Genomic DNA, 55,018 nt, shown 5'->3' on the forward strand with positions numbered 1-55,018 from the left:
GATTCTCACCAGGTTGGCCTGATGAACCGATCTCCATACAGAATCGCAAATTGATTCATCGCGCTTTTCCAGTCATGGGCCGGTTTTCCCCAATTGGCTGTGATGTTGCGCAATCCCAGCCAAATCAGTTTGGTCGCTGCATCATCATTCGGGAAATGTCCGCGAGTCTTGATGACCTTGCGTAGCTGGGCATTGATGCTCTCGATGGCGTTGGTGGTATAGATCACCTTTCGGATGGCGGGCGGGAAAACAAAGAATGGAATCACGCGATCCCAAGCCCGTCGCCAAGCAGCCACCACCGTCGGATATTTCTCGCCCCACGGCCCGTTCTCAAACTCATCGAGTGCTTGCTCAGCCGCTTCGGCATTGATGGCTTGGTAAATCGGCTTCAGCTCCTTGGCCAGAGCCCGCCGCTTGTCCCAGGCCGCGTAGTCGAGGCTGTTGCGGATCAGGTGCACGATGCACGTCTGCAGCGTCGTTTCTGGAAACACTGCGCTGAGGGCCTCTGGCATGCCTTTGAGGCCATCGGTCACGGCAATCAGCACATCTTCGACGCCACGCTTCTTGAGGTCGTTAAAGACCTTCATCCAGAACTTCGCACCCTCGGTGTTCTCGATCCAGATGCCCAGGATATCGCGCGTCCCGTCGGGGAGAACGCCCAGGGCCAAGTAAATGGCCTTGTTGCGAACCAGACCTTCTTCGCGGATCTTCACCCGCAGCGCATCGAAGAAAATGACCGGGTACATCGGCTCCAGTGGCCGCTGTTGCCACGCGCCAATCTCTTCCATGACCTCGTCTGTCACAGAGCTGATGAAATCGGGTGAAACGTCGGTTCCATACTGCTCGGACAGGAAGGCCCGGATCTCTCTGACCGTCATTCCACGGGCGTACATGGCGATGATTTTGTCATCGAATCCGGTGTAACGGCGCTCATGCTTGGGGATCAGAATGGGCGAGAAGCTGCCGTCACGGTCCCGAGGGATATCCAGCCGTAGCGGGCCATCGCCTGTCAGCACTGTCTTGCCACTCGTGCCATTGCGCTGGTTGGTCTCATCCTCTGGGCGCTGCGCGCCCGGAGGATAGCCCAGGTGATGGCCAAGTTCGGCGTTCAGGGCCCGCTCGATCAACGCTTTCTTGAAGGCGGCAGAAGCCTCTTCGATAGCCTCTGCGGTCATCAGTGGGGTTGCGGAAAACTGTTCAAGCAGCTCTTTCGGGACCTTCGGTAACTCTCGAAGCGGTTTCTTTTTGGTTGGCATGCATGCACCTCTTACTCATGGTATGCCCGAACACAAAATTTCTGACACCCTCGTCGCCAGGCACCTGGTGGCCCACACTCGATCCCCGGACGGACGCCAGATCGCTAAGAGGCAGACAACTGCAAAGCGCCCCCGCTACCTTGCCCGCCTCACCAAAGCAGCCCCCGCACAAGCCACCGCAATCGCCAAAATCCCCACACACTGCAGCAAGCTCAACGTCTCTCCCAGCACCAGCCAGCCGGCAATCGCCCCGGCGGCCGGCGAGGCGCTGAGCAGTACGCCGAACACGCTCGGCGGCAGGTGGCGCATGGCGAACATGTCCAGCAGGAAGGGTAGCGTGCTGGACAGCAATGCCACTGCCAGCCCCACGGCCAGCACCGTGGGTTGCAGCAGCTGGCTACCGGCCTGCAACGCGCCCAGCGGTACGCCGAGCATCGCCGCCACCAGCATGCCGCTGGCCACCGCCTGGCGGCCATGCACTGCCACTCGCGTGCCCAAGGTCACGTACAGCCCCCAGGCCAGCGCGGCGGCCAGGGCAAAGGCCACGCCGCGCAGGTCCAGCCCGTCTGCACCGGCCCCCCAGGGCAACAGCACCAGGCCGAACGCCGACAAGGTGATCCACAACAGGTCGATGCGCCGCCGCGAGCTCAACAATGCAACGCCCAGTGGGCCGATCACTTCGATCGAAACCGCGATACCCACCGGGATGTACAGGAACGCCCGGTAGATCAGCAGGTTCATCAAGCCCATCATCAGCCCGTAGCCGACCAGGTCGCGCAGGTTGGCCTGGCGCCAGATACGCCACGGGCGCAGCACTACCAGTAGAATCAGCGCCGAGAGGCCCAGGCGCAGCGCAGCCACGCCTTCCGGCCCCACCAGTGGGAAGATGGCCTTGCCGACGGCGGCGCCCGATTGCACTGACACCAGCCCCAGCAGGGCGGCAAGGATGGGGGTGAATGCCCCCGGGTTGGCTTGGCGCACAACGACCTCCACGCAGATTCGTGGCAGGATTCTACTGCGCCGGCCCCGAAGCGTTGGCTGTATAACGCGCCGCAGGATGAGTGAATTGCTTTTTTCGGACCCTGAACATGAATGATTTGCCCAAGCGCCCGCTCGACAGCTTTGACCAGGCGATCCTGCGCATGCTGCAACAGGACAACAAGACCTCGCAGCGGGTGATCGCCGAGGCCATCGGCTTGTCGACCCCCGCCGTGCAACGGCGCATCACCCAGCTCGAAGCCAGTGGGGTGATTCTTGCCAATACCGCCGTCATCGCCCCGGAAGCACTGGGCCAGGAGCTTACCGCCATCGTCGAGTCGCGCCTGTGCGACGACCGCTCGCTGGTGATGGATCGTGCCAAGCGCTACTTCGCTGGAGTACCGGAGGTACAGCAGTGCTACTTCGTCAGTGGCGGGGTGTCGTTCATCATCGTCATGCTGGCGCGCAACGTCGCGCATTTCGAAAAGCTGGTCAGGCAACACTTTGCCGACAACGACGATATCCAGACCTACCGCACGCTGATCGTGCTGGACAAGGTCAAGGTGGGGTTGGGGGTGGCGTTCCAGGCTGATGCCGGGTAGCAGGAATATATGTGACGCATCGAGTCACACATGATACTTTGCTGCCTGTGACTCATGGGGTCACACTCGCGCCTCTCGCACTGAATGGATACGGCGCGCCCCATGATCATCAGCTTTCGCCACAAAGGACTGCGGCTTTTCCACGAAACGGGCAACACCCGCGGCATCCAGGCTGCCCACGCCCAGCGCTTGAAGCGCCAACTGCAGTTTCTCGACAGCGCTCTCGTCGCCGACGACATGAGTGTGCCGGGCTGGCAGTTGCACCCACTCAAGGGTGAGTTGGCCGGCTTCTGGTCAGTCAGCGTGTCAGGCAACTGGCGGGTGGTGTTTCGTTTTGCGGGTTTTGATGTCGAATTGGTCGATTACCTCGACTATCACTGATCAGGAGGCTTTCCATGGCTATGTTCAACCCGCCTCACCCCGGTGAAACCCTGCGCGAGGACGTGTTACCCGCGCTGGGCCTGACGGTGAAGGCCTTCGCTGCGCACCTGGGCTTCTCCCGCGAAGCGCTGTCCCGTGTACTGCATGGCCGGGCGGCCGTCTCTCCTGACCTTGCCGTGCGCCTGGAGATGGCCGGCATCAGCACCGCGCGGCTGTGGCTGACCATCCAGGTCGACTACGACATCTGGCAGGCGCGGCAGCGCCAGCAACCAGTGATCACGCGGCTGCACCAGGCTGCCTGAAGCGCCGCGATCAGAAGATATCCGAACGGGTGGCAAGGTGATCAAAACGGCCTATCCTGCCTACTGATCCCGAGGCCAGGGAAAAGGGCCGTGCAGGCCCTTTTGCCTTTTTGATGACAGAAGGAGCCTGCCATGCCCCGCCACGCCGCCAATCCCCAATCCCATGACGCCGGTCTGCTGCGCTGGATCGGCGAAGCATTCACTGCCACCGAGCGCCAACACATCCTGGTTGAGGCCCTGGCTACCCGTAACAACAGGCTGGTGGCCCCCTACAGCAGCGATGATTATCGGGTGACGTTCGAAGACGAGCAGGTGCTGATCGAGCGCCATGACGAAAAGGACCGGCCTGCTGTGCGTGTACCGCTGGACGTATTCATCGCGGCACTGCGGGCAGGGCAGCAGCCCGACGCCTGACCGGGCAGCCCTCTTTACACATCGCTGTCACTGACCACGCAGTGCGCGACGCCTTTGACACCACTGGCGTGGGCGCTCACATGGCGCACCTTGAACCCAGGGCTCTGCACCGTGGCCTTGGGCGTCCAGCCATCGCCGTTGTCGACCTGGTAGCTGATCGAGCCGTCGGCATGCCAGGCCAGGCGCAGGCCGTACTGGTCGTTGCGATTGGGCGCGTTGAGGAAGTGATCGCTGATGACGGCAGTGGCGTTGACGAAGGTGCGCAGGTGGAACGTGCGCTGATCGCTGCCGTTGCTCTGCGGTGAACTGGACAGGAACAGGGTGTAGTCCTCGCGCTCGTCCTGGGCGGCGGCGAGGATCACCGAGGGCACCCATTTGTCGCCGGTGTGGTTTTCCTCGATGCTCACCTGGCAGGTCAGTTGACCGCGGTCGCCCACGTATTCACGCAGAAAGTTCTCGTAGTGACCGTATGGCACATCGAACGGCAAGCGTTGGCCCGGCGTGCAGCTAAGCAACAGCCCAAGGCCAGCCATACCCAGTGTTCTTGCGAGATTCTTCACGTTGCGTTCCTTGCTTTGGAAAGGGTATTTGCCAAGGCTCAGCCGTGCACGGGCCGCAGGAAGCTGCGTTCGTAGCTGAGGATGAAGCGCTGCTCGGTGGCCAGGGCAAAGGCGGCGATGCACTCGGGGTCGGTTTCCGACGCCGTGCGGTACTGCTCGTAGGCGGCCAGGCTGGGGAAGCTGAACAGGGCGTAGGCGACGTTGTTGGCGCCTTCGCTGGGCAGGAAGTAGCCGTGGTGAGTGCCGCCCATGCGGTTGACCAGGCCAATCCACAGCTTGCCGTAAGCCTCGAAAGCAGGGATCTGATACGGGTCGATGATGTACTTGAGGTGGCAGGTGATCATTGCACGCAATCCTTTGGGTGAGCCGGGGAGGCTCACCTTACAGGGGGCGGCGGCGGGCGTCGATGGGTGTTACGGCGTGTCCGCCTGGCGCCAGATCAGCTTCTCGGTGGGATAGCCCTGCTCGCGTACCCGTTGCAGCAACTGCTCGCGGGTCTGGCTGCTGACCGTCGGGCTGCGCGACAGCAGCCACAGGTACTCGCGGTTGGGGTGGCCGACCAACGCCACGCGGTAGTCCGGGTCGTGGTACAGCACCCAGTACTCGCCCTTGGTCAGGTCGGGCGCAAGGCGGCTGAACCAGTTGTCGAAGCGCACCCACAGCTTGTCGGTGCGCCCGGGCACTTGCGCCTGGGCGATGCCGTGGGCGGTGTTCCACTGGCCGTCCTGTTCCTTGCAGCGATTGTCGACGTCGATTCTGCCATCCGCGCGCACCCTATAGCGCGCTTCGGACTGCACGCAATTGCGCTGGAAGAACATCGGCAGCCGTGCCAGCTCGTACCAGGTGCCCTGGTAGCGTTGCAGGTCGACTTGCTGGGTGGTGGGGGGCGGCAGCTGCTGCGCTGAGCTGGAGCAACCGGCCACTGCGAGGGTCAGGCAGGACAGCAGCAAAGCCGTGCGCATCGTCATGGGTACCTCCTGGCAAAGTGAAGGGTCACCTGATGTTCGATGCGCAGGCCGGGCAAAAGGTTTTACCGGATCAACGCGAAGTTTCTATGCGCAGCACTTCGGTGTAGATGGCGTCCACGGTCTGGTCGACCTTGAGGTTCTTCATGCGCTTTTGCAGCTCGGGGTCTTCGACCTTGACCACCTGCAGCTTGCCTTCCGGCGGCAGCAGGCTGACTTCGTGGGTCTTGAGGTCGATCTTCTTGATCTGCGAGGTGACCTTCACCTGACGGAAGGCTTCGCCACCGGGGTTGGAGTTGTCCTTGGTGGCACGGATGGTGCCGGCCTCTTCCGAGGCTTTAGGTGCGCCGCCGACGTTGGTGTTCAGCACGTAGGCGACGGCACGGGTCACGTAGATGTCGACATTGTCGCCAACCTTGAGGTTGGGCAGGGCCTTGGCTTGTTCCGTGAGCTGGAAGGTCACGTCCTTGTCATGGGGGCCCTTGACGGTGACCTGGCGGTTGGCCTGGTCGATGGCGGTAACTTGCGTGCTGACATGGCTTTCCAGTGCTTCGCTGGCGATCGGCAGTTGGGCGGCGTGGGCGGTGAAGCTGGCGGCGGACACTAACGAGGCGAGCGCAATGGCGCGGGCGAGGGAACGGGTTGGATTCATTGGCCTGTCTTCCTTGTGATCGATACCGGTGAGTGGCATGCGAGGTTCAAGCATAGTCACAGGTTGGCCAGTGTGTGAGCGACCTGGTGTCGCTGTGGTCTCAGGCCAGCGTGTGAGCGGCGGTTCGCTGCTGCGACTTGCCCTGGGATACCGTGGGGACCGGCACCGCATTCTTCGCCGCCAGCACCTCGGCCATCACGCTGACCGCGATCTCCGCCGGGGTCTTGCTGCCGATATGGACGCCGATCGGCCCGTGCAGGCGCTCAAGCGATTGCTCGGTCTCGCCAAAATGCTCGATCAGCCGTTCGCGTCGCAGCTGGCTGTTGCGCCGCGAACCGATGGCGCCGACGTAGAACGCCGGGCTGTGCAGGGCTTCGAGCAGGGCCAGGTCGTCGAGCCTGGGGTCGTGGCTGACGGCGATGACGCAGCTGCGCAGGTCGGCCCGGAAGGCGCGCACCACGTCGTCCGGCATGCCCGCGAGGTGCTCGACGCCGGCCAGTGCCCAGCTGGCCAGGTACTCCGGGCGCGGGTCGCACACCGCCACGCGAAAGCCGTTGAACAGGGCCATGGTCGCCAGGTATTCGGCCAGCGCGCCGGCGCCGATCAACAGCATGCGGTAGCCGGGGCCGAGGGTGTTGCGCATGTGCTGGCCGTCGAAGCTGAACTGTGCCGGGGTGGCGCTGGCCTGGAGGGTGACGCTGCCGTCTTGCAGGGCAAGGTCGCGGCATACCAGCTGGCCGCTGTCGAGCTGCTCGAGCAAGCGCTGCAACAGCTGGGGCTCGGGGTTGAACTCGAGGATCAGTTCCAGCGTGCCGCCGCACGGCAGGCCGAAGCGGTGCGCCTCGTCGGCGCTGATGCCATAGCGGACCACCTCGGGGGCGCCGACAGGCAGCCCGGGGCCACCGTGGGCGCTGGTGTAGCGCTGGATCAGGTCGTCTTCGATGCAGCCGCCGGAGACGCTGCCAACCACCCGGCCATCATCGCGCAAGGCCATCATCGAGCCCACCGGGCGCGGCGACGAGCCCCAGGTACGGGCCACAGTGGCGAGCAGCACGCGGTGATTGGCCTTGAGCCAGTCGTGGGCGGTGCGCAGGACCAGCAGATCGATGCTTTCCATGGTGTCCTCTGAATCGTGCTGACGTGTTGCAGGGCTATCTGTAGGAGCGGCCTTGTGTCGCGAAAGGGCTGCGAAGCAGCCCCCGGCAATCTTCATCTCGGCGCAGAAATCTGGGGCCGCTTCGCGCCCCTTTCGCGACACAAGGCCGCTCCTACAGGACAGCGTTGGCTTAACGCATATGCAAAATGATCGGGCTGCTGCTGGCCGGGTCGGTATGTTCACGCAGCTTGCCGACCGCCTTGGCGTCCACGGCGCCGCCCTGGTTGCCCCAGGTCGCGCGGGCAAAACTCAGCACCTCGGCAATCTCCCGGTCATTGAGCTGCTCACGAAACGCCGGCATGCGGTAGGCATCCGGCACCCCGGCGGCGACGATGCGCTGCGAGCCGTTGAGGGTGATGTTGATCGCCGAGGCGTTTTCGCTGGCCAGCATCGAGGTGGCGCCCGCCAGCGGCGGCATCCACTCGGCCTGGCCCTGGCCATCCAGGCCATGGCAGCTGGCGCAGCGGGTCACGTAGGTGTGCGCGCCGGGCGCCTCCAGGCGGCTGGCGGCGGACACGGCCTGGTACTGCCAGGGCGCGCCGTCGCGCTGCGGGTCGCCCGGCAACGATTTCAGGTAGCGGGCGATGGCGGCCAGGTCATCGTCGGCCATGAACTGCGTGGAGTTGTTGAATGCCTCGGTCATCGAGCCGTACACCACGGCGTGCTGGTTGCGCCCGGTCTTGAGGAACTGCACGATCTGCGCCTCGCTCCAGCGGCCCAGCCCGGTGTTGGGGTCCTGGCGCAGGCTCGGCGCGTACCAGCCGTCGAGCAGGGCGCCGGCGAGGAAGGGCACACCGGCCTCGTCCAGCGCCTTCTCGTTGAACGCCAGGCCGCGCGGGGTGTGGCAACTGCCGCAGTGGCCGGGGCCCTGGACGATATAGGCGCCACGGTTCCACAGCGCATCCTGCCCGGGTTTCTGTGCATAGGGCGTGTTCGGCGCGAACAGGCCGTTCCACAGGGCGATCGGCCAACGCAGGTTGAGCGGCCAGGGGATGCTGCTGGGGATGTTGGCCTGGTTGGCCGGCTGCACGCCCTGCATGAAGAAGGCATACAGCGCGCGTACGTCGTCGTCACTGAGTTTGGCGTAGGACGGGTAGGGCATGGCCGGGTACAGCCGGCGCCCGCCCGGTGCGACGCCGTGGCGCACGGCGCGGTCGAAGTCGGCCAGGCTGTAGCCGCCGATGCCGTGCTGGCGATCGGGGGTGATGTTGGTGGCATGGATCGCCCCCAAGGGCGTTGCCATCTCCAGCCCGCCGGCGAACGGCGCCTGGCCGGGCAGGCTGTGGCAGGCCACGCAATCGCTGAGCCGGGCGACGTACTCGCCACGGCTGACCAGCGCCGCGTCCACTGGCGTATCGGTTGTGAAGGGCGAGGCAGGCTCGCGGGTGACGTACCAGGCCAGCAGGCCTGCCGCGACCAGGCACGGCAGGGCCAGCCAGCCCGCAGTTGTTGCGAAGCGACGGTTGTTCATGGGCGTTCCTGTCGGGTCAGCTGAAGCTGTAGCGGCTAAGGGGCAGGCTGCGGATGCGCTGGCCAGTCAACCGCGCCACCGCGTTGGCCACCGCAGGCGCTACCGCCGGCAGTGGCGGTTCGCCTATGCCGCCCATCTTCGCGCCGCTCTCGACGATGCGCACATGCACCCGGGCCATGCGCGAAGGCGGCAGGATCGGGTACAGGTCGTAGTTGCGCGCCCTCGGCATGCCGTCGAGCCACACCGCTTCCTCCACCAGCGCCTGCGACAGCCCCAGGGCTACCGCGCCATTGACCTGGGCCTCGATGATCGCCGGGTTGACGATGCTGCCCGGGTCGATGGCCTGCCAGATGTCATGCACCTTCACCTGGCCGCCGTCGATCGACACCTCGGCGATCACCGCTGCCTCCGAGCCGAACGGCGAGGCCATGGCCACGCCCCGGGCGCGCTTGGTGCCGTCTTCGGCGGTGAACGGCCCGCGCTTCCAACCGCCGGACAGTTCGCCCACCGCTTGCAGCAGATGGGTCAGGCGCGGGTTGTCGCGCAGCAGGTGCAGGCGCAGTTCGAACGGGTCGTGGCCGCCCTTGTCGGCCAGTTCGTCGAGGAAGGCTTCATAGAAGAAGTCGTTCAACGAATTGCCCACCGAGCGCCAGTAACCGAGCATGGCCGGGCCTTTCACATACACCTGCGCAATGCGCTTGTTGGCGATGGCGTAGGCCTTGCCCGACAACCCTTCGAGGGCGGTGGGGTCGAGTTTTTCGCCCTGCTGGCCGGCCAGGGCTTCGGTGGGGCCTTCGGTGGCGCTGACGGCCTCGATGGCTACCGGCAAGCCTTCGGCGTCCAGCCCGGCGCGGAACTTGACCGCAGCCACCGGGCGCAGCACGTCGCGCAGGAATTCTTCCTCACGGGTCCAGATCAGCTTCACCGGGCGCCCGACCGCCTTGGCCAGGGCAATGGCCTGGGGGTAGGGGTTGGCCGAGTCGTAGAGGAAGTGCCGGCCGAAGAAACCGCCCAGCAACGGCGAGTGCAGGGTGATCTGCGCAGCGTCGAGGCCGGTACGTTTGGCGATATCGTCGCGGAACATGTCCGGCGCCTGGTTGGGCAGCCACACCTCCAGGGTGCCGTCGGGGTTGAACCGCGCGGTGGCGGACGGTGGCTCGAGCTGGGCGTGGTTGAGGTACTGGTTGTGGTAACTGGCCTCGACCGTGGTCTTGGCGCTGGCCAGGGCGGCGGCCACATCGCCTTCGTTTTCGTCGTCGCGGGGCGTGCCGGGCTGGCTGGCCAGGTGTTCAAGCCAGGCGGCGCTGGAAAAGTCCGCCGGCATCGGCCGCACCTTGCTGTCGGCGCCAGGCGTCTGCCAGTCCACCTGCAAGGCTTCGACCGCCCGTTTGGCATGCCACCAGCGTTCGGCGACCACCGCCACCGCACCGGGCAACTGATGCACCGAGTGCACGCCCTTCATGGCCTTGACCTGGTCTTCGTTGCGCAGGCTGGCCACCGTCATGCCCAGGCGCGGCGCATGTTGCACGGCGGCGTGGAGCATGCCATCGAGCTTGACGTCGATGCTGTAGACGGCCTTGCCGGTGGACTTGTCGTAGGCATCCAGGCGCCGCACCGGCTTGCCGATCCAGCGGAACTGGCTGGGGTCGCGCAGGGTGATGCTGGCCGGGTCCGGCACCGGCAGGTCCATGGCGCGGCTGGCCAGTTCGCCGTAGCCCAGCGACCGGCCCGAGGCGGCATGGATCACCTTGCCCGGCTCGGTGCCGAGTTCGCTCACCGGCACACCCCACTGCTCGGCGGCGGCTTGCAGCAGCATGGCCCGGGCCAGCGCCCCGAGGCGGCGCATGGTCGGGTAGCTCATGCGCACCGACATGCTGCCGCCGGTAATGCGCATGCCGTTTTCCATCACCACATAGGCCTCGCCGGGCGGGGCGCTGTCGACCACGAAGCTGGCGGGGTCGGCGTCCAGTTCTTCGCCGACGATCTGCGCCATGGCGGTGAAGGTGCCCTGGCCGCCTTCCATGAACGGGCTGAGCAGGCGAATGCTGCCGTCCGGGCGGATTTCCAGGAACGCCGGCACCTGGGTGCCGCGCTCGGTAGTTGCCGCCGCAGCCTGTACCCGTGGCGCGCCCAGTGGCAGGCCGAAGCCGAGCACCAGGGCACCCACGGCTGTGCCGGCGAGGAAGCGGCGGCGCGACAGATTGACGGTTTCGCCCACGGGCAGCTTGAGCAAGTCTTCGGGGGTGTCGATGCGCATGCTCATCAGGCGTTCTCCCCTTGGGCCAGCGCATGCACGGCAGCATGGATGGCGTTGTAGGTGCCGCAGCGGCACAGGTTGACCATCGCCGCGTCGATTTGCGCATCGCTGGGTTTGGCGGTGTGCTTGAGCAGCGCGGTGGCCGCCATCACCTGGCCGGACTGGCAATAACCGCACTGCGCCACCTGGTGCTCGACCCAGGCCGCGACCACCCGCTTGCCGATGGCGTCGGCCTCGATCGCCTCGATGGTGGTCACCTCGCGGCCCACCACCCCGGCCACCGGCGTCACGCAGGCGCGCACCACATTGCCGTCCACCAGCACCGAACAGGCGCCGCACTGGGCCAGGCCGCAGCCGTACTTAGTGCCGGTCAGGCCGAGATCGTCACGGATCACCCACAGCAGCGGGGTGTCGGCTTCGGCGTCAACCTGGTAGGTCTTCTGGTTGATTCGTAGTTCCATGATGGTGGGCTCCATGGCTCATCGTGCTGATCATCGGTTGATGTCGGATCGTTATGGGCAGGGTGGCGCAGCGAGGCGCCGCCTCTGGTGGCAACAGTTGTCGAACCTGAGCGAACTTTAGTCCTGGGGCGCCGGGTTTCCCATCCATGGGCCTGCAGGTTCAGAGGATCAGGCAAGCATTCCAGCGGATTGCGCTAGTGCGCCAGGGCAATGGCGCGTGGCGGGCCTCATCGCCGGCAAGCCGGCTCCCACAGAGACTGGCGTGAACCCTGTGGGAGCCGGCTTGCCGGCGATGAGGCCGGTGCAGGCAGCCCCCGTTCAGGACCGCTTGGTCGCAGCCTCGAACGCACGCAACAACTGCTCGGCCGAGTACGGCTTGTTCAACAGCTCCACGCCAGGCTGCGCATCGTCGGCCAGCACCTGGCTGTAGCCGCTGGTCAGCACCAGCGCGATGTCGGGCCAGCGGCGCTTGATGGTGCGGGCCAGTTCCATGCCGCTGACCCCGGGCATGACCACATCCGACAGCACCAGGTCGATGCGCGGCTGGCCGGCTTCCAGCAGCGCCAGGGCGCTGATGCTGTCGTGGGCCAGGCTGGTGGCATAACCCATGTCGGCCAGCAGGTTGGCGGTGAATTCACGTACCTGCAGGTTGTCCTCGACCACCAGGATGCGGCCCTTGGGCTTGGCCAGGGTGGCCTCGGGCGTCGCTGCCAGGTCGGGGGCGGGGGCGGCCACCGCGGGCAACGACACGGTGAAGGTGGTGCCCTGGCCGGGAGTGCTCTGCACGCTGATCGCACCACCGGATTGATGGACGAACCCGTACACCTGGGACAGCCCCAGCCCGGTGCCCTTGCCGACTTCCTTGGTGGTGTAGAACGGGTCGAAGATCCGCTCCAGATCGGCGGCGGCGATGCCATGGCCGTCGTCGGTCACGGCGATGGTGACCTGGTCATCGGTGGCTTCGAGGGTGAGGGTGATGGTGCCTTGCCCCTGCATGGCATCGCGGGCATTGACCACCAGGTTGACCAGGGCGGTTTCGAATTGGTTCAGGTCCGCCTCGATGTAGCAGGGCTGCGCGGGGCCCTGCACCAGCACCTGCATGTGCGCGCCGACGATGCTGCGCAGCATTTCGGCGATCTGTTCGACCTGATGCAGCACCGCGAACACTTCCGGGCGCAGTGCCTGGCGGCGGGCGAAGGCCAGCAGTTGGCTGGTGAGCTTGGCGGCACGGTCGGTGGTGTCGAGGATGGCGTCCAGGTAACGCTGCTGGCGCTCTGCGGGCAGCGGCTTGCGGCGCATCAGCTCTGCGGCGTTGCGGATCACCGTCAGCAGGTTGTTGAAGTCGTGGGCCACCCCGCCGGTGAGCAGGCCGATGGCTTCGAGCTTCTGCATCTGGCGCATCTGCGCTTCGGCCGCCTGCAGGTCGCGAGAGCCGGTTTGCACCTGGACTTCCAGTGCTTGGTTGAAGGTGCGCAGTTGCTGCTCGGCGTCATGGCGGTCGTGCACGTCCACCGCGGTGCCGTACCAGCGCAGCAGGGCGCCGCTCTCAGGGTCGCGGTAGGGCTGGGCGCGCACCATGAACCAGCGGTAGCTGCCATCGTGGTGGCGCAGGCGGTGTTCGCTCTCGAACACCTGGCCGCTGGCGCGGGCCTGGGCAAAACCTTGCTCGGCGGCGGCGATGTCGTCGGGGTGCACGCAGGTTTCGGCATACCAGTGGAAAGCCTCTTGCTGGCCGGTTTCGCCGAAATAGTCGTGCCAGCGCTGGTTGAAGAATTCGAAGCGCCCGTTCTGGTCGGCCACCCAGACCAACTGCGGCACGGTGTCGGCGATGGTCTTGAATGCCGATTCGCTCTCGCGCAGGCGGGCCATCATTTCGTGCTGCTGGGTCACGTCCACCGCAGCGCCGAACCATTCGCTGATCTCGCCGTGGTCGTCGAAGATCGGCACGGCCCGCGACAAGGTCCAGCCGAAGCGGCCGTCTGGCAGCCATACGCGGTGTTCCAGTTCGAAGATGGCCCGCTCGGCTATCGCCTTGGCGATGGCGGCGAGCACTTTGGGCCGGTCTTGCGCAGGTATGTAGGTTTCGATCCACTGCGGGTCGGGTTGTGTGGCGTCTTGCAGAAACCCCTCGCCGCTGAGTTGATGCATGGCCTGCCAGTCAGGGCTCATGCGATAGATCGCGGTGCTGCTCGCGGTCGCCAGCAAGCGCAAGCGCAGCTCGCTGTCCAGCAGCGCGCGGCCCAATGTGGGGACTGCCGGGGGTTCTGGTCGGCTGTTGGGCATGTGTAATGGTCCTGAAGTCTCGTGCGCCTGGCGGGCTCCTCAGGTGCGCGCGCCTGATGATCGAATGTTCAGATTAGCCGCTGCGCCCCGACCTTGCGGGGATCAGCGCAACACCTGCACCTGCAAAAAAGTGTCTGCGACATCCGATCCCCTGATGTGGCAAAAAATTCCCTGTGGGATCACGCGGGCCAGCGCCTTGGCGTTTCAGCCAAGCTCGCGTGACATCAACCAATGTTCCTCGCCCCAGGCCTCGAAGCGCTCCAGCAGGCGCCAACCGCGCTTTTGGTAATACGCCTGCTGATCGTGGGTATGCAGGTAAAGGGTCGTGATGCCAGTTGTGCGCGCCTGTTCGCAGATGCCGTCGATCAGTTGCTCGGCCAGGCCCTGGCCACGCGCCTGCGGGGTGACGAACACGCAGGCCAGCCAAGGGCCGAGGTCGGGGCGCTCGGGCAGGTCGTCAGTGGCCAGCGCGGCGCTGCCCAGCAGCTGGTCGCCGTCGAGGGCGATCAGGCAGCGCCACTGGCCATTGTATTGGCCATCGGAGAATGCCTTTTGCCAGTCGGGCAGGGGCAGGTCGGCGAATTCGTAGTGGAACTGCTGGTGCAGCCATAGCGCCAGGGTGTCGCTGTGCTGCATGTGGTTTTCGAGCCAATCCAGGCGGAGCATGGGCATTCCTTTCAAGTGAGGCCTTGTTGCAGGCCAGGGGTACCGGCGCTGGGGCGCTCGCGTATGATGGCGCACTTTTTGGCCCGGGCGCCATTGCCAGGCCTGTTAACCCACGCGAGTAAGGACACGTAAATGCGCGAGCGCAAATCGGCACGACTGCTGGTCATCAACCCGCAGCGACGGGTGCTGTTGTTCAGGTTCGTGCACACGCAAGGTGCGTTGGCCGGTGACGATTACTGGGCTACGCCGGGCGGCGGGCTGGAGGCGGGCGAGAGCTTCGAGGCCGCGGCCATTCGCGAGTTGCGTGAAGAGACCGGCATCGTCATCGATGCGGTGGCTGAGTCCATCGCCGAGCGCCGCTTCCCGCTGGTGCTGCCCAGCGGCGAAGAGGTGCTGTCGGTGGAGCGCTATTTCATCGTGCAGGTGGTGCAACGCGCGCTGTCCAACGCCGAGTGGACTGCAAACGAATGCGCGGTGATTGCCGACCATCGCTGGTGGTCGGCCGAGGAGCTGCGGGCGACCACCGACACCGTATGGCCGCAATGGTTGGTTGGCAAACTGGAGGAAGAGGGCGTGTTTGCTTCGGCGCCGGATCTTACGACAGCGCCGCAAATACCGACCCGGTAATCCGCTCGCTCAACAGCTCCAGTGCCCGCAGCCCCGCCAGCGAATTGCCCGCGGCATTGAGCGCCGGTGACCACACGCAGATGCTGTAGCGCCCCGGCACCACCGCGACGATGCCGCCGCCCACGCCGCTCTTGCCGGGCAAACCCACCCGGTAGGCAAAATTGCCGGCCTCGTCATACAGCCCGCTGGTGGCCATGATCGCGTTCACCTGCTGCGCCTGGCGCGCGCTCAGCACCTGCTCGCCGCTGTTGGGGCAATAGCCGTTGTTGGCCAGGAAGGCGAACCCACGCGCCACGTCGACGCAGCTCATCGACAGCGCGCAGTGGTGGAAGTAACTGCGCAGCACCGCGTCGACATCGTTGTGGAAGTTGCCGAAGGCCTGCATCAGGTAGGCCATGGCCGCGTTGCGCGCGCGGTGCTGGTATTCCGACTCGGCCACCACGCTGTCGCTGACGATCTTCGGGTTGGCCGCCAGGCGGCGGACGAAGTCGCGCATCGACAGGGTCGGGGTGGCGTAGCGTGACTGGTTGATGTCGCAGATCACCAGGGCGCCGGCGTTGATGAACGGGTTGCGCGGGCGGCCTTTTTCCACCTCCAGCTGCACCAGCGAGTTGAACGCCTGCCCCGACGGCTCGTAGCCCAGCCGCGACCAGATGCCTTCGCCGCTGTGGTTGATCGCCTGGACCAGGCTGAACACCTTGGAGATGCTCTGGATCGAGAACGGCGTTTGCGCGTCACCCGCGCAGTGCAACTGGCCGTCCAGGCCCTGCACGGCGATGCCCAGCTGGCGCGGTTCGACCTGGGCGAGGGCGGGGATGTATTGAGCCACCTGGCCTTGTTCGAGCAGGGGGCGGACGTGGTCGAGGATCTCTTGCAGAAGTGCTTGCATCGGGGGACCTGGGGCGAAAGGGCAGCGCTTGCGGGAAGTCCTGATAGACGCAGGCCAGCGGCTTCGGAGCACATCGATTGCATCAAGCGCTGCCAGCCGCTAGAGTCTCGCCCCAGGCGTTCGCTGCGCCCGCGGTCCGCGCGAAGGGGTTGCCCAGGCACAGCACGATTTCTTTACATTCCAGCTCCCGGCTTGTCGGCGGACCGAGCCCCACAAGGAGTTGGCATGCCCGCCATTCATGCATCCCGCCATCACGGCCTGATTGACCTGCCCGCCTTGCGCAAGCGCGCCAAGCGCCTGCTGAAAACCCTGGACGACGAAACCTGCGCCCAACTGCGCGCCCTTGGCTTGCCCGGGCCCGAGTATCGGCTGGCCGACACCCAGTGGCTGGTCGCCCGCGAAGCCGGTTTCCCCAGTTGGCCAAAGCTCAAGGCCCATGCCGATGCCGTCGATTTCGCCGCCCGCCACCCCGGTTTTGCCAGCGACGGCGAAGCGCAGGTGCAGCATTGGCGCTGCGGCAACGATATCGAGCACAGCCTGCGCATCGCCGGGTTTACCGGTGCCTTCCACATGTTCGACGACCCCATGGTCATGGGGCCGGTGCCGGCGTTGCCGGAGGCTGCGTACTGGCAGGTACGTACCGAGTATGTACTGCGGGCGTTCAAGCTCCCGGCGCAGGATATCGAACAGCGCCATGCCAGGCAGCGCGCAGCATTGGCGCAGTTGAACAGCGACAGCGAAATGGTCCTCTGGTGCGAGGCGGACGCCTACGACCAATTGTTCCTGATTCGCGTACTGGCCAGCTTGCCGTGCCTTCCGCGCCGCCTGGAACTGATCGAAACTCGCCAGGTTCCCGGCGTGCAGCGCTTTATCGGTATCGGCCAACTGGCCCCTGATGTACTGGCCTGGCTGTGGCCACAACGCCGCGCCCTCGGCGAGGACGCCTTGACCCTGGCGCGGCAGGCCTGGGCCGCCTACACCGCACCAGACCCGCGCGCCTGGGCGCAGCTTGCCAGCCGCCCGCATTCGGCCCTGCCGCTGCTGCAGGGTGCGCTGGCGCGCCAGCTGCAGGAACTGCCCGGCGCCGAGGATGGCCTGAGCCTGACCGAGCGCTTGACCCTGCGCATCCTCGCGCGCCTGGGCGAGCAGCCGGCGGCGCGGGTGTTCGCCGAACTGATGGCGAATGAGGAGCCACTGCCATACCTGGGCGACATGATGTTCGGCGTGCTGCTGCGCCCGTTGATCGACAGCCCACGGCCATTGCTGCTCGAAGGCGAGGGCGACAGCTGGCAACAACGTCAGTTACGCCTTACGGCGCTGGGTGAGCAGGTGCTGGGCAGGCAGGCCAACTGGCTTGACCAACAGCCGGCCGAGCGTTGGGTGGGCGGGGTGCGGATCGCTGCTGGCCAGGCGCCCTGGGTAGTGAATGAGGCAGGGCAGGTGTGGCAGCAATGAACACCTGAGTTCGCAACGCCGCGTGTCGTCGCTTTTCAAGCGTCGACACCGCGGCAAAATGCGTCGCGCATAGCAAACGTTTTCCCCTTGCAGCGGTTGTGGTTACTGCGCTGCTACGCGACTCCTTGTATCCTTGCCCATGGCCAGGAATGCGCCTTGTGCCGTTGCCTGCAGGTAATGGCAGCCAGCTTGAGAATTCGGAATCTCCATCAGGTACTGACGTGAAGCGTGACATCCACCTCGTTGTGCTCTTGCTACTGGTTATTGGTTGTTCGCTGGCATCGCTGACCCTGTGGAAAGTCATGGCTTCCCGGGAGCGTGCGCTGGAGGAGGTGAACGTCCACGGGCTGAACCTGACCCAGGCCCTGTCGACCTATTCCGAAGGCATCGTGCGCCAGAGCTCGTTGCTGCTGCTTGGTTTGGTCGAGCGTCTGGAGACCGAAGGCAGCGGCCCGGCGCAGATCGAGCGGCTCAGAACCCTGGTGAGCCGTCAGCAGCCGCTGATGCCGCAGCTCAGCGGCGTCACCATCTACGACAACCAAGGCCGCTGGCTGATGTCGTCCAACCGGCCGATCCCGTCGGGTGCCAACAGCAGCGACCGGGCCTATTTCATCCATCACCGCGACGATCCTTCGCGCGAGCCCTTCATCGGCCTGCCGATCCGCAGCCGCTCCAACCAGGAGTGGGTGATCACCATCAGCCGCCGTTTCAATGACGCCGATGGCGCGTTTGCCGGGGTGGTGGCCGTGACGCTGGGGGTGCAGAACTTCCTGAGCCTGTTCGGCCAGATCGATGTCGGGCAGGAAGGCGCGATCGGCCTGTCCTATACCGACGGCTCGATGCTGGTGCGCTATCCCTTCCGTGAGCAGGACATGGGGCGCAACTTCGCCAAGTCGCCGATCTATGCCAAGTACCTGGTGGAGCAATCCGTGGGGACTGCGTCGTTCACCTCAAGCCTTGATGGCGTCGAGCGGTTGTATGCCTTTCGCAAGAACGACCGGCTGGGGCTGGTGACCACGGTCGCGGTGGGCAAGCACGAAGTGCTGGCGGCATGGAAGCTCGAAGCGCTGGTGTCGCTGTTGGTGGTGGCCGGCCTGCTGGGCCTGACGGGCGTCATCGGCTGGATGCTGATCCGCGATATCCGCCGCAGGACCGCCGTGGAGGGTGAACTGCGGGTCACCCAGCAACAGTTGCTTGACTCCAACCAGCAGCTCGAACGCCTGGCGATGAACGATGCCCTGACGGGCCTGGCCAACCGCCGCTGTTTCGATGAAACCCTGGCGCTGGAAGTGCAGCGCGCCCAGCGCCAGGGCACGAGCCTGGCGTTGCTGATGATCGATATCGATTACTTCAAACTGTACAACGACACCTACGGGCATGTTGCCGGCGACGCCTGCCTGCGCGAAGTCAGCCACGTGCTGCAGGCCTGTGTCCGGCGCGCCGGTGACCTGGTGGCGCGCTATGGCGGTGAGGAAATTGGCGTCATCCTGCCCAACACCGAGCGCGATGGGGCAGAGGCGGTGGCACGGCATGTGCTCGAGCGGCTGAGCCAGCGAAGCATCGAGCATCGCACCAGCCCCTTTGGGCAGGTTACCGTGAGCGTCGGCATTGCCTCGGTGCCGGGGGCGCAACTGCACAGCGGCCAGGCCTTGATCGACGGGGCTGACCAGGCGCTTTATGGCGCCAAGGGCGCCGGGCGCAACCAGCAGGCCTGTGCCTGACGCAGGCGAGCTGGACAGCATTTTCGGTATATGGTTGTATGTTGCAACTAATTACTGGCGAGGCTGACAGATGAACATCGATCCTTCCCTGGTGGAGCAGATCCGTAGCGCTTCACGCACCATGGTTCGCGAGCTGGGCTTCATGGGCAACACCCTGGCGGGCACTGCCCATTCGCCCTCGGCGGTGCATGCGTTGCTGGAACTGGGCAACTGTGGCGCGTTGACGGCGGCGCAGTTGGTGCAGCTGCTGGGCCTGGAGAAGTCCAGCGTCAGCCGCATGGTCGCCAGGTTGATCGATGCCGACGAGGTCGAAGAAGCCGCTGGCGAAGCAGACGGCCGTACCAAACGCCTCACCCTGACCGCCAAGGGCCAGCGCACGGTCGAGGCGATCCATGCCTTTGGCCAGGCCCAGGTCAGCAGCGCGCTTGCCGTACTTGATACCGCGCAACAGCAGGGCGTGGCGCAAGGGCTGCAAGCCTATGCCCAGGCGCTGCAGGCTCATCGCCTGGGCACCGAGACAAAGCCAGCCAGCGCGATCCAGATCAGTTCCGGTTACCGCCCCGGTCTGATCGGCCGTATTGCCGAAATGCATGGGGTGTACTACGCCCGGCACTCAGGCTTCGGGTCGTACTTCGAGCGCAAGGTCGCCACTGGCGTGGCCGAGTTCATCGGGCGCCTGGACGATCCGCGCAATGCTATCTGGGTGGCCAGCCAAGGGGAGCGCATCGTTGGCTCGGTGGCCATTGATGGGCAGGGCCATGGAGACAGCACCGCCCATCTGCGCTGGTTCATTCTGGACGACGGCTGCCGAGGTGCTGGCGCGGGCCGCCGCTTGCTTCACGAGGCCATGACGTTCTGCGACCGGCAGGGGTTCTCGGCCATCGAGCTCTGGACATTCAAGGGGCTGGACGCGGCGCGGCGCCTGTATGAGTCGTTCGGCTTCGAGCTTACCCACGAGGCGCCCGGTGATCAGTGGGGCGCGAAGGTCATCGAGCAGCAGTTCGTGCGGCGGGTGGGGCCGCGGTAGCCTGCCATTGCGCTCACTTGCCCTGAGCATCCGCGTCCGCAAGCCTGTGCTCAAGCGCATGCGCACGGTGCACTGGCCCGCTCTAGTACGGGGGCGAGCGTTTATCAGCAAGCTTCTGTAAGCTGCTGGCTCCACCCTCCGCAGAGTCCTTGAAAATGGATGCCCACTCGATTCTTGCCTTCACCCTGGTCGCCGCGATCGCCATTGCCAGCCCTGGCCCCGCAACGCTGATGGCGATCAATAACAGCCTGGCTCACGGGCAACGCAGCGCGGTGTGGTCGTCGCTGGGCAACGCCAGTGGGCTGTTCTGCCTGTCGGCGGCGGCGATGCTGGGCCTCGGCGCATTGCTGGCCAGCTCCGAATGGCTGTTCAACGCGGTGAAGATCCTCGGTGCCGGCTACCTGTTCTACCTGGGCGCCAAGCAGTTGCTGAAGAAAAGCCCGATGCTGGTGGACGGCCTCGAGGACGGCGCGAAGAAGGCCAGCCCCACGCCGCGGAAACTCTACAAGTCGGCATTCCTCACGGCGGTGACCAACCCCAAGGCGACCATGTTCTTCACTGCGCTGTTCCCGCAGTTCATCGACCAGGGCGCCGCGCTGCTGCCGCAGTTCCTGATCCTCACCAGCATCTTCATGGCGTTGTCGCTGGCGTCGCTGAGCCTGTATGCCGCGCTCGCCACCCGGGCCAAGGGCGTGCTGACCCGGCCGGCGCTGTCGCGTTGGGTGAGCCGAGTGGTGGGGACCACCTTCATTGGTTTTGGCGCGGCGATTTTGACCATGCGCCGGCAAGGGGTGTAACGCTCAGGCCACGGGCGTCGACACCGTATTGACGCCCTCCAGCGTGGCAAAGGAAATGTCCTTTGCCGTGAGCAGGAAATCACTCATGTAGGGTACTTCGAGCATGTCGCTGCGAACCGCTGCGTACAGCGTGGCGTGCAGGCCTTGCTCGCCCAGGCGCTTGGCAATCACATAACCGCGCAAGCTGTACTCATGCACCGCCCAGTTTGGCAGGCAGCAAACCCCACGGCCGCTGGCCACCAACTGCATCATCATGATCGTCATTTCTGCGGTGCGCACCTGTGCCGGCTCGATCTCGGCCGGTTCGATGAAGCGGGTGAAGATATCCAGGCGGTTGCGCTCGATCGGGTAGGTGATCAGGGTTTGGCTGGCGATATCGGCAGGTTCCACATAGGGCTTTTCACGCAGGGCATGGTGCTTGTCGATGGCCAGCATGGCTTCGTAGCCGAATAGCGGCACGTAGGTAATGCCGGGCAGGGGGATGGGGTCGGAGGTCACCACGAGGTCGAGGTCCCCGCGTTCCAGGGCCGGCAGCGGCGCGAACGACAACCCCGATGCCAGGTCCAGTTCGACGTCTGGCCAGGCGCTGCGGAATTCGTCCAGCGAGGGCATCAGCCATTGGTAGCAGCTGTGGCATTCGATCGCGATATGCAGCCGGTCGGCTGTGCCGCCAGCCAGTTTGCCCAGGTTGCGTTCCGTCGTGCGGATCAGGGGCAGTACCTGGTCGGCCAGTTGCAGCAGCTTGAGGCCGGCGGTGGTAAAGCGCACCGGCTTGGACTTGCGCACGAACACGGGCATGCCGAGGCGGTTTTCCAGCTCGCGGAACTGGTGCGACAGCGCCGACTGCGTGAGGTGCAGGCGCTCGGCGGCGTCGGGCAGGCTGTCCGTTTCGCGCAAGGCATGCAGTGTACGAAGGTGTCTCAAGTCGATCATGAGCAGAAGGCAAAGCCTCAAGCCGCGTCAGGCGCGGCGAGGTTGCAATAGTTTCCTTTGAAATACAGCAGGGGTTGCGTAGCCGAGGCTTCATGCAGCTTTAACGCTTTCACTTCGCCGATGACGATCAGGTGATCCCCGGCTGCGTGTTCGGCGTGAATCTGGCAATCAAGCCAGTGCAGGCTGCCGGCGATGACCGGGTTGCCCAAAGGCGAGGCCTGCCATTGGACGCCATGCCACTTGTTTGTGCCTTTGCGGGCGAACTGGTTGGAAATCCCGACCTGCTCACCCGACAGGATGTTCACCGCAAAGCGACCCGCCTGGCGCATGCCGGGATAGCTGGCCGAGCTGGCCATCACGCTGAATGACACCAGCGGCGGGCTCATCGACACGCTATAGAACGACTGGCAGGTGAAGCCGAGCGGCTCGCCATCGATGAGCGAGGTGATGACCGTGATGCCGGAGGCGTAGTGCCCGAGCGCTTCGCGAAAGCGCGAGGGCTCGATGGCAGTGGTGGAAAGTGACATGGAGGGACCTGATGTTTACCTGCCCTTAATTGGCCAGGAGTTCTCTGCGGACGATTTCTGCGCCTGCACTCAAGGCACTCAGCTTGCCGCGGGCGACCTGACGGGGCAGGGGGGCCATGCCACAGTTGGTGCAAGGGTAGAGCTTGTCGGCATCGACGAACTGCAGTGCCTTGCGCAGGGTATTGGCCACTTCCTCGGGTGTTTCAACGGCGTGGTTCGCCACGTCAATGGCGCCGACCATCACTTTCTTGCCGCGGATAAGCTCGATCAGCTCCATGGGGACATGAGAGTTGTGGCATTCCAGCGAGATGATATCGATGCTGGATTTTTGCAGCTTGGGGAAGGCCTCTTCATATTGCCGCCACTCCGACCCCAGGGTCTTTTTCCAGTCGGTGTTGGCTTTGATGCCATAGCCGTAGCAAATATGGACGGCGGTTTCACACTTGAGGCCTTCAATGGCCCGTTCCAGGGTGGCAACCCCCCAGTCATTGACTTCGTCGAAGAACACATTGAATGCCGGTTCATCGAACTGGATGATGTCGACACCGGCAGCTTCCAGCTCCCTGGCTTCCTGGTTGAGGATCCTGGCGAATTCCCAGGCCAGTTTTTCGCGGCTTTTGTAGTGGTTGTCATACAGCGTATCGATCATGGTCATGGGGCCTGGCAGCGCCCATTTGATCGGCTGCCCGGTTTGCTGACGCAGGAACTTGGCATCTTCGACAAACACCGGTTTTTGCCGCGCTACAGCGCCCACCACTGTCGGTACGCTGGCGTCATAGCGATCACGGATGCGCACGGTTTCACGCTTCTCGAAATCAACGCCGCTCAGGTGCTCGATGAAGGTGGTTACAAAGTGCTGGCGGGTTTGCTCGCCGTCACTGACGATATCAATGCCGGCGTGTTGCTGCTCCTGCAATGACAGGCGTAAGGCATCCTGTTTACCTTCGATCAATGCCTGATCTTGCAGCTTCCAGGGTGACCAGAGTGTCTCGGGTTGTGCCAGCCAGGAGGGCTTGGGCAAACTACCTGCCGTCGACGTGGGTAACAGCTTTTTCATGAAGATGGCCTTGTATTTCCAATGGATCAGGCAGCGTAGTTGGCGGACCACTGCTCAAGTATCGAGTGATAAGGTTTGATGAAGTGTTCCTCGACGAAGCGCCCCTGCTCGATAGCCAGGCGGCTACGTTCCTCTCGGTCGTAGACAATGCGCGTCAGCGAATAATCTTCATGCTTCAGGCTGGGCTGGTAGGATTTCCCTGCCGCAGAATTGGCATTGTAGATTTCGGGGCGGTAGATCTTCTGGAAGGTATCCATGGTGCTGATGGTGCTGATCAGCTCAAGGTTGCTGTAGTCACCGAGCAGGTCGCCGGAGAAATAGAAGGCCAATGGTGCCACACTGTTCGGCGGCATGAAGTAACGCACCTTCATGCCCATTTTGGCGAAGTAGTCATCGGTCAACGAGTGTTCATCTTGCTGATATTCATAACCCAGTACCGGGTGCTGGTTTTCAGTGCGACGGTAGGTCTTGCTGCTGGAAATACTCAGGCAGATGACAGGTTGTTTGGCAAAGTGTTCTTTATAGGTTGTTGAGCTGACGAAGTGCTTGAATAACTTTCCGTGCAGTTCTCCAAAGTGCTCTGGCGTGCTGAACGCTGGCTGGTTTTTATTGTGCCCCAGGAGTAGCACGCTAAAGTCGTAATCGCGCACGTAAGACGAAAAGTTGTTCCCCACCATGCCGGCCGTGCGTTCGCCGGTTTTTCGATCGACTATTTGTGTTTTCAATAGTTCGATCAGCGGCAGGCCGTTTTCGGCGCTTGCGACATCGATGTTCATTTCGACGGAAATGATTTCAAGCTCGACGCTGTAACGATCCCCGTGTGGATTGTCCCAGTGCGCCAAGGCATTGAAGCGGTTGTCAATCATCCGCAGGGTGTTGCGCAAGTTCTGCCGGCGACTCGCACCTCTCGCCAAGTTGGCGAAATTGGTCGTGAGGCGGGTATTTTCGGAGGGCTGATAATTTTCGTCGAAGCGAATGCGCTTGATAGAAAATTCAAAGTCCGTTTTCACCATGATCGGGGTCCCACTCAAATATTCATAGATACTGCAATTGGTATGTATTTTATGTGGCGGTACTGAGCGAGTGGAACTGAATTGATTTCACAAGCCCTTTAGTCACGCTCATGACCGCTGCGCTGCTCAATGCGACCAGCAAGGCGGAGCAGCATGGGGCGATGCAATGAAAGGCGGCTTTGGGTCGATAACGCAGCTTCGAGTGGCCTTCTGGCGCCAGGGGTCGATACTTCTCTGTACAGGCGTGCGCGCTGCGGGTTTCGCGCACTGCGGGAGGTGGTAGATGAACAAGTTATCGATTGTAGGTGCCGGCATGGTGGGCGAGGCGGCGGCCCAGGTCATCGCCCGGGAAGAGTTGTGCCGCGAGTTGATGTTGATCGATGTGCAGGGCGAGTTGGCGCAGGGCAAGGCGCTGGATGTGTGGCAGGCGGCCATCGAGTCGGGGTCCGATACCCGGGTGCTTGGCGGGGCCGATGCCGAGATGCTGCAAGGTTCCGACCTGGTGGTGATTACCGCGGGCGTGCCGCGCAAGCCAGGGCAATCGCGTCAGGATGTGCTGAGCATCAATCTGCCCATTCTCGACAGCATCCTGCTGGATATCAGGCACCATGCACCGGCGGCGACGTTGCTGGTGGTGTCGAACCCGGTGGATGTGCTGACCTATAGGGCCTGGTCCCGCAGTGGGCTGGGGCGCGACAAGGTGTTCGGCCAGGCGGGGGTGCTGGATACCGCGCGCATGAAGTGTTTCATTGCCGAGCAAACCGGATTTTCCGCCCGCGACATCACGGCGCTGGTGCTCGGCGGCCATGGCGATAGCATGGTGCCGTTGATGCGCTACTGCGCGGTCGGCTCGGTGCCTTTGTCCCAGTTCCTGTCAACCGAGCAGATCGAGCGGATCGTGCAGCGCACTCGCCAGGGTGGCGGCGAGATTCTGGGCTTGAAGAAGCTGGGAAGCGCCTGCGATGCACCCGGTGTGGCCATCGCGCAGATGGTCGATGCCATCGCCAATGGGCGCAACCGCATATTGCCGACGGTGGCGATCCTCGACGGCGAGTACGGGCGAAAGGATATCGCGATGGGTGTGCCCTGTGTGCTGGCAGAGGCAGGGATCAAGCGTGTGATCGAGCTGCCCCTGGATGCGCAGGAGCAGGCGATGTTCGATCATTCAGCCGACCAGGTGATGCGTGACATCGCAGAGATGAAAGCGATGTAAGCAGGTGAGCGCATCGCAGCCCGCTCAGGCGCCTCCCTTGGCCTGCTGTTCAAGGTGCAACTGCAAGGTCGGATCGATTTGCAGTGCGCTGGCCAGTTCGTCGAGGTAGGCCCGCTCTGCGTCCTGCTGGTCATCCACCAGCATCACGCTGGCCAGGTACATCTCTGCGGCCATGGCCGGGTCCCGGGCGGACTGAGCCACTTGCACGGCATCGAGCGGCCTGCTGACTTCTTCATCCAGCCATTGCTGAAGTTGCGGGTCGCTGGTCTGACGTTTGATTTCGGCGTAGATCAACTGCTCTTCCTGTTCGTCGATGCGGCCGTCCGCCTTGGCGGCCGCAATCAGCGCGCGCAGGATGGCATGGCTGTGGTCCTCGGCCTCGGGGCCGGACAATTGATCGACAGTACGCAGCGCCTGTTGCGGGGCTGCCGCCTGGCTGCGCTGCCAGCTTTGATAGGCCTGGAACGCCATCATGCCCAACGACGCCAGGGCCGCGTAATTGGGGCCACCCGCGGAGCGCCCCTGGCCAGCGCTGCCGCCGCCACCCAACAGGCCGCCCAGCAAACCACCCAGGCCGCCGCCAGCCGAACTGCCGCCGCCGCCAAGCAGGCCGCCAAGCAAGCCACCCAAACCGCCCAGGCTGTCTTGCGCTGAACTGCCGGCGCTCCCTTGTTGCGCTCGCGAGCTTTGCCCGGCCCGGAGTAACTGCTCGAGCAGATCACTGGTGTTCATGGCGCCGCCCTCGGTTGGTAGTGGTTGCCCAGACAGCAACGATAGCCCTCTCAAGGCGATCTGCCATGACCGCCTGACCGATGGGAAAGCAGGGGTAATGCTCAGGTGGACTTGCGCTGACGCGAACGTTGATATCGGTTAAAGCCGATCTGTATCGCTGCTGCCACCAGGCACAGCAGGCCGATTTTCAGCGTCGGGTCCATGGCGTAGTGTTCGCACACTTTGCCCACGGCAATCACGCTCACGAAAATGGCGATCGGTAACAACAGCTTTTGCATCCCATACTCCTGGCATCGAGTCTTCAAGACTTCTGTGTGGTGGGCGAGGGTATCGCGTTGCCGACCAACAAGCAGCAATGCCGTGCAGCGCTTGCCGTCGCCGACGGTGCTGCAGGCCGGTATGATGGCGCCTGTGCATCAAGCCCGACCTACCCGGACAACCCAATGAACCGCCAGAAAAAGATCAAGCAGCTCCTTAAAGCCCACGCGAAAAAGGCCAGTGCCAAGTTGGCGCCGCGCAAGCCCAAATACATCTGCAAGGCCGACCGGGCGAAGCTGGCTGCCGAAGCCGGCGCCCTGGCAGATACCAGCGCCGAAAGCTGATCCTGCCCCTGCGCGCACTCATTGCGCGGCAGATCATCCGGTTGACGCAGGCCCGCTGATGGGCCTCAGCCCGGCAGCACCATCACCATCTCGTGCCAGGCCATGCCGCCATGGTCGGAAGCCGAAGGCTTGACGTAGCGGTAGCCCATGCGCGCATACAGCTCGACATGGCGCTCCTTGCACATCAGGTGAAGGGTGCGCTTGCCCATCGCCTGCATGCGCTCAACGAAGGTGCGCATCATCAGGCTGGCGTAGCCTTTGCCCTGGTGGGCCGGGTCGATCACCACCGACATGATCACGGCGTTGGGCGCCGCGCTGTCATGGCCCACCAGCTCCTTGAATGCCTCGTCGGACATCACCACCTGGTGGGCGCAGCCACAGTTGATGAAGCCGATCACTTGCCCCGCCAGTTCCATGATCAGGAAGCCTTGTGGGTACTGGGCGATGCGCGTGGCGATCTTCTCGCGGGTGGCGGCTTCGTCGCCTTCATAGGCGCTGATTTCGATTTCGAAGCAACGGTCGACGTCGGCAGGGGTGGCGGTGCGGAAGGCGGGGAGGGGCATGGCGGTCTCGGGTAAAGAATCAGAGGCCGCCATGATAGAAAATGCAGCGCAAGGGTGCTGCATTGTTTTTCAGCCATTACGGGCGCGCAGCGCCTGCGCCTGGCCCAGGCGGTACTGGTTGTCGCCGCTGCGCTTGGCTTCGTACATCGCCAGATCGGCAACATGGATCAGTTGGTCGCGGGTCTGCCCGTGATCGGGGAACAGGGCGATGCCCAGGCTGACGCCGACCCGCTGCGACCTGTCGCCCAGGCGGATGGGGGCCTCCAGCGGCAACAGCAACCGCTGCGCGATCACCCGAGCCTCTTCCTCGGGGGCGCGCTCGGCCGATAGGCCTTCCAGCACGGTGACGAACTCGTCGCCACCCAGGCGCGCCACGCTGTCCGAGTTGCGCAGTGCTTCGTGCAGGCGGGCTGCGGTGGCCTGCAGCACCTGATCGCCCGCTGCGTGGCCAAGGTTGTCGTTGATCGCCTTGAAGCCGTTGAGGTCAATGAACACCAGTGCAACGCGGCCGTGGCTGCGCCGGGCCGACGCCAGGGCACCCTCCAGGCGCTCCTCGAACACCAGGCGGTTGGGCAGGCCGGTCAGCGGGTCATGGTGTGCCAGGCGGTGCAACTGGTTGGCCCAGGCTTTCTCCTCGGTGATATCACGCACCACGCCCATCATCTTTATGGGCGTGCCACGTTCGTCCTTGACCACGTTGCCGGTCTCGCGCAGCCAGTGCAGCGTACCGTCCGGCCAGACCACCCGGTATTCCTCGTCGTGGTTCTCGCCGGTTTCGATGCAGCGCAATTCGCCGGCGCGCACATGGGCGCGATCGTCCGGGTGAACCGCGTTGCAGAACAGTTCGTAGCTTGGTGTCACTTCGTCGACCGCATAGCCGAACATGCCGTAGATGGCGTCGGACCAGTACAGGTGGTTGGTGTCGATGTCCCAGTCCCAGGTGCCGATACGGGCGAAATACTGGCTGCGCTGGAAGCGTTCGGCCTCGGCCAGGATCGGACGGATCAGCAGCCATTGCCTGGCATTGGCCGTGCCTTGCTGGCTGATGTAAAGCGCGCGCGGCTGGCCATCGTCTCCCGTGACCTGCACCGAGCCGGCTGGCGTGGCCAACTGCGGTAGACGTTCTTGCAGGCGCAGGCCCAGCAGCGGCGTGTTGGCGCAGCCAAGCAGTTCGGCCGCGGCCGGGTTGTGCCAGCACACCCGGCCATCACGGCCCAGCTGCACCATGCCCACGTCCAACCCTGCCAGCAGGGTGCGGTGCTGCTGGCGCTGGCGCTGCAGCAGCCATAGCAGTGCCAGGCTGGGCAGGGTGGCGAGCAGGATGACGAACAAGGTAATCATCGGGCAGCGACTGATCCAAGAGGCTAAAAAATAGCTGCATTATGCCCAACCAATGATGGCAGTTCGCCGGCAAATGTTATCAACCCCGTTTCACAGATCCAGCTAACCCGGATTACCCGCCCGAAGCTGCGCCGCATCGACCTTGCACACCGCATCGCGCAATATCCCAATCAATGACTGCCGCTCCAACGGCTCCCATTGTGCAATATCGCTCTTGCGTGCCACTTCATCCCCCAGGGCGAAGGACTGGGAGAAATACACCCGGCCGAACTCCGCCATTTCATCCCGCTCGCAGTTGATCACCCGGGTCGCCCGCGAACTGCGGATTACTGGAGGTTTATCGCTGGGGGCGGGTGCGAGGTAGTTGTTGATCAGGTAGAACTGGCGCAAATGCCGATTGCCCTTGTACAGGGCGACGGAATGGGCGTCGAAGTAGGTTGCCAGTTCGGCGTTCTCCAGCAGTTTGAACATGCCTTTAGGGGCCGTGGCCGGTGCTTCGGTCACGGTTTTGTGCGGCACAGTGCCGTGGGCGCATCCGCCCAGCAGCACGACCGCAGCCAGGCATGGCAGGCGCTTCATCGTGTGGTTCCTTGCGCCACATCCGGGCGTTCCTGCTGCAACAGACGCTCATCGACGCTGCCCTGCAACGAACAGAGCAAGCGGGTCTTGCCGTCCTCGACGCTGAGCATCAGCAGCTTTTCCGCAGAGCCCGCCGCCGGAGCGATGCCCTCGGCAGCGGAGGTATTGTCCTGCCAGGCGGAATTGGCGTTCAGCTTGATCCGTGGCCTGGAAATGAAGTACTCGCCGGCCTCCTGCCAGTTGGCCTGCGGCAACTTGGCCATGACTTGCTCGCGGCTGGCATCGATTTCGAAGCCCCAGAAGTAGTAAGTGCCTTGCTTGCCCAGGTCCATGACCCGGTCGTAGTAGCTGGTCAGGCGCAGGCCCTGGTCGTCGACAGCGGGGGTGAAGTGCTGGAACGCGGTGTCGAAGTCGCGGCGGTCCGGCACCGGCAGCCAGGCCAGGCCGCGCTGATCGTCGCGGGCCAGCTTGACGGTCTTGCCCAGGTCGGCGCGCTGAGCGTACAGGTGCTTGAAGAATGACGGCTCACACGAGACCAGGCTTTCGCTGAGGCCGCTGGCCAGTGCATTACCGGAACACATTGCGAGGAAAAGGGGCAGGACCGCTTTACTGCAGGAGAAGGATAAAAGGCGACGCATGTCCATTGCTTGGAGATTCCTGGTGAGTTGAAAGGACGCGATTTTAATAGCGTCAGGACGCTGTTACAAACTCAGAAACTACCAGCCTTGCGCATGCGGCCCTGGCCCCGCCAATGCCGGAAACAGCGGCAGCACCTCTTCGGCCAGCTCCTGAATCACCTCCTGCGCCGGGCGCCGGGCCATCTGCACGCCCAGTGCCGCATGGTTGACCCCGGCCTCGCGCCATTCCCCCAGCAAATCGACCAGCCCGTGGCGCCCGGTGCGCAGCACATAGCCGCCTTGCTGCGGCGTACGCGGGTAGTGCGGGTCGTCGTCCAGGTCGATCCACTCATTGGTCATGTGCGGGCGGAAGCCGCCGCCGGGGATCGCCGCGCGCCAGGCGCGGATCTTTTCGGCCAGGCGGCGTGGGCCGAGGCTGTTGTGGGTAGCGTCGGGGTAGGTGAGCCAGCCGTCGGCATGCTCGCCCAGCCATTGCAAGCTCTGACGCGACGAGCCGGTCACCACCAGTGGGATGCGCCCGCTGACGGGCCTGGGCAGCAGCCGGGCAGCGCTGAGTTGCCCCAGCGGTGAGTCGATCGGCCCGGGGTGCTCGGCCAGCAGCCGGCGGAAGTAGTCCACGCTCTGCGCGAAGCGTTCGCCACGGCTGCGATGGTCAATCCCGTACGCGGGGAACTCTACCGGTCGGTCACCCGAGGCGATGCCCAGCACCAGGCGCCCGCCTGAAAGGCAGTCGAGCGTGGCGGCGGCCTTTGCCAGGTCGATGGGGTGGCGCAAGGTGAAGATCGCGCTGCCGGTCACCAAGGCGATGCGCCGGGTGTGGGCGGCCAGGTAGGCCAGGTAGGTGAAGGGGTCGAACACCTGCCCGGCGTCGCCGAAAGCTGGGTCGAACAACGGCACGTCGCGCACCCAGGCTGCGGCGAAGCCCAGCCGGTCGATCTCGCTGAGCAACTGCGCCTGCCCTTGGAGCACAGCCATGTCGCCGTCATAGAAGCGCAGCGGCAGGAAGATGCCCAGGGTCAACTGGTCGGGGGCGAACATGCGCCGGTAGCCGGGGTGATGGGCGAAGGCGGCGGCATTCGCGCCGCAGGGGGTGGTGTGCATGACCGTTCCTTGGTTGAGGAGTTTTATGGGCCGGTGGCCGGGGCGGGCAAGCGCAGGCCGCGCTGCACGGCGGGGCGCTGGTCGACTTGCCGGTACCAGCGGTTGAGGTGCGTGTGGCTGCTGAAATCGAAGCCCACCAACGCTGCGATATGCAGCCAGGCGAAGGTGGCGATGTCGGCGATCGAATAGGCTTCGCCAGCCAGCCACGGTCGGCTGGCAAGGTGCTGGTCGAGCGTGGCGAAGGTGCTCTCGGTAAGGTGGCGATAGCGCTGGATTGCCACAGGGCAGGGCGTGGCCTCGAAGCATTCGAAGTGCACGCGCTGGCCAAGCAGAGGCCCCATGCTGGCGCTGTGGTACATCAGCCAGGTGATCGCCGCCCAGCGTGGCTGCGACTGTGGGGCGAGCAACTGGCCACTGAGCTGCGCCAGGTACAGCAGAATGGCGGCAGACTCGAACAGCACGATATTGGCGCTGCCGTCGACCAACACCGGGATACGGCCTGCCGGGTTGAGCGCGAGAAAGGCCGGTTGCAGGTGCTCGCCGTGCTCGATGTTGACGTGCTCCAGACGGTAGGGCAGGCCCATTTCTTCGAGGGCGATGGTTATCTTGAAACCGTTGGGCGAGCTGTCGGTGTAGAGGACGAGGGTGGGGTCGTGCATGCTGGATACCTCAGGGAAACTAACGTAAGTTGTTTGGCCTGAGCGCTATCCTATGCATGCTGGCTTGAATACAGAAACGATAGCTTTAGCAACTAGCATTAGTTTTTCTAAATCGAGGAATTCCATGGGGGCCGTTCTGCCACTGCTCGCTTTGCGCTCCTTCACCGAAGCCACCCGCCTGGGCAGCCTGAAAGCTGCCGCCGAGCACATGGGCGTCACCCCCGGGGCCATCAGCCAGCAAATCCGCCAGCTGGAGGACCGCCTCGGCGTCACCCTGCTGACCCGCAGCCGCCATGGCCTGCAGCTCACCGAAGCCGGAGCGAGCCTGTACCCCGGCCTTTCACGCGGTTTCGGCCAGATCGAGCGTGCGCTGCTCGATCTCGAGATCCAGACCAATGCCAACACCCTGACCATCAGCACGCAGCCCTCGTTCGCCGCCAGTTGGCTGGTGCCACGCCTGGCCAGTTTCAGCGTGCAGCACCCCGGCATCGAGGTGCGCGTGGAGGCGACGGCGCGGCTGGTCGACCTGCAGCGCGAACGCATCGACATCGCCCTGCGCCATGGTTTGGGCGATTACCCAGGGCTTGTGTCGAAAACACTGCTGTCGCCCGCGTTACTGCCAGTTGCCAGCCCCGCTTTGCTCGCCAGCGGGCCGGCACTGCACGCCCCTGAAGATTGCCTGCAGTACCCGCTGTTGCAGGATGCCGAGCGCGCCGACTGGGCGCTGTGGTTGCAGGCCCACGGCATCGAGCCCGACCACCGCAGCCGCCGCGGGCCGAGCTTTGACGAAGACCTGCTGTTGCTGCGCGCCGCCGCCAGCGGCCAGGGCATCGCCCTGGTGCAGGCGCAGCTCGCCGAAGATGACCTGCGCAGCGGCAGGCTGGTGGTGGCCGTTGACCGGCCATGGCCATCACGCTTTGCCTACTATCTGGTCGCGCGCAAGGAGACCCTGAAACGCCCGCAGGTGCGGGCTTTCATAGACTGGATCGAGGGCCAGCTTGCAACCGGGGCAAGCTGAAAGTGGCAAGAACGGCCGGGAAGCCCGGCTGTCAGTTGCGCATCAACCGCAAGTCCCAATGCAAGTGACTGGCCGCAAAGGCCAGGCGGTCAGGCCAGGCTGGTGAGGTCCCCCTGGGCCAGTGCGACGCAGCGTTGCGCGAGCACATTCGTGGGGTCGACCAGGGCTACCCGGGCCGTGCCGATGGGAAAATCATCGGCCATTGGCAGGATCAGCGGCAGCTCGGTACAGCCAAGGATCAAAACGGTCGCACCTTGCTCCACCAGCTGTGCTGCAGCCGTGAGCAGGTCGTCCTTGCACTGGCCAGTGGTGTGTCCCGCCTTGACGCCTTGCTCACCGTAGATGGCGCGCATGACCAGCGCCTGCGCGGCCTCATCAGGCACCATCAGGTTCAAGCCGACCCGTTCTGCAGCCGCGTGGTAAACCCGGCTTTGCAGGGTGCCGGAGGTTGCCAGCAAGCCGACCTTGCAGGTGTTGCCATACGCCTGCCCAATGAACTCGATGGTTTGCGTCAGCATGTTGATGATCGGGATGTGCAGATGCCTCTGGATGCGCTCGACATAGGCATGCGCGGTGTTGCAGGGAATGGCGATGGCCTTGGCGCCTTCGCATTCCAGGCGCTTGCAGGTCGCGTACATGGCCACTGTCGGGTCCATCTCCTGGCGCAGCAGATTGGCCGTTCGGTCGGGAATCTGCGGGTTGTGCTCGACCACCATCCTGATGTGGTCCTGGTCCCTGCCGGCTGGCGTGTTCTTGACCACCTTGCCCATGAAGTCGACGGTCGCCGCCGGGCCGACCCCGCCAACAATGCCCAGTTTGAACGGCGCGGCGGTTCGCATGGATTCACTGGATGCGGCGTAGTCGGCATACACCTGGTTCACATCGATGCAGCGGATGCCGCGTCGTTGCAGGTCGGCTGCCACCAGGGAAATCTCCGTCATGCCCGGCAGCAGCAGGTGTGCCCCTTGGCTGTTGAGGTCCAGGCAGGCCTGGTGAAGCCGCTCCAGCGCAACCCCGTCGAGGTGGCCGGCCTTGATGCCCGCTGGACCGTATACAGCCTCCATCAGCGCCGCCTGATTGGCAGGCGACGGATACACCAGCGCAAAGTCGGCGCCGAAGTGCTGCTCGAACAAACCGGCAGCGCGGACGTAGTCCGAGGCCAGCACACCGAGGCGTGCACCTGGTTCGGCTACCTGGGCCAGGTGCTGCTTCAGCGCAGCCATCAGGTCGACAATCGGGATGTCCAGTTCCGCTTTCAGCTCATCCATGAACGTCTGGCTGGCGAAGCACGGAATCAGTACGGCATCCACCTCGCTGTCGGTATAGCCCTGGCAGACCTGAAAAACATACAGCTTGCGGGAGGTCATGCTGGCGTCGGTGCTCAGTGGCAGCGACAGGTCCTTGAAAGGATGTTGCTCAAACAGCAGGTGGTAGCGCCCCTGGTCCGCCAGCACCGGCTCACTCTTGAGCAACTTCAGGAACAAGTCCCCGCCCGCCAGCGAACCCAGGCCGCCGATGATGCCGAGCGTGCGGGTAGAGTGATTTTTTCTCGACGGTTTCATGTTCGGTTCATCCAGGCAGTAAGGGGAGTGGGCGGGGTGGTGGATCAGGCGTTCTGTGGGCGGCTGCCGGCGCTGTGCGCTTGAGGGGTGTCGCCGTGCTTGCTCTCCAGGTTGGCAATCACTGCCGTGGCAATGCTGTTACCCACTACGTTGGTGGCGGTGCGGCCCATGTCCAGGAACTGATCGATCGCCAGGATCAACAGCAGGCCCGCTTCCGGCAGATGGAACATGGGCAGGGTAGCTGCGACCACCACCACCGAAGCACGGGCAACGCCGGCCATGCCTTTGCTGGTGATCATCAGGGTCAGCAGGATGAGCAGTTGCTGGGTAAACGACAGATCGACGTTGTAGGCCTGGGCGATGAACATGATCGCGAAGGCCTGGTACATCATCGAACCGTCCAGGTTGAAGGAATACCCCAGGGGCAGGACGAAGCTGGATACGCGCTTGGGAGCACCGAATTTCTCCAGCGCATCGATGGTCTTGGGGTAGGCCGACTCACTGCTGGCGGTGGAAAACGCCAGCAACACCGGTTCACGGATCAGCTTGCCGAGCGTGAACACCGGGCGGCCGAGGAAGCCGTAGCCGACCGCGAACAGCACCACCCAGAGCAGCAGGATGCCGATGTAGAACTGGCCGATCAGCTTGCCGTAATCGAACAGCAGGCCAATGCCTTGGGTGGTCACCGCGGCGGCGAGGGCGGCAAACACACCGACGGGGGCAAACATCATCACGTAGTCAGTAATACGGAACATCACCTTGGCCAGGTCGTCGACCAGGTCGCCGATTTTCTCGTTGCCCTGTTTCTTCACGTAGGCCAGTGCCAGGCCGAAGAACAGCGAGAACACCACGATCTGCAGGATCTCGTTGTTGGCCATGGCTTCTGCAATGCTGCGCGGGAAGACATGGCTGATGAACGTCTTGAGGCTGAAATCACCGGCGTTGACGGTCAACGCGCTGCCCGCCTGGGCCTGCTGGATACTCAGGTTAAGGTCAGCCCCGGGCTGGAAGACATTGACCAGCAACATGCCCAGGGCCAGCGAGAATAGCGAGGCACTGACGAACCAGATCATCGAGCGCAGACCAATGCGGCCTACCGAGCCGGAGTTACCCAGGCTGCTGATGCCGGCCACCAGGGTGGCGAACACCAAGGGGGCGATGATCATCTTGATCATGCGCAGGAAGATATCGGTGACCAGGCTGAAGTAGCCGGCAATCTCCTTTGCCGAATCAGGGGTGGGCGCAAATGTGTTGCAACCCCAACCGACGACGATGCCAAGCATGATTGCCACGGCGATGTATTTGGGTAGTTTCTTGTTGTTCATCTCGACCTCATTGTTTTTGCGGCGCGTCGAAGCTCGTCCGGCGCTGTAGCTACAGCGGCGGGCCAGGTGTCGGGTCAGTCAGCGGTTTGCGATCGGGCAGTCTTTGGCGGCGGCCAGCGGATACTGAAACCGACAATCCAAAGGGCTGCGAAGGGTGTTCATGGCTGCTTCGTTCCAGCCAACGCGCTCAGATTACGCCCAGTGCTTTGATGAGTTGATGAGGAAGCGCGATAGTTTGATGCGTTAATTTCATAGTTGGTTAAGTGCGGCCAATGTCGTCTAAATCATTGCATCAAGCAGTTAAGATTGTTTATCTCCTGGCTTGGTTCTGCCTCGCTATTTAACGCTGGCCTGGAGTGGCGCCTTGAACAGTGCAAAGCTTTCAGGGACATGCTGTTGCTGATCGAGTCAGCGCCGAACATTTGCCCGAGCCTGCCATGCAAACCAAGTGGATAGATGACCTGCTAGCGGTCGCCGAAACCAAGAACTTCTCCCGTGCCGCCGAGATCCGCTGCATCACCCAGTCCGCGTTGTCACGGCGGATCAAATCGCTCGAGGAGTGGGTGGGCGTCGATCTCGTCGATCGCGGTACTTATCCTGTGCAATTGACCAAGGCTGGCCAGATCTTCTGCAGCGAAGGGCGCGAAGCCCTGTCGGCCTTCATGGACCTGCGCTCGTCCTTGCGCCGCGGCGAGCGCATGCCCGGGCGGTCGATCCAGGTGATCGCCGGCCATACCCTGTCGATGACCTTCGTGCCGAAATGGTTCGCCGGCTTTCAGCGCCGCTATGGCTATTTCAATGCCCGGGTGCTGGCGGCCAATGTGCAGGAAGCGGTGATTGCCCTGGCGGAGGGGGGCTGCGACCTGATGATCGGCTACAGCCACCCACGCGCGCCGATCGTGCTCGACCCGGACAAGTTCATCGGCTTGCGCCTGGGCCTTGATGCGTTCTTTCCGGTCTCGGCCCCCGACGCCGAAGGCCGACCGTTGTTCGAACTGCCAGGGATCCCCGAGCAGCCCATTCCCTACCTGGCATACACCGCAACGTCGTTCCTCGGGCGGGTGGTCGATGTGATTATCCAGGCTGAACAACGCCAGCCCGAACTCAACCGTTTTTACGAAGCCGACATGGCCATGCACCTGTTGCGCATGGCACGCGAGGGCTACGGCATCACCTGGGTCCCCGAATCGGCGGTGGAAGAGGAAATTGCCGCAGGCAAACTGGTGCGCGCAGGCGGGCCTGAATGGTCTGCGCAGCTGGAGATCTGGTCGTTTCGCTCCATCGGCAATACCAACCAGACGATGCTGGACCTGTGGAAGTCGCTGGAGAAGGACACGCGTTGAAGGCACGCGTATGGGGTGCTGTATGAAACAAATGCAGCCGGTCTGTATCTATCGATGAGTGCTGCGCAGCGGTAAGTTCGAGGCCCTCATTCACAGGAGTCGAACATGCAACTGACCGCCATTCCCTTCGGCACTACCGACTGGTCGCAGATCGAGCCTGTCGCGCACCCCGGCGATGAGGGCACCGCGTACTGGCGCACCTGCCAGTTCGGCAGCATCCGTGTGCGACAGGTGGAGTACAGCGCCGGCTACGTCGCCGACCATTGGTGCAGCAAGGGCCATATCCTGCTGTGTCTGGAGGGCCAGCTGGACACCGAGCTGGACGATGGCCGGCGCTTCACGTTGAAGGCCGGCATGAGCTATCAGGTTGCCGACAATGCCGAGGCGCATCGCTCATCCACCTTGATCGGGGCCAAGTTGTTCATCGTGGATTGAAGGGGTGCTGCCAGTTGGTGCGCCAAGATCATTGACTCCGGAATGCCAGATTCAGGGAAACCTGGATTGCTGTGAACGGCTGCAACGGGTTGATGGCGTGATGTCGGGAACGGCAGATATCGACCCGTAGCTGACAGTCATGCCAGAGGTGATCTCTGTCGGAGCGGGTTTATCGAGGCGTCGAACCGCCGCGAACACGGGCGAAGCCCGTGCCACTCTCCGCGTCGCCTGCTTCGCGGGTAAACCCGCTCCCACAAGGTTCGCGCCAGCCTCGAAAAATGAGCAAGAGCAGCACCATCGCAATGGCAGCTTTGGGTCGAAAGCTGACCGTAGTGGATGAGCTCTATCGACCCCAAGCTGACGCTCATAGGGTCTGTCTCAGCCATGGCCCACGCAGCTTGATCCACGATAGAGGCACAGAGGGTTAGCCGCTCGTCAGGCCCGCCAGCTATCACCACTGGCTATCGAGCGCGCTTCGTTGCGTAGCCGCCGATGCAATCTAGACTGGCAAGGTCACGGAGCCGGAATGTTGAGCGTGTGCGTTTAACGACTGCCCACCGTAGTTCGCAAGTTCGCTTCCTTAGCAAATTCCCAACGCAAGGATGTCGACGATGCCTCATTCGATGAAATTGCTTTGCGCCGCTGTCTTGTTCATTCCCTTGGGCGCGCCAGTGCTTCACGCTGCCGAGCAGGCGCCCACCCCTGCATCGCCAATCACCCAACCAGCCACTGGGGTACTGATACACCCAGAGTACGCAAAGGCGATAGCGCGTATGGCTTACATCTGGGGATGGCCGATGGTGAACATGCTCAATCGCAACGACACCATCACCAGGGCTCCGCATCCTGGCCTGCTGGGCGGCATCCTGCCAGTGGCGCCGCAAGGCCAGCTGGGCATGCTGCATGACTACATCACCCCGGCCGAAACCTTCGTCACCTGCCCGAACCAGGACGTGGTGTATGGGCTGGGCTTCTTCTCCCTTGATGACCAACCGGTGATTGCCCAGGTACCGGACTTCGGGGAGCGCTTCTGGGTCTATTCGATCTATGACCAACGCACCGACCAGGTGGGCGAATTAGGCAAGCCTTATGGCAGCAAACCGGGCTTCTACCTGTTGGTGGGGCCGAACTGGAAAGGCGAAAAACCCGAAGGGGTGGAAGCGATCATCCGCAGCCCCACTGCGTTGGCTAACGCCATTCCGCGCATCTTCCTGGATGACACTGCCGCAGATCGGGCCGCGATCCAGGAGAAACTCAACCAGGTTGCCTTCTACCCGCTGAAGGATTTCGACGGGAAGATGAAGAGCATCGACTGGAAGAACACCCCGGACATTCCCAATCCGAACGCCGCCAAAGCCAGCGGCGGGGAAACCAGATGGGTGATTCCCGAGAAGTTCTTCGAGCAACTGCCCAAAGTGCTGGACATGGTGCCGCCACTGCCGGGTGAAGAGGCGCTCTACGGTCAGTTCCGCTTGCTGATGGAGAGTGCAGCCAAGGATCCGGCGCTCAAGAAACTGCTGGTGCAGACCGCAGTGGAAAGCGAAAAGGACATCATCAAGCCGTTCTTCGAGTGGAAGCACAACGGGCGTCCGGCCGGCAACGGCTGGAACCGTTCCACCAACAACGCCCAGTTCGGCATCGACTACTTCAACCGTACCGGTACCGCCAAGTCGAACATGTTCGACAACCGCCCGAATGAAACCCAGTACTTCTATACCGACTTCGATAATGCCGGCGCCCCGCTCAACGGCGCGCACAGCTATGAAGTGAACTTTGCCGCCGGCCAGGAGCCGCCGGTGAACGGTTTCTGGTCGCTGACGCTGTACAACGAAAAACACCTGTTCAGCAGTAACCAGCTCAACCGCTATTCCCTGGGCACCAAGAACAAGGACCTCAAGCGCAACGCCGACGGCTCGCTCACGCTTTATATCGCTCCCACCTCACCCGGTAAGGGCAAGGAGAGCAACTGGCTGCCTTCACCGAAGGAGCCGGTCTCCTTGTACATCCGCGCTTACTGGGGCAAAGAGCCGATCCTCGATGGCACTTGGCAACCGCCGGTGATCAAGAAGATCAAGTAAGCCACTGAGCCGATAAATAGGCCTGTCGGTGACGACGTATCGGACGCCGCCGCGCCTTGTTCTGGAGATTACTTTCATGGGTTCGATGCAACGCATGTTCGCACTTTCTGCACTGGCTGCTTCGCTGACGGCCCTGCCGATGGTGCAGGCGGCCGACCAGGCGCCGGCTTCGCCGCTGATCAAGCAGATCAACAACGGCAATTGGCTTGATCCCAAGGAAGCCGAGAGCCTTCGCGATGAGCTGTATTACCAGCGTGCGGTCTTCGCCTACATGACGATGCTGCCGGCGCTCAACACCATCGGCATGAAGGATGGCTCGGAGCAAGCATTCGGCGCCGGCTACAACGTGCTGCCGATCTGGAAGCAACGCATGGACGCACGGACCATGGTGCCCACGCCCAACGCCGACGTGATCTATTCCATGAGCTATCTGGATCTCAAGCAGACGGGGCCGTTGGTGGTGAAGGCGCCGGCGAATGTCATCGGCATGTTTACCGATTTCTTCCAGAGAACACTCACCGACGTGGGGGCCGTGGGGCCAGACCGTGCGCGTGGCGGTCTTTACCTGCTGTTGCCGCCGGACTACAACGGGCCGGTGCCTGGTGGCTACTTCGCGGTCAAGTCGCGGACCTACAACGTTTTCCTGTTCTTCCGCACGGTCATGGCCAAAGGTGAAGGCAAGCCGGACCCGGCCCCGGCGGTCAAGAACGCCGAACTGACCCGCGTCTATCCGCTGTTCACGGTGGAGAAAGACGTGAAGCCCATGGAGTTCCCCGACGCCAGTGGCAAGGCGCTGAACATGATGTACCCGGTAGACAACAACTACTGGGCCAAGCTCAAGGCCTTCGTCGACTATGAGCCGGTCGAAGCCATTGATCCCGAACTGCGCGGCGTGCTGGCGTCCATCGGCATCATCAAGGGCATGCCGTTCAAGCCTACGGACAAGCAGCAAGAACTACTGAGGAAGGCGGTGGAAACTGCACCGAAAATGATCCTCGCCAACCGCCAACTGGGGCGCGAAGACAAACGCAATCTCTACTATCAGGACCGTCAGTACGAGAACACCTGGGCCGGCGGCACCAATGACTGGATGCAAGAAAGCTACTTGGACGTAAACCAACGCGCCAACTTCTTCCAGTTCGCCTATTCCTCGGCACCGGCGATGGTGATGCACACCACAGGGGCTGGTTCGAAGTACCCGTTCACAGGGCGTGACAAGGATGGCAAGTTCCTCGAGGGCGGGGGTACCTACAAGCTGCGCCTGCCGGCGAATCCACCCGCTGCGCTGTTCTGGGCGGTGACCGCTTACAACATCACAGACGGCACCATGCCCGAGACTAAACAGCTGTTGCCATCCACCAATGGCTACTACGACATCCCCAAACAGCAGGATGGCTCTATCGAAATCTGGTTCGGCCCCGAGAAACCGGCGGATGTTGCCGATGCAGCGTTCATCCAGACAATCCCAGGCCGCAACTTCCTGGTTGCACTGCGCTTGTACGGCAGCGAAGACGCCTTCTACGACCAGACATGGAAACCGGATGACGTGGTGAAGGTCAAGTAACGCCTCTGGCCAGGCTGGCGGTTTGAGCTGTGCGCCAGCGAACCAATCCAATGACAGCAATAGGTCGATGGCAGCTGGTCGCGGACGAGCGCTTTCGACCCGTAGCTGACAGTCATGCCAGAGGTGATCTCTGTGGGAGCGGGTTTATCGAGGCGTCGAACCGCCGCGAACACGGGCGAAGCCCGTACCACCCTCCGCGTCGCCTGCTTCGCGGGTAAACCCGCTCCCACAAGGTTCGCGCCAGCCTCGAAAAATGAGCAAGAGCAGCACCATCGCAATGGCAGCTACGGGTCGTTAGCGGTCAGTCGCAGACGGCTGCCCACGCCCCATGGCTGCTGTTCGTTAAAGGCGGCTAACGGCCAATAGCGGTCATTCGCCGTTATCAAAATCTAGGGGATTCAGCTGCCTTGGTCACTCGAGATGCTGGTGTCTGGATACAGTCCTCCAAAAACCCAAAGCCCCGCTATCGCGGGGCTCAACACAAATGGAAGCACGCGGTCAGAACGACTCGACTGGCTTCTTGGCTTGTTGAACAAGCTTGTTTTCGTCCAGTTTCGGAAAAGAAAACTTAATGATGATGCTGGACTCGTCACCCTCGCCAGAGACGATCAAATCAGCGCCCCTAATGTTGGCAGGTGCCGACTTCATCAAGCTATGGACGTTGGCGGCCCTCTTGTCGGGGGTGAGCCCTTCAACAAAGGAGTAGGTCAGCTCATTGGCGGCCAACGCAACATTCTCGTAGTTCGTGAGCTTGGCTGTGTATTCATCCTTGTTTTTTGCTTTACCCGCGAACTCAATGATATCCAGCACGGATTTCCCGTCGGCGAGCGACACCAGAGTAAATGTTTTTGCAAGAGCGCCAATGGCGCGACCGAACAGGTCACGATCATAGGGTGCAAACAGCGAAACCATCATCAGTTTGTCACCACTGAATAGCAGGGCGGCTGTGAACTTCTGATCCAGAAAATCCACATCGTCCAGGCATCGTGCAGTAGCGCCTATCTCAGTTGAACAGTCGTAGTAGCCTGCTGCCTCGGTATATTTGGCAATCGGCGTGTCATAAGCATATTTTTTGAACAGGTTGTCTTCAGCCACCGCATTCTGCATGCCGGTTAACATCCCCATAACGCCCAGCGCTGTTGCAAGTGCTTTCTTTGACATGGATCCCTTCCTGAATGAGCATTGAGGTTGATGGCTAGATGCTATCAGTCAGATATGCACCGCTCAATACTGGCATGTCAGTTGCTATTGGACAGGGGGGCAGATCCGGCAGTCTATACGTTGACGCCGCAGGCAATCTGTCAGTCGCGCCATAGGCGAACCGCGAAATCTCAGTGCTTGCGCACTCAAGATCGAGAGCCGCCCTTCGCGACCTGCGGCTCTCGACAGGCCCGGCGCATCGAGCTTGCATTGAATTACTTGCGCTTCAATTGCAGCTGGGACTGTTTCATTCGAAAAGCCGGGGCTTAGAAGGCGGCTGAGCGATTCTTTCCCTGCGTACACGGATTAAAAATCTGGCGAATACTCTCGCTGGTTCCTACATAGGTTTGGGTGCCTGGGACCGCCACAGCCGAGTAATTCTTACGATCGGTGACCTGAATGAAATTTCCTTGCGCAGCCGTGAAACTCTCAGTATTTGGCGGCACTAGCACGCTCAGGAACTGGGCTTTCTTGTCGAGTGCCAAGGCACCGCCCACGGTAATGGGCGCCAGCATGGCGGCCCAACGTTCACTGAATAAGTAGAAGGTATCGGCTGCGGCTCTGCCACTTTGCAGGTGGGCACACTGCACATCGCTTGCTTTGATGACTTCAGCTTGCTGGTAGGCACCGCCCTGATAAAGGGCCAGCACTAGCTTGCTCTTGGTCAGCACACCCAGGCCTTGCTTGGGTCTGCACACTTGCAAGTCACCATAGGGAAATATGCACCAGTTGGTTTCGGTGACTGTGACGATTTCGTCTGCATTGAGCTTTAGATCGCGTTCAATATTGGCGCGGGCTTCGGGGGTCTCGTAAGGGATGGCACAGGCGCTCAATAGAGATGCGAGGGTCAGGGCGAGTAGCGGGGTTCTCATCAAGCGTCCTTTGCTGCTGGAAGGTATCGGTAAATGACGAAGCTCTCCGCCGGTCTGCGCACGGAAAAACTATAGAGATCGCGCTGAGTTTAAAGAGTTGTTGGAGAAGGTGCTAAAACTCGTCGTTTGAATGTCTCGACAGCTGGGTATTGCACGAAACGTATGGTCATCCATCGTTGTGGGAGCGGCGCACCGCCGCTCCCACAAAACTCTTCGTACAGAGCCTAAGTGAGTACTTGCGTGGCCGGTAGACCGAGCTCGCCGGGCGTCTCATCTACCCGCCAGCAGTCGTCATGTGACATTCGCCCCACCCGTTGTTCATTCGGATGCAAACGACGGTCGCTCCGCGAACCATGCCACCGCCAGCGCCTTGAAAGCCTCGGCCGAAGGCGTCAGTGGATAGCGCTGATCATGCGCCAGCACGATGCTATGGGTTGGCAGTTTCTCCTGAGTCGGCCGACAGACCAGCGCTTGGCCATCATAACTACGGTCACCGAATGGCCGGGTATAGATCAGCGCCACGCCAAAGCCATTGGCGACGAGGCTGCGCTGCAACTCGAAGGTGCGCACACGGTGCACAACGGCGGGGGAGAGGTCGTAAAAGCTGAACAGATCCAGCACATGCTGCCAACTGTGAACCTGATCGGTGACTACCAGGGTGTATTCGGCTAGCGCTTTGAGACTGACGCGTGACTGCTTGGCCAACGGATGATCGGCCGACAGCAGCACCTGGGCGGTCAGCTGGCACAACTGCGTGCAATGCGTGTTCGGCGGTAAACCCAAGTCATAGGTGATGGCCAGTTCTATCGCGCCCTCACTGAGCCGCTTGCCAACATAATCGAAGCTGCCATCGCGCATATCGACCGTGACCCTTGGGCAGGACTCCTGCATCCGTCGCACGATTTGTGGCAGGCAATAGGGCGCCAGATCTTCGAAACAGCCGACCACCAGTTCGCCGACACACTCGCCGGCATTGGCATGGATTTCGGCAAAGGTCTGGGCTTCTGTCAGCACGCGACGGGCCTGGACCATGACGGTACGCCCGAATGGGGTCAGCGATATCCCGAGGCCACGTTGGCGTATGAAGATTGCTTGGCCCAGCACCTCCTCCAGTTCGGTGATGGCCGCCGAGATGGAAGGTTGTGAAACATGAAGCTCCATGGCGGCAGTGGTGAGGTTGCCGTGCTTGGCCGCTGCGAGCGCGTAGCGAAGCTGCCTGAGTGTGAACTTCATAGGTTTTTCCGTGGTGATGCATCAGGAGTTATTATTTTATCCTTTTTTTATGTTGTGAAATATTTCTCCTGCGCAGTGATCATCTTGTTTGGGAGCGTCACAATGACAATTACAAAGGCTCTGCTGACCACGACACTTTCTTTAGGGCTCCTGGCGTGCGCTGGCGCCAGCCAGGCGGCCGGTTGGTGTGAGTCCGGCAAGCCGGTCAAGTTCGCCGGTTTGAACTGGGAAAGCGGGATGCTGCTCACTGAGGTGATGCAGTTTGTGCTGAAAAATGGCTATGGCTGTGACACCGACAGCCTGCCGGGCAACTCCATCTCCATGGAGAACGCCCTGAGTAGCAACGATATCCAGGTGTTCGCCGAGGAGTGGGTAGGGCGCAGCGAGGTCTGGAACAAGGCTGCGGCCGCCGGCAAGGTCGTCGGCGTCGGCTCGCCGGTGGTCGGCGCGGTCGAAGGCTGGTATGTGCCGCGTTATGTGATCGAAGGCGATGCCAAGCGCAAACTCGAAGCCAAGGCACCGAACCTCAAGAGCATCGCCGATCTGGGGCAATACGCCCAGGTATTCAAGGACCCGGAAGAACCGGACAAGGGGCGCTTCTACAACTGCCCGGCCGGCTGGACCTGTGAGCTGGACAACAGCCAAATGCTCAAGAGCTATGGCCTGGAAAACACCTACACCAACTTCCGCCCGGGCACCGGCCCGGCACTGGATGCCGCCGTGCTGTCGAGCTACAAGCGTGGCGAGCCGATCCTCTTCTATTACTGGTCGCCCACCCCGCTGATGGGCCAGGCCGACCTGGTCAAGCTGGACGAAAAGCCAGGCGTGGATAAATCCGTGACCATCAAGGTGGGCGTGTCGAAGACCTTCCACGAACAGGCGCCGGAACTGGTGGCTGTGCTGGAAAAGGTCAATCTGCCGATCGATCTGCTGAACCAGAACCTGGCGCGCATGACCAGAGACCGTATCGAGTCGGCGGAATTGGCCAAGTCGTTCCTCAAGGAGCACCCCGAAGTTTGGCACAGCTGGGTCAGCGAAGACGCAGCCAAAAAGGTAGACGCGGCACTCTGAGGGTGTGTGCCGGTCCGGCGCCTGCCGGGCATGCCACATAGCAGTCCGCTTCAAGCACTTGCTCGAGATAAATCCATGTTTCCCAAAAACTTCACGTTTTCCATTGCCGATTGGGTCAATGGCTGGGTCGATGCGCTGGTCACCAATTACGGTGACGTGTTCCGGCACATTTCCGACACCCTGCTGTGGGCCATCGTCAACCTCGAAGGCCTGCTGCGCGCAACACCCTGGTGGCTGATGCTGGCCATCGTCGGCGCTATTGCCTGGCACGCCACCCGTAGAATCGTGCCCACGGCGGTGATCGTCGGCTTGCTGTTCCTGGTCGGTGCGGTCGGCCTCTGGGACAAGCTGATGCAGACCCTGGCGCTGATGCTGGTGGCAACGCTGATCTCGGTCCTGGTCGGCATTCCGCTGGGTATCCTGTCGGCGCGCAACGATCGCTTGCGGGCGGTGTTGATGCCGCTGCTCGACATCATGCAAACCATGCCCAGCTTCGTGTACCTGATCCCGGTATTGATGCTGTTCGGCCTGGGCAAGGTGCCGGCGATCTTTGCCACCGTCATCTATGCCGCCCCGCCGCTGATTCGCCTGACCGACCTGGGCATTCGCCAGGTGGATGGCGAGGTCATGGAGGCAATCAACGCTTTCGGTGCCAATCGCCTGCAACAACTGTTCGGCGTGCAGTTGCCACTGGCGTTGCCGAGCATCATGGCCGGCATCAACCAGACCACCATGATGGCCCTGTCGATGGTGGTCATCGCCTCGATGATCGGTGCCCGTGGCTTGGGTGAAGACGTGCTTGTCGGCATCCAGACCCTCAATGTGGGCCGTGGTCTCGAAGCGGGCCTGGCCATTGTGATCCTGGCGGTTGTGATCGACCGCATTACTCAGGCCTATGGCCGGCCACGGCATGGGGTGGGCAAATGAGCGCCAAGCAGACGATGAACAAGATCGAAGTCAAACAGGTCTTCAAGATCTTCGGTGCGCGTGCCGAAGATGCGCTGAAACTGATCCGCCAGAACAAGAGCAAAGAACAGGTGCTGGCCGATACCGGCTGCGTGGTCGGGGTCAACGATCTGTCGTTGTCCATCGGCAGCGGTGAGATCTTCGTGATCATGGGGCTGTCGGGCTCGGGCAAGTCGACCCTGGTGCGTCACTTCAACCGCCTGATCGACCCCACCAGCGGCCAGATCCTGGTCGACGGCGAAGACATTCTGCAGTACGACATGCAAGCCCTGCGCGAATTCCGCCGGCGCAAGATCAGCATGGTGTTCCAGAGCTTCGGCCTGTTGCCGCACCGCACCGTGCTGGACAACGTCGCCTACGGCCTTAAGGTCCGTGGCGAAAGCAAAGCCCTGTGCACCGAGCGTGCCCTGCACTGGATCAACACCGTGGGCCTCAAGGGTTACGAACGCTCGTACCCGCACCAGTTGTCGGGCGGCATGCGCCAGCGCGTGGGCCTGGCCCGTGCGTTGGCTGCCGACACCGACATCATCCTGATGGACGAAGCCTTCAGTGCGCTCGACCCGTTGATTCGCGCCGAAATGCAGGACCAGTTGCTGGAACTGCAAAAGACCCTGCACAAGACCATCGTCTTCATCACCCATGACCTGGACGAAGCGGTGCGCATCGGCAACCGAATTGCCATTCTCAAGGACGGTCGCCTGATCCAGGTCGGCACGCCGAAGGAAATCCTCTACCAGCCTGCGGACGAATACGTAGATCGTTTCGTGCAGCGTCGCGTAGCTTCGCTTTAAGGAACCGCGTGTATGTCGTTTGCCAAAAAAATCATCATTGCCGAGGCGCCCGTTCGCTGGCAGGACGTGGTGGCTGTGGCCCGGCATGGAGCGCAGCTTGAGCTGGCCCCATCGGCCTGGGCGCGGATCGACAACGCCCAGGCGATTGTCCAGCGCATCGTTTCCAGCGGTGACCGCGCCTATGGCGTCAACACCGGGCTTGGCGCCTTGTGCAATGTCTCATTGCAGGACGAACAGCTCAGCCAGCTGTCGCACAACACCTTGCTCAGCCATGCCTGTGGCGTGGGTAGCGCGCTGTCGGACGAACAGACCCGAGCGATCATGTGCGCGGCGATCATCAACTTCTGCCAGGGCCGTTCCGGCCTGCAGCGCAAGGTGGTCGAGGCGCTGCTGACCCTGCTCAACCAGCACATCACCCCGCAGGTGCCGAAGCAGGGGTCGGTGGGGTACCTGACCCACATGGCCCATATCAGCATCAGCTTGCTGGGCGTCGGCCAGGTCAGCTATCGCGGCCAGATCGTGCCGGCGCAGCAGGCCTTGGCCGAGGTCGGCCTGGCACCGGTCAAACTGGGGGCCAAGGATGGTCTGTGCCTGGTCAACGGTACCCCGTGCATGACCGGCCTGAGCTGCCTGTCTCTGGATGACGCCACGCGCTTGAGCCAATGGGCGGACGTTATCGGCGCCATGAGTTTCGAAGCCCTGCGCGGCCAACTCGATGCCTTCGACCCTGAAATCATCGCGCTCAAACCCCACCCCGGGATGCAGCGCGTGGGCCGCAATTTGCGGCGCCTGCTCGAGGGTAGCGAAATCATTGCCAGCAGCCATGGCATTCGCACCCAGGACGCCTTGAGCATTCGCTCGATCCCGCAGGTTCATGGCGCCGCGCGCGATCAGTTGGAACACGCCGCAAGGCAGATCGAAACCGAACTCAACTCCACCACCGACAACCCGATGTTGCTGGGTACGCCCGAGTCCTATCGGGTGGTTTCCCAGGCCAATCCCCACGGCCAGTCCGTGGCCATGGCGGCCGACTTGCTGGCCATTGCGGTGGCCGAGATCGGGGCGATTGCCGAGCGCCGTCTCGATCGCCTGATCAACCCGTTGGTCAGCGGCTTGCCGGCCTTCCTGGTCAGTCAACCGGGTGTGAACTCGGGCATGATGATTGTCCAGTACGTGGCCGCTTCACTCTGTGCCGAAAACCGTCAGTTGGCCCAACCGGCCGTCATCGACAACTACGTCACCTCCGGCCTGCAGGAGGATCATCTGAGCATGGGCACCAATGCCGGGTTGAAGCTGCACCGTGCCCTGGAGAACTGTACGCAGATCCTTGCCATCGAATACCTGTTGGCGGCCCAGGCATTCGAGTTCCTCAAGGAGCAGCGCTTTGGCGCAGGTACCCAGGTTGCCTGGCGGTTGCTGCGCGAACGGGTCCCGGCCTATGCCCAGGACCGTTGGCTGGCCCCGGATATCGCCAGCAGTGCATCGATCCTGAAGGACCCCGGCCTGCTTGGCGCTGCCTTCCCCGAGCTGTTGTGACAGGTGCAGGTACCGCCAAGGGCGGGATTGGGTCGAGGGCAATCACTACCCAGTAATGGCTTTGGCCATTTCCGACGTGCCAGCCCAACCGATCTGCTCATAGACCGGTTTGCCCGTCGCGGTGGCGTGCAGGACTGCGAAGCTGATGCCTCGGCGAGCGAACTCGGCTTCGGCCGCTTGCATCAGGGCCGAGGCCAGGCCGCGGCGACGGTAGGCCGGCTGGACGTACACATTCAGCACGTAGCCACGCTTATCCAGGGTTGGGTGGGAGGGATGGGGCGGCCAATCGATGCTCATCAGGCCAATGGCTGCGACCGGTTGCTCGCCATCCAGGAGTTTGAACCCGTAATACCGACCGTCACCGAGCCGCTCTTCCAGCCAGGGGCGAAAGTGCTGGGTCATGATCCGTAGTTGTTCAGGATCCCCGCCTGCCTCAAGGAACATGTCCTGGCGATGGGCGCAGATCATTTCTGCGTCAGAGGGGCCGACGGGCCGGCACTCCAGACCGGAAAACGCTGTACATCCTTGTAGTTCGATCATCGTTTATCCAGTGTCAGTGGCATTGATTGATGAAGTGGCAGCCTATGGCATCTCCCGGCGTGTATGCAATGGCACGGCGGGGAAGGTGGGAAACATGAGAGGGCGAGGGCGCTGACCTTGCTGTGGCCGAGTGCTCGAGCTCCTGCGACTTGGCATGCGCTCGGACGCTTTGTGCTGTTTGACTTCAGATTCCATTCAGATTCGACCCTGATAATTCCCTGAGCCGAACCCAATCGGGGGAGTTTCATGAACGAATCTCAATGGAGCAGTCTGCTCCCGCTTCCTATAGGCAGTCATGCCGACCATCACGCGCGGCTGTCGCTTCATCTGGCAGGCGACGCTTCACGCGGGGATCTGGAGCACTTCATCCACCAGTGCTTTGCCACCGTGCACCAGGCGGATGTGCAGCATTACCTGCCAGAGCTGCTGGCATTGCATGACAGCCATGGACGGTTGATCGCAGCGGCCGGCATGCGACCAGCCAGCGACGGACCTCTGTTTCTCGAGCGATATCTGGACGCGCCATTGGAGGCCGCCGTTTCCCAGGTTGCTGGCATTGACCTTGACCGTACCTGCCTGGTCGAAGTGGGCAACCTGGCTTCACTCAGCGCTGGCAGCGCTCGAATCATGATCATTGCCGTGACCTGGTTGTTGGCCTCGCGTGGCCTGGAGTGGGTTGCATTCACCGGCGCGGCGACGCTGATCAACAGCTTTCAACGGCTGGGCCTGATGCCTACCGTTTTGGCTGCCGCCGATCCTGGGCGCTTGCAGGGGCTGGCGAATCATTGGGGGACGTACTACGACCAACGGCCACAGGTGTTCGCCGGCAACATCGGCTATGGCTTCGATGCCCTGAGCCGGGCGGGGGTGTTCCAGCGCCTTGGATTTCCCAAGCTGGCCCAGGAGACCGGCCATGCCGCATGAGCTGCAGCTCTTTCAGGCGTTGTTGCGCCAGCATGCCCAGCAAAAATCTGATGCTGTAGCTGTTCAGGGCCCGGTTCGGCGTTTCACCTACCGGCAATTGCTCGACGAGGTCGAATTGCGCGTAGCCCGCTTGCTGAGCCAACCAGCGGGCACGTTCGTCATGGTGCTGGATAACGGGCCCGAATTGCTTTTCTGGGATCTGGCGGCTCTTTTCGCCGAGCGCACTTGTGTGATCGTACCGCCGTTCTTCAGCGCGGCTCAGTTGCGACACTGTCTGCAGCAGAGCGGTGCCACGAGCGTGCTGTGCGAGACGCAGTGGACTGCCCAACTCCTTGAGCAAGGTTTTACCCAGCAGCCGGCAGAAGGTTTCCTGGCGCGTGACGTTGTCGCGCCTGAATTGCCGACGGGCACCGCAAAGATCACCTATACCTCCGGCAGTACCGGGAGGCCCAAGGGCGTATGCCTGGGCGCCGAAGCCATGCTGCGTGTTGCGCGGGAACTGGAGGCTGCAAGCCGACCAACCGAGCCGCAGCGATACCTGGCGGTACTGCCACTGGGTGTATTGCTCGAGAACCTCGGCGTATATGCCGCGCTCATGGCAGGCGCCTGCGTCCAGCTCTACCCGCAGCAGCAGTTGGGCATGGGCGGCGCAAGCCAGGTGGATTTCAAGCGCTTGCTCGCTGCGATTGCCCTGAGCGGTGCACACAGCCTGATCCTCGTGCCGCAACTGCTGATGGGGCTGGTCACCGCCATCGAGCGCGGGCTCATGCGCGTCGGCCCACTGCGCTTCGTGGCAGTGGGCGGCGCCCGGGTATCAGCGAAGCTGTTGGCTCGGGCCGATGCGGTCGGCTTGCCGGTGTTCGAAGGCTATGGCTTGTCCGAATGTGCCTCGGTGGTGGCGCTGAACCGACCGGGGGTCGTTCGCCCTGGCAGCGTCGGTAAGCCCTTGCCCCATGTTCAGGTGCGCATTGCTGAGGATGGTGAGGTGCTGGTGGCTGGCTCGACCTTGCTGGGCTACCTGGAAGAGGCGCCGGTCACCGGCGAGTGGTGGGCGACGGGCGACCTCGGCCACCTCGACGAAGAGGGCTACCTGTACCTTGACGGGCGCAGAAAGCACCAGTTCATCACCAGCTTCGGTCGTAACGTCAACCCGGAGTGGGTGGAGTCGGAGCTGACTCAGGGCGGCGTGATTGCACAGGCATTCGTGCATGGCGAAGCCTTGCCGCACAACCTGGCACTGCTCTGGCCGCTGGACCCCACTGCCAGCGACGAGGCTATCGAGCAGGCCGTGCAGCGCTGCAACGCGCAACTGCCCGATTACGCCCAGGTGCATACCTGGCGTCGTTTACCGGCCCCGCTAAGCCCCATTGATGAAACCCTGACTGCCAACGGCCGCCCACGGCGCGAGGCGATCTTGCAGCGTTACCACGCCCTGTTATCCGACATCTCGTTGTGAGGTTAACCATGTCTTTTTTCGATACTTTGCAAATACAAACTGCCGAGGAGCGTCAGGTGTTGTTCGCAGTGCCGGTAATCCGGGACGCGTTGGCCGGGCAGGTCAGCCTGGACAGCTACCTCGCCTTCCTGACCCAGGCCTACCACCATGTCCGCCATACGGTGCCACTGATGATGGCTTGTGGCGCGCGTTTGCCGTCGCGCCTGGAATGGCTGCGCGGGGCGGTGTGCGAATACATCGAAGAGGAGTACGGCCACGAACAGTGGATCCTCAACGACATCAAGGCTTGCGGCGGCGACTGGGAGGCCGTGCGTGATGGTCGGCCAGCGCTGCCAATCGAGCTGATGGTCGCCTACCTCTACGACCTGATTGCACGCGGCAACCCTGTCGGGCTGTTCGGCATGGTCAATGTGCTCGAAGGCACCAGCATCGCCCTGGCCACGCAGGCGGCGGGCACCATCCAGAGCACGTTGGGCTTGCCTGGCCAGGCGTTCAGCTACCTCAGCTCCCACGGTGCGCTCGACCAGGACCACATGGTGACCTACAAGCAGTTGATGGACCGCCTTGATGAAGAGGGCGACCAGCAGGCTGTGATCCACGCTGCAAAGGTCGTCTATCGCTTGTATACCGAGATGTTCCAGGGATTGCCGCGCGCCGGGCAGCACGAGGTGCGTCATGCGCTTGCCTGAGTCCGTGGTGGTCCTCACCGGCGCCAGTGGGGGTATTGGCTTGGAGCTGGCCGAGCAGCTGTGCGCTGCCGGGGCCCAGGTGCTGGCGGTCAGCCGGCACATGGGCAAGCTGGCTGGCCTGATGAATCGGTATCCGGACCGCTTGCGTTGGCAAGAAGCTGACCTACGCAGCCACGCAGGGCGCGAACAAGTGGTCGACCGAGCCCGCAAGATGGGCAATGTCAACGTTCTGATCAACGCCGCCGGGGTGAATCGCTTTGCCTTGCTCGATCAGTTGGACGAACACGCACTCGACGAGCTGCTGGACATCAATCTGAAGGCCCCGCTGCAACTGACGCGTGCCTGCCTGCCCTTGCTGCGTGCGCAGCCAAAGGCGTTGGTGGTCAATGTCGGGTCCACCTATGGCTCGATCGGCTATCCCGGTTACGCCACCTATTGCGCCAGCAAGTTCGCCCTGAGGGGATTCTCCGAAGCGCTGCGGCGCGAGCTGGCGGACACCACGGTAAACGTCTTGTATGCCGCGCCCAGGGCAACCCGCACCGCCATGAACAGCAGCGCGGCGACAGCGCTCAATCAGGCGTTGAAAGTCGGCATGGACGACCCGGCGGATGTCGCCCGTGCAGTGCTTGAGGCGGTGCAGTCTGAGCGCAGCGAGCTTTACCTGGGCTGGCCGGAAAAGCTCTTCGTGCGCATTAACGGCATGTTGCCGGGAATAGTCGACCGCGCGTTACGCAAGCAATTGCCTGTCATTCGCCGCTACCTCGGTAGCCACTCCAAGGAGTCGATCAAATGAAGCGACTGTTCATCGCCAGCTTGCTGGCATTCGCCCCCTCCATCTGGGCACTGGATCAGACAGGCACGCAGCACCTGAGTGACCTGCAGCAGCGCTGGGCACAGATCCAGTACCAGTTACCCAAGGACAAACGTGCTGACGCCTTCGAAAAGCTGGCGGGTGACGCGACGGCCTTCGTTCATCAGTACCCCGGTACACCAGAGCCATTGATTTGGGAGGGCATTATCAACAGCAGCTGGGCGGGGGCCATCGGTGGCCTTGGCGCACTAGGCAAGGTCAAGGCGGCGAAAGCTAGCCTTGAACAGGCCATGAAACTGGACCCCAACGCCCTGCAGGGCTCGGCCTATACCAGCCTGGGCACGCTGTACGATCAAGTGCCCGGATGGCCGATTGGTTTCGGTGATGCCGAGATGGCCGACAAGATGCTGCGCAAAGCCTTGCAGATCAACCCCAGCGGTATCGACAGCAACTATTTCTGGGCTGACCATCTGTATCGGCAAAAGCGCTACCCGGAGGCCACCGCAGCCCTGCACAAAGCCTTGCAGGCACCCCCACGGCCGGGGCGAGAGCTGGCTGATCAGGGCCGTCGCGCGGATATTGATGCTTTACTCAAGGCGATCAAGGACAAACAGGACTGAACATGCGGCTTTTGCTGGTTGAGGACGACATCGCGCTGGGAGAGGGGATCTGCGACGGTTTGCGCCAGGAGGGCTACACCCTCGACTGGTTGCGTGACGGTGTCAGTGGCTTGCATGCGTTGCAGCACGAGACCTTCGACCTGGTGATCCTGGACCTTGGATTGCCCCGCCTGGATGGCATTGAACTCCTGCGGCGGGTACGTGCCGGCGGCGACAGCCTGCCGGTGCTGATCCTCACCGCACGGGATGCCCTCGATGATCGCATCACCGGCCTCGATGCCGGCGCCGACGATTACTTGGTCAAACCGTTCGACCTCAATGAGCTGAAGGCGCGCTTGCGCGCGTTGCTCAGGCGCAGCGCCGGACGCGCCCAGGTCATGATCGAGCATGCCGGAGTCAGCCTCGACCCCGCTACCCAGCAAGTTCATTACAACGGCGTCGAAGTGGTGCTGACCCCCAAGGAATACATGCTGCTGCACGAGTTGCTGGCCCATCCAGGCAAGGTCTTCACCCGCGAACGCCTGACCCAGTTGCTGTATGGCTGGGATGAGGAGCCCGAGAGCAATACGCTGGAGGTGAACATCTACCACCTTCGCAAGAAGCTGTTCAACGGGCTGATCCGTACGGTGCGCGGCATTGGCTATCTGGTCGAGGCCAAGGCATGAGCTCGCTGCGCCAACGCACCCTGTGGCGGGTGATGTTGTTGCTGTTGCTGGGGACCGGCCTGCTGGCGCTCTATAACTATCACGACAGCCGCCATGAGATTAACGAGGTGTACGACGCGCACCTGGCCCAGAACGCTCGCTTGCTGCAGGGCGTCATGAGCCTGCCGGTGCAAAGCGGCTCGCGTGAAGCGATGTACCAGGCATTCAACGAGGCATTGGCCCAGGCGGGTCACCATCGGGTAGGCCACCCCTACGAGAGCAAGCTGGCATTCCAGGTCTGGCAGGACGGCGCCGGCCTGCTGGTGCACACACCCAGTGCGCCGACCATCGACCCGCCACCGACGGTCCCCGGTTTCTACGACTTTTCCAGTGGTGGCGAGCAATGGCGCGGTTTCGTGCTGCCGGTGCCGGAACGACACTGGGTGATCTGGGTGGGCGAGC

Annotated in this window: 58 protein-coding genes (1 of these 58 cut by a window edge); 27 read left to right on the top strand and 31 right to left on the bottom strand. The window is 62.7% G+C overall.

Going from position 1 to position 55,018, the window contains the following annotated elements; genetic code table 11:
- Window positions 1-5 precede the first annotated feature (5 nt).
- Together LOY51_RS10280 and LOY51_RS10285 are read right to left on the bottom strand one after the other, a co-directional pair.
- On the bottom strand, window positions 6-1,256 hold the full coding sequence (locus LOY51_RS10280) for an IS256 family transposase (protein ID WP_125858773.1): 1,251 nt from the start codon (window positions 1,254-1,256) through the stop codon (window positions 6-8).
- Between the two features lie 135 nt (window positions 1,257-1,391).
- Window positions 1,392-2,237, bottom strand: coding sequence for an EamA family transporter (locus LOY51_RS10285; RefSeq protein ID WP_258646062.1), 846 nt, complete (start codon window positions 2,235-2,237; stop codon window positions 1,392-1,394).
- Window positions 2,238-2,344: 107 nt separating this feature from the next.
- Between LOY51_RS10285 and LOY51_RS10290 the strand changes: the two genes are divergently transcribed.
- The 4 genes from LOY51_RS10290 to LOY51_RS10305 all read left to right on the top strand — a co-directional run bounded on the left by LOY51_RS10290 (window position 2,345) and on the right by LOY51_RS10305 (window position 3,933).
- Entirely contained in the window at window positions 2,345-2,836 is a 492-nt protein-coding gene (locus LOY51_RS10290; protein WP_228711101.1) for an Lrp/AsnC family transcriptional regulator, read from the top strand.
- Between the two features lie 102 nt (window positions 2,837-2,938).
- Complete coding sequence (locus LOY51_RS10295) at window positions 2,939-3,217, top strand: type II toxin-antitoxin system RelE/ParE family toxin (protein ID WP_125463547.1); 279 nt, start codon at window positions 2,939-2,941, stop codon at window positions 3,215-3,217.
- A gap of 14 nt (window positions 3,218-3,231) precedes the next feature.
- Window positions 3,232-3,519, top strand: a complete 288-nt coding sequence (locus LOY51_RS10300; RefSeq protein ID WP_125463548.1) for a HigA family addiction module antitoxin — start codon at window positions 3,232-3,234, stop codon at window positions 3,517-3,519.
- A gap of 132 nt (window positions 3,520-3,651) precedes the next feature.
- The gene (locus LOY51_RS10305; RefSeq protein WP_258646065.1) at window positions 3,652-3,933 is read left to right on the top strand and encodes a hypothetical protein; all 282 of its coding nucleotides are present in this window, start codon (window positions 3,652-3,654) and stop codon (window positions 3,931-3,933) included.
- 14 nt (window positions 3,934-3,947) lie between these two features.
- On the opposite strand, the gene LOY51_RS10310 is transcribed toward LOY51_RS10305, so the two are convergent.
- The 10 genes from LOY51_RS10310 to LOY51_RS10355 all read right to left on the bottom strand — a co-directional run bounded on the left by LOY51_RS10310 (window position 3,948) and on the right by LOY51_RS10355 (window position 14,404).
- Window positions 3,948-4,493 carry a hypothetical protein gene (locus LOY51_RS10310; protein WP_258646067.1) on the bottom strand — a complete coding sequence of 182 codons (546 nt, stop codon included), beginning with the start codon at window positions 4,491-4,493 and terminating at the stop codon, window positions 3,948-3,950.
- Between the two features lie 38 nt (window positions 4,494-4,531).
- Window positions 4,532-4,837 carry an NIPSNAP family protein gene (locus tag LOY51_RS10315; RefSeq protein ID WP_125463550.1) on the bottom strand — a complete coding sequence of 102 codons (306 nt, stop codon included), beginning with the start codon at window positions 4,835-4,837 and terminating at the stop codon, window positions 4,532-4,534.
- 69 nt (window positions 4,838-4,906) lie between these two features.
- Window positions 4,907-5,461 carry a lipocalin family protein gene (locus LOY51_RS10320; protein ID WP_258646070.1) on the bottom strand — a complete coding sequence of 185 codons (555 nt, stop codon included), beginning with the start codon at window positions 5,459-5,461 and terminating at the stop codon, window positions 4,907-4,909.
- 70 nt (window positions 5,462-5,531) lie between these two features.
- Window positions 5,532-6,110: a hypothetical protein gene (locus tag LOY51_RS10325; protein WP_258646071.1), complete on the bottom strand. Its 579-nt coding sequence runs from the start codon at window positions 6,108-6,110 to the stop codon at window positions 5,532-5,534.
- Window positions 6,111-6,210: 100 nt separating this feature from the next.
- Window positions 6,211-7,227 (bottom strand): XdhC family protein, encoded by a 1,017-nt coding sequence (locus LOY51_RS10330; protein WP_258646073.1) that lies wholly within the window; start codon window positions 7,225-7,227, stop codon window positions 6,211-6,213.
- A gap of 169 nt (window positions 7,228-7,396) precedes the next feature.
- Complete coding sequence (locus tag LOY51_RS10335; RefSeq protein ID WP_258646075.1) at window positions 7,397-8,737, bottom strand: c-type cytochrome; 1,341 nt, start codon at window positions 8,735-8,737, stop codon at window positions 7,397-7,399.
- 16 nt (window positions 8,738-8,753) lie between these two features.
- Entirely contained in the window at window positions 8,754-11,000 is a 2,247-nt protein-coding gene (locus tag LOY51_RS10340; protein ID WP_258646076.1) for a xanthine dehydrogenase family protein molybdopterin-binding subunit, read from the bottom strand.
- Window positions 11,000-11,455 (bottom strand): (2Fe-2S)-binding protein, encoded by a 456-nt coding sequence (locus LOY51_RS10345; protein WP_110993707.1) that lies wholly within the window; start codon window positions 11,453-11,455, stop codon window positions 11,000-11,002. The genes LOY51_RS10340 and LOY51_RS10345 overlap by 1 nt, the downstream gene beginning before the upstream one ends.
- A 318-nt stretch (window positions 11,456-11,773) precedes the next feature.
- On the bottom strand, window positions 11,774-13,738 hold the full coding sequence (locus LOY51_RS10350; protein WP_125858187.1) for a hybrid sensor histidine kinase/response regulator: 1,965 nt from the start codon (window positions 13,736-13,738) through the stop codon (window positions 11,774-11,776).
- A gap of 204 nt (window positions 13,739-13,942) precedes the next feature.
- Window positions 13,943-14,404: a GNAT family N-acetyltransferase gene (locus LOY51_RS10355; RefSeq protein ID WP_125858188.1), complete on the bottom strand. Its 462-nt coding sequence runs from the start codon at window positions 14,402-14,404 to the stop codon at window positions 13,943-13,945.
- Between the two features lie 132 nt (window positions 14,405-14,536).
- Here LOY51_RS10355 and LOY51_RS10360 point away from each other — a divergent pair, with 132 nt between their 5' ends.
- Complete coding sequence (locus tag LOY51_RS10360; protein ID WP_125858189.1) at window positions 14,537-15,031, top strand: NUDIX hydrolase; 495 nt, start codon at window positions 14,537-14,539, stop codon at window positions 15,029-15,031.
- Here LOY51_RS10360 and glsB read toward each other — a convergent pair.
- Window positions 15,000-15,920: a glutaminase B gene (glsB, locus tag LOY51_RS10365; RefSeq protein WP_125463559.1), complete on the bottom strand. Its 921-nt coding sequence runs from the start codon at window positions 15,918-15,920 to the stop codon at window positions 15,000-15,002. The two genes, LOY51_RS10360 and glsB, sit on opposite strands and share 32 nt — an antisense overlap.
- A 225-nt stretch (window positions 15,921-16,145) precedes the next feature.
- Between glsB and LOY51_RS10370 the strand changes: the two genes are divergently transcribed.
- The 4 genes from LOY51_RS10370 to LOY51_RS10385 all read left to right on the top strand — a co-directional run bounded on the left by LOY51_RS10370 (window position 16,146) and on the right by LOY51_RS10385 (window position 20,920).
- Complete coding sequence (locus tag LOY51_RS10370) at window positions 16,146-17,375, top strand: DUF1835 domain-containing protein (protein ID WP_258646080.1); 1,230 nt, start codon at window positions 16,146-16,148, stop codon at window positions 17,373-17,375.
- Window positions 17,376-17,596: 221 nt separating this feature from the next.
- Window positions 17,597-19,096 carry a sensor domain-containing diguanylate cyclase gene (locus LOY51_RS10375; RefSeq protein ID WP_125858191.1) on the top strand — a complete coding sequence of 500 codons (1,500 nt, stop codon included), beginning with the start codon at window positions 17,597-17,599 and terminating at the stop codon, window positions 19,094-19,096.
- A 70-nt stretch (window positions 19,097-19,166) separates the two neighbouring features.
- Entirely contained in the window at window positions 19,167-20,123 is a 957-nt protein-coding gene (locus tag LOY51_RS10380) for a bifunctional helix-turn-helix transcriptional regulator/GNAT family N-acetyltransferase (protein WP_125858192.1), read from the top strand.
- A gap of 155 nt (window positions 20,124-20,278) precedes the next feature.
- Complete coding sequence (locus LOY51_RS10385) at window positions 20,279-20,920, top strand: LysE family translocator (RefSeq protein ID WP_125858193.1); 642 nt, start codon at window positions 20,279-20,281, stop codon at window positions 20,918-20,920.
- Window positions 20,921-20,923: 3 nt separating this feature from the next.
- Here the strand turns inward: LOY51_RS10385 and LOY51_RS10390 are convergent, their stop codons facing one another.
- The 4 genes from LOY51_RS10390 to LOY51_RS10405 are packed head-to-tail and all read right to left on the bottom strand — an operon-like array spanning window position 20,924 to window position 24,447.
- Window positions 20,924-21,853 (bottom strand): LysR family transcriptional regulator, encoded by a 930-nt coding sequence (locus tag LOY51_RS10390; protein ID WP_125858194.1) that lies wholly within the window; start codon window positions 21,851-21,853, stop codon window positions 20,924-20,926.
- A gap of 17 nt (window positions 21,854-21,870) precedes the next feature.
- Complete coding sequence (locus tag LOY51_RS10395; protein ID WP_125858195.1) at window positions 21,871-22,380, bottom strand: flavin reductase family protein; 510 nt, start codon at window positions 22,378-22,380, stop codon at window positions 21,871-21,873.
- 25 nt (window positions 22,381-22,405) lie between these two features.
- Complete coding sequence (locus LOY51_RS10400) at window positions 22,406-23,437, bottom strand: methionine synthase (protein ID WP_125858196.1); 1,032 nt, start codon at window positions 23,435-23,437, stop codon at window positions 22,406-22,408.
- Window positions 23,438-23,463: 26 nt separating this feature from the next.
- Window positions 23,464-24,447, bottom strand: a complete 984-nt coding sequence (locus LOY51_RS10405) for a DUF1852 domain-containing protein (RefSeq protein WP_125861283.1) — start codon at window positions 24,445-24,447, stop codon at window positions 23,464-23,466.
- A gap of 286 nt (window positions 24,448-24,733) precedes the next feature.
- On the opposite strand from LOY51_RS10405, the gene LOY51_RS10410 reads away from it, so the two are divergent.
- Window positions 24,734-25,663, top strand: coding sequence for a malate dehydrogenase (locus LOY51_RS10410; RefSeq protein WP_258646084.1), 930 nt, complete (start codon window positions 24,734-24,736; stop codon window positions 25,661-25,663).
- 24 nt (window positions 25,664-25,687) lie between these two features.
- Here the strand turns inward: LOY51_RS10410 and LOY51_RS10415 are convergent, their stop codons facing one another.
- Together LOY51_RS10415 and LOY51_RS10420 are read right to left on the bottom strand one after the other, a co-directional pair.
- Window positions 25,688-26,395, bottom strand: a complete 708-nt coding sequence (locus LOY51_RS10415) for a tellurite resistance TerB family protein (RefSeq protein WP_125858198.1) — start codon at window positions 26,393-26,395, stop codon at window positions 25,688-25,690.
- Window positions 26,396-26,496: 101 nt separating this feature from the next.
- A complete protein-coding gene (locus tag LOY51_RS10420) occupies window positions 26,497-26,673 on the bottom strand; it encodes a hypothetical protein (protein WP_190306049.1) in 177 nt (58 codons plus the stop codon).
- Window positions 26,674-26,838: 165 nt separating this feature from the next.
- Between LOY51_RS10420 and LOY51_RS10425 the strand changes: the two genes are divergently transcribed.
- A complete protein-coding gene (locus tag LOY51_RS10425) occupies window positions 26,839-26,997 on the top strand; it encodes a DUF2986 domain-containing protein (RefSeq protein WP_125858199.1) in 159 nt (52 codons plus the stop codon).
- A 65-nt stretch (window positions 26,998-27,062) separates the two neighbouring features.
- Here LOY51_RS10425 and LOY51_RS10430 read toward each other — a convergent pair whose 3' ends face one another.
- From LOY51_RS10430 to LOY51_RS10455, 6 genes are all read right to left on the bottom strand, one after another.
- Window positions 27,063-27,560, bottom strand: a complete 498-nt coding sequence (locus LOY51_RS10430; protein ID WP_125858200.1) for a GNAT family N-acetyltransferase — start codon at window positions 27,558-27,560, stop codon at window positions 27,063-27,065.
- Between the two features lie 69 nt (window positions 27,561-27,629).
- Window positions 27,630-28,901: a sensor domain-containing diguanylate cyclase gene (locus LOY51_RS10435; RefSeq protein ID WP_190306050.1), complete on the bottom strand. Its 1,272-nt coding sequence runs from the start codon at window positions 28,899-28,901 to the stop codon at window positions 27,630-27,632.
- Between the two features lie 102 nt (window positions 28,902-29,003).
- On the bottom strand, window positions 29,004-29,480 hold the full coding sequence (locus tag LOY51_RS10440; protein ID WP_125858201.1) for a surface-adhesin E family protein: 477 nt from the start codon (window positions 29,478-29,480) through the stop codon (window positions 29,004-29,006).
- Window positions 29,477-30,124 (bottom strand): hypothetical protein, encoded by a 648-nt coding sequence (locus LOY51_RS10445; protein ID WP_125858202.1) that lies wholly within the window; start codon window positions 30,122-30,124, stop codon window positions 29,477-29,479. The genes LOY51_RS10440 and LOY51_RS10445 overlap by 4 nt, the downstream gene beginning before the upstream one ends.
- A 72-nt stretch (window positions 30,125-30,196) precedes the next feature.
- Complete coding sequence (locus LOY51_RS10450) at window positions 30,197-31,219, bottom strand: LLM class oxidoreductase (protein WP_125858203.1); 1,023 nt, start codon at window positions 31,217-31,219, stop codon at window positions 30,197-30,199.
- A gap of 23 nt (window positions 31,220-31,242) precedes the next feature.
- Window positions 31,243-31,878, bottom strand: coding sequence for a glutathione S-transferase family protein (locus LOY51_RS10455; protein WP_125858204.1), 636 nt, complete (start codon window positions 31,876-31,878; stop codon window positions 31,243-31,245).
- Between the two features lie 124 nt (window positions 31,879-32,002).
- Between LOY51_RS10455 and gcvA the strand changes: the two genes are divergently transcribed.
- Complete coding sequence (gcvA, locus tag LOY51_RS10460) at window positions 32,003-32,896, top strand: transcriptional regulator GcvA (protein WP_258646086.1); 894 nt, start codon at window positions 32,003-32,005, stop codon at window positions 32,894-32,896.
- A gap of 89 nt (window positions 32,897-32,985) precedes the next feature.
- On the opposite strand, the gene cuyB is transcribed toward gcvA, so the two are convergent.
- On the bottom strand, window positions 32,986-34,458 hold the full coding sequence (gene cuyB / locus LOY51_RS10465) for a cysteate racemase (protein WP_125858206.1): 1,473 nt from the start codon (window positions 34,456-34,458) through the stop codon (window positions 32,986-32,988).
- Window positions 34,459-34,502: 44 nt separating this feature from the next.
- On the bottom strand, window positions 34,503-35,783 hold the full coding sequence (locus LOY51_RS10470; RefSeq protein ID WP_125858207.1) for a dicarboxylate/amino acid:cation symporter: 1,281 nt from the start codon (window positions 35,781-35,783) through the stop codon (window positions 34,503-34,505).
- Between the two features lie 437 nt (window positions 35,784-36,220).
- Here LOY51_RS10470 and LOY51_RS10475 point away from each other — a divergent pair, with 437 nt between their 5' ends.
- The 4 genes from LOY51_RS10475 (at window position 36,221) to LOY51_RS10490 (ending at window position 41,203) form a co-directional block, all read left to right on the top strand.
- Window positions 36,221-37,126 carry a LysR substrate-binding domain-containing protein gene (locus LOY51_RS10475; RefSeq protein WP_125858208.1) on the top strand — a complete coding sequence of 302 codons (906 nt, stop codon included), beginning with the start codon at window positions 36,221-36,223 and terminating at the stop codon, window positions 37,124-37,126.
- A gap of 105 nt (window positions 37,127-37,231) precedes the next feature.
- On the top strand, window positions 37,232-37,561 hold the full coding sequence (locus LOY51_RS10480) for a DHCW motif cupin fold protein (RefSeq protein ID WP_258646088.1): 330 nt from the start codon (window positions 37,232-37,234) through the stop codon (window positions 37,559-37,561).
- A gap of 773 nt (window positions 37,562-38,334) precedes the next feature.
- Entirely contained in the window at window positions 38,335-39,639 is a 1,305-nt protein-coding gene (locus LOY51_RS10485; protein ID WP_223811902.1) for a DUF1254 domain-containing protein, read from the top strand.
- 76 nt (window positions 39,640-39,715) lie between these two features.
- Window positions 39,716-41,203, top strand: a complete 1,488-nt coding sequence (locus tag LOY51_RS10490) for a DUF1254 domain-containing protein (protein ID WP_258646090.1) — start codon at window positions 39,716-39,718, stop codon at window positions 41,201-41,203.
- A 498-nt stretch (window positions 41,204-41,701) separates the two neighbouring features.
- Here LOY51_RS10490 and LOY51_RS10495 read toward each other — a convergent pair whose 3' ends face one another.
- The 3 genes from LOY51_RS10495 to LOY51_RS10505 all read right to left on the bottom strand — a co-directional run bounded on the left by LOY51_RS10495 (window position 41,702) and on the right by LOY51_RS10505 (window position 44,508).
- The gene (locus LOY51_RS10495; protein WP_258646092.1) at window positions 41,702-42,364 is read right to left on the bottom strand and encodes a hypothetical protein; all 663 of its coding nucleotides are present in this window, start codon (window positions 42,362-42,364) and stop codon (window positions 41,702-41,704) included.
- 305 nt (window positions 42,365-42,669) lie between these two features.
- Window positions 42,670-43,275 carry a hypothetical protein gene (locus LOY51_RS10500; protein ID WP_258646094.1) on the bottom strand — a complete coding sequence of 202 codons (606 nt, stop codon included), beginning with the start codon at window positions 43,273-43,275 and terminating at the stop codon, window positions 42,670-42,672.
- Window positions 43,276-43,593: 318 nt separating this feature from the next.
- Window positions 43,594-44,508, bottom strand: coding sequence for a LysR family transcriptional regulator (locus LOY51_RS10505; RefSeq protein WP_125858214.1), 915 nt, complete (start codon window positions 44,506-44,508; stop codon window positions 43,594-43,596).
- A gap of 102 nt (window positions 44,509-44,610) precedes the next feature.
- Between LOY51_RS10505 and LOY51_RS10510 the strand changes: the two genes are divergently transcribed.
- From LOY51_RS10510 to hutH, 4 genes are all read left to right on the top strand, one after another.
- Window positions 44,611-45,579, top strand: a complete 969-nt coding sequence (locus LOY51_RS10510; protein ID WP_258646096.1) for an ABC transporter substrate-binding protein — start codon at window positions 44,611-44,613, stop codon at window positions 45,577-45,579.
- Between the two features lie 75 nt (window positions 45,580-45,654).
- Entirely contained in the window at window positions 45,655-46,506 is an 852-nt protein-coding gene (locus tag LOY51_RS10515; protein WP_125463585.1) for an ABC transporter permease, read from the top strand.
- Complete coding sequence (locus LOY51_RS10520; RefSeq protein ID WP_125858216.1) at window positions 46,503-47,336, top strand: quaternary amine ABC transporter ATP-binding protein; 834 nt, start codon at window positions 46,503-46,505, stop codon at window positions 47,334-47,336. The genes LOY51_RS10515 and LOY51_RS10520 overlap by 4 nt, the downstream gene beginning before the upstream one ends.
- Before the next feature lie 12 nt (window positions 47,337-47,348).
- Complete coding sequence (gene hutH / locus LOY51_RS10525) at window positions 47,349-48,872, top strand: histidine ammonia-lyase (RefSeq protein WP_125858217.1); 1,524 nt, start codon at window positions 47,349-47,351, stop codon at window positions 48,870-48,872.
- 45 nt (window positions 48,873-48,917) lie between these two features.
- Here hutH and LOY51_RS10530 read toward each other — a convergent pair whose 3' ends face one another.
- Complete coding sequence (locus LOY51_RS10530) at window positions 48,918-49,412, bottom strand: GNAT family N-acetyltransferase (RefSeq protein WP_258646100.1); 495 nt, start codon at window positions 49,410-49,412, stop codon at window positions 48,918-48,920.
- Window positions 49,413-49,658: 246 nt separating this feature from the next.
- Here LOY51_RS10530 and LOY51_RS10535 point away from each other — a divergent pair, with 246 nt between their 5' ends.
- The 7 genes in view from LOY51_RS10535 to LOY51_RS10565 are tightly spaced (at most 8 nt apart) and all read left to right on the top strand, a layout consistent with a single transcriptional unit that may run on beyond the window.
- Entirely contained in the window at window positions 49,659-50,336 is a 678-nt protein-coding gene (locus tag LOY51_RS10535) for a thermostable hemolysin (protein WP_125858219.1), read from the top strand.
- Window positions 50,326-51,792: an AMP-binding protein gene (locus tag LOY51_RS10540; protein WP_258646101.1), complete on the top strand. Its 1,467-nt coding sequence runs from the start codon at window positions 50,326-50,328 to the stop codon at window positions 51,790-51,792. Before LOY51_RS10535 ends, LOY51_RS10540 begins: the two co-directional genes overlap by 11 nt.
- Window positions 51,793-51,800: 8 nt before the next feature.
- Window positions 51,801-52,481 carry an iron-containing redox enzyme family protein gene (locus LOY51_RS10545; RefSeq protein ID WP_125858221.1) on the top strand — a complete coding sequence of 227 codons (681 nt, stop codon included), beginning with the start codon at window positions 51,801-51,803 and terminating at the stop codon, window positions 52,479-52,481.
- Complete coding sequence (locus LOY51_RS10550; protein WP_125858222.1) at window positions 52,468-53,274, top strand: SDR family oxidoreductase; 807 nt, start codon at window positions 52,468-52,470, stop codon at window positions 53,272-53,274. The genes LOY51_RS10545 and LOY51_RS10550 overlap by 14 nt, the downstream gene beginning before the upstream one ends.
- Entirely contained in the window at window positions 53,271-53,912 is a 642-nt protein-coding gene (locus tag LOY51_RS10555; RefSeq protein WP_125858223.1) for a hypothetical protein, read from the top strand. Before LOY51_RS10550 ends, LOY51_RS10555 begins: the two co-directional genes overlap by 4 nt.
- A 2-nt stretch (window positions 53,913-53,914) precedes the next feature.
- Window positions 53,915-54,577 carry a response regulator gene (locus tag LOY51_RS10560; protein ID WP_125858224.1) on the top strand — a complete coding sequence of 221 codons (663 nt, stop codon included), beginning with the start codon at window positions 53,915-53,917 and terminating at the stop codon, window positions 54,575-54,577.
- Window positions 54,574-55,018, top strand: partial view of a sensor histidine kinase gene (locus LOY51_RS10565; protein ID WP_125858225.1) — the 5' end (the start) only. The gene runs 920 nt beyond the window's last position; only the first 445 of its 1,365 coding nucleotides appear in the window; its start codon is at window positions 54,574-54,576; its stop codon lies off the right edge, out of view. Before LOY51_RS10560 ends, LOY51_RS10565 begins: the two co-directional genes overlap by 4 nt.

It is taken from the genome of Pseudomonas sichuanensis, from assembly GCF_024749065.1.
In the GTDB taxonomy this organism is placed as follows: Bacteria; Pseudomonadota; Gammaproteobacteria; order Pseudomonadales; family Pseudomonadaceae; genus Aquipseudomonas; species Aquipseudomonas sichuanensis.

Bases quoted from the DNA above. Each gene is read 5' to 3' on its own strand.
- LOY51_RS10430 (WP_125858200.1), bottom strand. From the start codon at position 27,560: ATGCCCCTCCCCGCCTTCCGCACCGCCACCCCTGCCGACGTCGACCGT.
- LOY51_RS10540 (WP_258646101.1), top strand. From the start codon at position 50,326: ATGCCGCATGAGCTGCAGCTCTTTCAGGCGTTGTTGCGCCAGCATGCC.
- LOY51_RS10280 (WP_125858773.1), bottom strand. From the start codon at position 1,256: ATGCCAACCAAAAAGAAACCGCTTCGAGAGTTACCGAAGGTCCCGAAA.
- LOY51_RS10320 (WP_258646070.1), bottom strand. From the start codon at position 5,461: ATGACGATGCGCACGGCTTTGCTGCTGTCCTGCCTGACCCTCGCAGTG.
- LOY51_RS10425 (WP_125858199.1), top strand. From the start codon at position 26,839: ATGAACCGCCAGAAAAAGATCAAGCAGCTCCTTAAAGCCCACGCGAAA.
- LOY51_RS10515 (WP_125463585.1), top strand. From the start codon at position 45,655: ATGTTTCCCAAAAACTTCACGTTTTCCATTGCCGATTGGGTCAATGGC.
- hutH (WP_125858217.1), top strand. From the start codon at position 47,349: ATGTCGTTTGCCAAAAAAATCATCATTGCCGAGGCGCCCGTTCGCTGG.
- LOY51_RS10390 (WP_125858194.1), bottom strand. From the start codon at position 21,853: ATGATCGACTTGAGACACCTTCGTACACTGCATGCCTTGCGCGAAACG.
- LOY51_RS10485 (WP_223811902.1), top strand. From the start codon at position 38,335: ATGGCTTACATCTGGGGATGGCCGATGGTGAACATGCTCAATCGCAAC.
- LOY51_RS10510 (WP_258646096.1), top strand. From the start codon at position 44,611: ATGACAATTACAAAGGCTCTGCTGACCACGACACTTTCTTTAGGGCTC.
- LOY51_RS10385 (WP_125858193.1), top strand. From the start codon at position 20,279: ATGGATGCCCACTCGATTCTTGCCTTCACCCTGGTCGCCGCGATCGCC.
- LOY51_RS10520 (WP_125858216.1), top strand. From the start codon at position 46,503: ATGAGCGCCAAGCAGACGATGAACAAGATCGAAGTCAAACAGGTCTTC.
- LOY51_RS10545 (WP_125858221.1), top strand. From the start codon at position 51,801: ATGTCTTTTTTCGATACTTTGCAAATACAAACTGCCGAGGAGCGTCAG.
- glsB (WP_125463559.1), bottom strand. From the start codon at position 15,920: ATGCAAGCACTTCTGCAAGAGATCCTCGACCACGTCCGCCCCCTGCTC.
- LOY51_RS10445 (WP_125858202.1), bottom strand. From the start codon at position 30,124: ATGGACATGCGTCGCCTTTTATCCTTCTCCTGCAGTAAAGCGGTCCTG.
- LOY51_RS10495 (WP_258646092.1), bottom strand. From the start codon at position 42,364: ATGTCAAAGAAAGCACTTGCAACAGCGCTGGGCGTTATGGGGATGTTA.
- LOY51_RS10475 (WP_125858208.1), top strand. From the start codon at position 36,221: ATGCAAACCAAGTGGATAGATGACCTGCTAGCGGTCGCCGAAACCAAG.
- LOY51_RS10555 (WP_125858223.1), top strand. From the start codon at position 53,271: ATGAAGCGACTGTTCATCGCCAGCTTGCTGGCATTCGCCCCCTCCATC.
- LOY51_RS10355 (WP_125858188.1), bottom strand. From the start codon at position 14,404: ATGCTCCGCCTGGATTGGCTCGAAAACCACATGCAGCACAGCGACACC.
- LOY51_RS10295 (WP_125463547.1), top strand. From the start codon at position 2,939: ATGATCATCAGCTTTCGCCACAAAGGACTGCGGCTTTTCCACGAAACG.
- LOY51_RS10325 (WP_258646071.1), bottom strand. From the start codon at position 6,110: ATGAATCCAACCCGTTCCCTCGCCCGCGCCATTGCGCTCGCCTCGTTA.
- LOY51_RS10550 (WP_125858222.1), top strand. From the start codon at position 52,468: ATGCGCTTGCCTGAGTCCGTGGTGGTCCTCACCGGCGCCAGTGGGGGT.
- LOY51_RS10490 (WP_258646090.1), top strand. From the start codon at position 39,716: ATGGGTTCGATGCAACGCATGTTCGCACTTTCTGCACTGGCTGCTTCG.
- LOY51_RS10360 (WP_125858189.1), top strand. From the start codon at position 14,537: ATGCGCGAGCGCAAATCGGCACGACTGCTGGTCATCAACCCGCAGCGA.
- LOY51_RS10300 (WP_125463548.1), top strand. From the start codon at position 3,232: ATGGCTATGTTCAACCCGCCTCACCCCGGTGAAACCCTGCGCGAGGAC.
- LOY51_RS10420 (WP_190306049.1), bottom strand. From the start codon at position 26,673: ATGCAAAAGCTGTTGTTACCGATCGCCATTTTCGTGAGCGTGATTGCC.
- gcvA (WP_258646086.1), top strand. From the start codon at position 32,003: ATGGGGGCCGTTCTGCCACTGCTCGCTTTGCGCTCCTTCACCGAAGCC.
- LOY51_RS10335 (WP_258646075.1), bottom strand. From the start codon at position 8,737: ATGAACAACCGTCGCTTCGCAACAACTGCGGGCTGGCTGGCCCTGCCG.
- LOY51_RS10415 (WP_125858198.1), bottom strand. From the start codon at position 26,395: ATGAACACCAGTGATCTGCTCGAGCAGTTACTCCGGGCCGGGCAAAGC.
- LOY51_RS10410 (WP_258646084.1), top strand. From the start codon at position 24,734: ATGAACAAGTTATCGATTGTAGGTGCCGGCATGGTGGGCGAGGCGGCG.
- LOY51_RS10455 (WP_125858204.1), bottom strand. From the start codon at position 31,878: ATGCACGACCCCACCCTCGTCCTCTACACCGACAGCTCGCCCAACGGT.
- LOY51_RS10345 (WP_110993707.1), bottom strand. From the start codon at position 11,455: ATGGAACTACGAATCAACCAGAAGACCTACCAGGTTGACGCCGAAGCC.
- LOY51_RS10330 (WP_258646073.1), bottom strand. From the start codon at position 7,227: ATGGAAAGCATCGATCTGCTGGTCCTGCGCACCGCCCACGACTGGCTC.
- LOY51_RS10435 (WP_190306050.1), bottom strand. From the start codon at position 28,901: ATGATTACCTTGTTCGTCATCCTGCTCGCCACCCTGCCCAGCCTGGCA.
- cuyB (WP_125858206.1), bottom strand. From the start codon at position 34,458: ATGAAACCGTCGAGAAAAAATCACTCTACCCGCACGCTCGGCATCATC.
- LOY51_RS10530 (WP_258646100.1), bottom strand. From the start codon at position 49,412: ATGATCGAACTACAAGGATGTACAGCGTTTTCCGGTCTGGAGTGCCGG.
- LOY51_RS10290 (WP_228711101.1), top strand. From the start codon at position 2,345: ATGAATGATTTGCCCAAGCGCCCGCTCGACAGCTTTGACCAGGCGATC.
- LOY51_RS10395 (WP_125858195.1), bottom strand. From the start codon at position 22,380: ATGTCACTTTCCACCACTGCCATCGAGCCCTCGCGCTTTCGCGAAGCG.
- LOY51_RS10400 (WP_125858196.1), bottom strand. From the start codon at position 23,437: ATGAAAAAGCTGTTACCCACGTCGACGGCAGGTAGTTTGCCCAAGCCC.
- LOY51_RS10505 (WP_125858214.1), bottom strand. From the start codon at position 44,508: ATGAAGTTCACACTCAGGCAGCTTCGCTACGCGCTCGCAGCGGCCAAG.
- LOY51_RS10440 (WP_125858201.1), bottom strand. From the start codon at position 29,480: ATGAAGCGCCTGCCATGCCTGGCTGCGGTCGTGCTGCTGGGCGGATGC.
- LOY51_RS10470 (WP_125858207.1), bottom strand. From the start codon at position 35,783: ATGAACAACAAGAAACTACCCAAATACATCGCCGTGGCAATCATGCTT.
- LOY51_RS10305 (WP_258646065.1), top strand. From the start codon at position 3,652: ATGCCCCGCCACGCCGCCAATCCCCAATCCCATGACGCCGGTCTGCTG.
- LOY51_RS10450 (WP_125858203.1), bottom strand. From the start codon at position 31,219: ATGCACACCACCCCCTGCGGCGCGAATGCCGCCGCCTTCGCCCATCAC.
- LOY51_RS10380 (WP_125858192.1), top strand. From the start codon at position 19,167: ATGAACATCGATCCTTCCCTGGTGGAGCAGATCCGTAGCGCTTCACGC.
- LOY51_RS10315 (WP_125463550.1), bottom strand. From the start codon at position 4,837: ATGATCACCTGCCACCTCAAGTACATCATCGACCCGTATCAGATCCCT.
- LOY51_RS10370 (WP_258646080.1), top strand. From the start codon at position 16,146: ATGCCCGCCATTCATGCATCCCGCCATCACGGCCTGATTGACCTGCCC.
- LOY51_RS10535 (WP_125858219.1), top strand. From the start codon at position 49,659: ATGAACGAATCTCAATGGAGCAGTCTGCTCCCGCTTCCTATAGGCAGT.
- LOY51_RS10500 (WP_258646094.1), bottom strand. From the start codon at position 43,275: ATGAGAACCCCGCTACTCGCCCTGACCCTCGCATCTCTATTGAGCGCC.
- LOY51_RS10560 (WP_125858224.1), top strand. From the start codon at position 53,915: ATGCGGCTTTTGCTGGTTGAGGACGACATCGCGCTGGGAGAGGGGATC.
- LOY51_RS10480 (WP_258646088.1), top strand. From the start codon at position 37,232: ATGCAACTGACCGCCATTCCCTTCGGCACTACCGACTGGTCGCAGATC.
- LOY51_RS10350 (WP_125858187.1), bottom strand. From the start codon at position 13,738: ATGCCCAACAGCCGACCAGAACCCCCGGCAGTCCCCACATTGGGCCGC.
- LOY51_RS10340 (WP_258646076.1), bottom strand. From the start codon at position 11,000: ATGAGCATGCGCATCGACACCCCCGAAGACTTGCTCAAGCTGCCCGTG.